Origin of the sequence: Salmonella sp. JXY0409-18, assembly GCF_020268625.1 — a bacterium.
GTDB classification, from domain to species: domain Bacteria; phylum Pseudomonadota; class Gammaproteobacteria; order Enterobacterales; family Enterobacteriaceae; genus Salmonella; species Salmonella enterica.
Genome location: NZ_CP084216.1, coordinates 1,268,334 through 1,326,004, shown reverse-complemented (window position 1 = coordinate 1,326,004; position 57,671 = coordinate 1,268,334). Strand labels below are relative to the sequence as shown.

Genomic DNA, 57,671 nt, shown 5'->3' with positions numbered 1-57,671 from the left:
ACCAGCCAGAGGGCGCCCGCCACACGGTTATTCGCCGTAGCCTGCAAAAAATGCTGCCCTGGCGCATCCATCATTCGGCGCAGATCCAGCGGCGAAGTACGATAGTGCGCCCCCGACAGTAACTGATACACAGCCCTCGGCAACGCGGGCGTCTCCCCCCAGGCCTGTTGGTAAAACGCCGAGATTGCTATCGCGCCATGTGGCGCCTGCGCAAACGCTTCATCGTCGAATATCAGCGCCTCGCTGACGATATTTTCCAGCGGGCATTCTGGCGCCCAGCGGACAGGCTGACGAAGCGTGAAGCGGTGAAGCTGCGGAAAACGGGCGCAAAACTTAAGTAAAAAACCGCGTCCGGTGCCTTCGTAGCCCTGAACGGTGGTGGTGAGTAGTATGCGGGGAAAGCGCGAAACCAGTTGCAGCAGCAGCGGCGAGGGGATTGCCGCCGCCTCGTCAACTACCAGCCAGTCGGCTCTTGCCCCGCTCGCCAGCAACGCATCCGGCGCCATAAAGCAGAACCGCTCACCGGCAAACGCTGCCAGGATATCCGTTGCCGTTTTCGCCGGTGCGGTCACGATAGCCGTGCCCGCCATCCGGGAGATGAATTGCCCGGCCAGCGCCGATTTGCCGCGCCCACGGGGGGCAATCACCGTCGCCACGCCGGGCGGCATTTCACGTAAACGCGATAAGATAGCCGCCTGCTCCGGCTGCGGCTCGCCGGTGGCGGGTCGCCAGCGTTCACGGGAAGGATAAGATGGCCAGCAAAACGGCTGGCGCTGTCGCCAAAGCAGCGTTTGCGGATCGCGGGAGAGAGTCCGTTTAAGATGCTGTGCAAACTGCGGTGTGGGGATAGGCTGCGCGCAGTCGCTCCAGCGCAGTGAATCGGTATCAGGCCTGCTTTCCCACGTCTCATACGGCGGCATCAGCAGAAGCAGCCAGCTTCCGGCCTGCAAGGTCCCGCTCAGGGCGGCAAACGCTGCGGCGTCAAAGCCCTGCCAGGCATCAAATATCGCATGACGAAATTCACGGCCCAGCAGCGTTTGTAACGCCTGTGGCGTACAGCGCGGCTGCGCGGGCGCGTCAGGCGCAACCCACAGCCAGTCACCGGGCAGCGCAGCGCGTATCGCCTCGGCCCGCTCCCGGCACCACGCCGCATCGCCGCTGATGACCAGTAAACGGCGAATGCCTTCCTGTGTCATTTGCGACGTTAACGCCTGTAGCGCATCGATATCAGACATCCCTGCCCCGGTTTATCAAAAGTTTTTGCCAAACGTATTACATTGCGCCGGGTCACCGCTGTCAAATCCACGCTTAAACCAGCTGTAGCGCTGTTCTGAGGTGCCGTGGGTAAAACTATCCGGCACGACGCGCCCCTGCCCCTGCTGCTGTAAGCGATCGTCGCCGATAGCCTGTGCGGCATTGAGCGCCTCTTCCAGATCGCCCGCCTCCAGTACGCCTTGCTGCTGCATACTGTGTCCCCACACGCCGGCAAAGCAATCCGCCTGTAGCTCCATGCGCACCGAAAGGCGATTCACCTCCGTTTGCGACGCGTTTTGCTGTAACTGGCGTACTTTCGGCTCAATACCTAACAGTTTTTGTACGTGGTGGCCGACTTCGTGGGCGATGACATAACCCTGGGCAAAATCACCGTCCGCGCCCAGCTTATTTTTCATATCATCGTAAAATGAGAGATCGATATAGACGGTGCCGTCCGCCGGGCAGTAAAACGGCCCCATCACGGACTGACCCGCACCACAGCCGGTGCGCGTCATACCACGGTACATCACCAGTTTTGGCTGCTGATAGCCGCGCCCCATTTTTTGAAAGAGTTGCCCCCAGGTATCTTCGGTCGTCGCCAGAATCACCGAGGTAAATTTTGCCGCTTCATCATCATTGGGGCTTATCGAACGCGTCGACTGCTGCTGCGAAATCGGCTGACCGGTCAACAGACCGGTTAAATCCACCCCATAGTACCCCGCGACCAACACCACCACCAACAGAATGATGCCGCCTTTTCCGCGCGGAAGACGAAAGCCAGGGCCACCCAGAGAGGGGCCGCCTGGCCGATTACGTCTGTCCTCTACATTGTTACTTTCACGACGCCCTTGCCAGCGCATAATCACCTCATTCTCTCTTTGTTATACAGATGATCGTAGGCGGTCAGGCGCAGGATTACCACAGGTAAACGCTATCAGAATGAGGAAAGGATGATACCGGAGAGCGGTTGCCCCCCGGTCAGAAGCGGAATTAATCTAATTTCACGCCCAGGCGATGCGCGACGGCTTCATAGGCTTCAATCAGACCGCCCAGACTCTGGCGGAAGCGGTCTTTGTCCATTTTGTCCAGCGTCTCTTTATCCCACAGGCGGCTACCGTCCGGCGAAAACTCATCGCCCAGCACCACTTCGCCTTTATACAGGCCAAACTCCAGTTTGAAATCCACCAGGATAAGGCCCGCGTCATCAAACAGTTTTTTCAGTACGTCGTTGGCTTTGTAGGTTAGCTCTTTCATACGCGCCAGATTTTCCTGACTTACCCAACCGAACGTTTCACAGTAGGAACTATTCACCATCGGGTCGTGCAGCGCGTCGTTTTTCAGGAACAGATCGAATATCGGCGGGTTAAGCTCCATGCCTTCTTCCACGCCCAAACGCTTGACCAGCGACCCAGCCGCACGGTTGCGCACCACACATTCAACCGGCACCATCTCCAGCTTCTTCACCAGACACTCGGTATCAGACAGCAAACGTTCCATCTGGGTCGGGATGCCCGCCTCGGCCAGTTTGGTCATAATGAAATGGTTGAATTTGTTATTTACCATGCCTTTGCGATCAAACTGTTCAATGCGCGCGCCATCCCCTGCTGACGTATCATTGCGGAATTCGAGCACCAACAGGTCCGGGTTTTCCGTGCTGTATACGGTTTTCGCTTTACCACGATACAACTCAGCTTGCTTTTGCATCTTTAACACTCCTGGGTGTGAATTAACGATAAGTATTCATTTCCTGCTACGCCTGCCGGAGACGTCGGCCTGTAATTGTGGTGCGAAATAGCGGTTAAATCGCGTTTTTGTACCAACGCACACGTTTGCGTATCTTATCAGAAAAAAGGGCCGGATTACTCCAGCCCTGTTAAATTACTTGTTGAACGCTGCCTGGAAGACGGCAACCAGCGCGTCGTTCTGGCTTTGCGTCAGAGTATGCCCCTTAGGATCGATAAACTGCAAGCTGCTGCGGTTATCTAAATCGCCGACCTGCAATTTATAGTCTCCGGATGCCAGGCCCGGGTCGCTAGCGCCCAGATCCCGCCAGTCGCTGTCAGACAACGGTTTGTACGTTACCGCCATGCTGCCCTGAGAGCGAGTGCTGTCGGTGACTTTCATGCCCACTTTTTCCAACGCGGCCGGGAGGCGTTGCCACACGAGGTTGAACGGACCGCGTACGACCAGCATAGGTAAACCGGTATCATCAGCGGCGCTCTGCACATCCATCGTTGCGGCGGAACGGTTCTGCGCGGCATTTGCCGCATCCGTAGCGGTCTTATCCAGACCGGCGGAAATGACGTTCATCATTTCCGTGCTATAGCGCTGCAGCGACGCCGCGTCAGCGACCGGCTTGCCAGCCTGTTCCAGATTAACCAGTTTTACCGTTACCGCCTGCTGATAGCCCTGCGGCTTCACCGAGATTTGATAACGTCCGCGATACTGTTCGTCTTCATCCAGGCGGTTCCAGTTCACCCAATCGGTCGTCAGGGTCTGGCTGGCATCGTCACGTTTTTCAATCGGATAATTTTTCGCCTGAATCACGCTGACGACTTGCGGCCACAGCGTGCTGCTCCGGCCATTCTCCACCAATAGCGTAGCGGTATCGCCAGAGAACTGGGTACGCGCGCCGCTCACTAACGCTAACGGCTGCGCTGGCGGACGGATATCCAACGCCTTACCAACCGCGCCGCTCCCCTTCGTGACCGGAATAACGTAGTCGCCGGTCGTTATCGGCAGGATCATTCCTGCCGGGGCGTGAAGTTCAGCAAGCGGCGCGGCATCCAGATAGGATTCATCGCCGCTTACCTGGCGCTTGTAGCGCGAATCGGAACTACAGGCAGCGAGCAGCAAAACAAGCGAAACACCCGCAACCTTCGCCAGGCGCGACTTTTGTACTGAGTAAGCCATCAAATCTCCCTAAACTTTACAGCAGGCCAGCATGCTGAAGCGCTGCTTTGACGATGTCACGACCATGGTCCGTGATAGGCGTCATTGGCAGGCGCAGCGTGTCGGTCGCCACAAGACCCAATGCCTTACATGCCCATTTCACCGGGATAGGATTGGGTTCGACAAATAGTTTGTTGTGTAACGGCATCAGACGCTGGTTGATAGCGCGCGCCTCGGCAAATTGCCCTTCCGCCGCCAGTTTGCACATGTCAGCCATCTCGCGCGCCGCTACGTTAGCCGTAACGGAAATCACGCCATGACCACCCAGTTGCATAAAGTCCAGCGCAGACGCGTCATCGCCGCTAAGCAGAATAAAATCGTCTGAAACCAGCTCTTTGATCTGGTGAACGCGGGTTAAGTTCCCTGTCGCCTCTTTGATAGCGATAATATTTTTTATTTCCGCCAGACGACCCACGGTTTCCGGCAACATATCGCAACCGGTACGGGACGGCACATTATACAGAATTTGCGGCAAGTCAGTGTGTTCCGCGATGGCTTTGAAATGCTGGAACAAACCTTCCTGCGTGGGGCGATTGTAGTACGGCGTTACCGTCAGGCAGCCAACAATGCCGCTATCGTTAAAACGCTGCGTCAGGCTAATCGCTTCCGCGGTCGCGTTTGCGCCCGTGCCGGCGATAACCGGAATACGTCCGTCAGCCAGTTCCAGCGTCATCATCACGACATCGCCATGTTCATCATGGCTTAGCGTGGCAGACTCGCCGGTGGTGCCAACCGAAACAATCGCCGAGGTACCGTTGGCGACATGATAATCAATGAGTTTTTTCAGGCAAGACCTACTGACGTTACCTTTCTCATCCATCGGCGTAACAAGCGCGACAATACTTCCCGTGAACATGGGCCATCCTCTGTGCAAACAAGTCCCTCAATGGTACGTTTGGTATGGCAATAAAAGCAAGCGACCAAAGCCGTTCTGATTGTTGTATGCAGGTTTTTTTTATGGTTTCCTTAAGATTACCTCACCGCTCAAAGGAATAACTGGTTTGACACCGTCATCACAACACTATTTGGTTATCACTGCGCTGGGCGCCGACAGGCCCGGTATTGTGAATACCATTACTCGCCATGTCAGCAGTTGCGGCTGTAATATCGAAGACAGCCGACTGGCGATGCTGGGCGATGAATTCACGTTTATTATGCTGTTGTCCGGCACGTGGAACGCGATTACCTTGATTGAATCGACATTGCCGTTAAAAGGCGCGGAGCTGGATCTGCTGATTGTGATGAAACGGACGTCCGACCGCCCCCGCCCGGCAATGCCCGCGACGGTATGGGTTCAGGTTGAGGTCGCCGACTCCCCGCATTTAATTGAGCGATTCACCGCGCTGTTTAATAGTCATGAAATGAATATTGCGGAGCTGGTCTCCCGCACACAGCCGGCTGAAGGTGATAAAGCTGCGCAATTATTTATTCAAATCACCGCACATAGCCCGGCGTCGCAAAATTCCGCAAATATTGAGCAAGCCTTTAAAGCACTATGTACAGAACTCAATGCGCAAGGCAGTATAAACGTCGTCAATTACTCACAACATGATGAACAGGATGGAGTTAAGTAATGAATCCACTGAAAGCCGGTGATATCGCACCGAAATTTAGCTTGCCGGATCAAGACGGGGAACAAGTAAATTTGACCGACTTCCAGGGACAGCGCGTTCTGGTTTATTTCTACCCAAAAGCCATGACACCCGGCTGTACCGTGCAGGCCTGCGGCTTACGCGATAACATGGACGAGCTCAAAAAAGCAGGCGTGGACGTGCTGGGCATCAGCACCGATAAACCTGAAAAACTCTCCCGTTTCGCTGAAAAAGAGCTGCTGAACTTTACCCTTTTGTCCGATGAAAACCATCAGGTGTGTGAACAGTTCGGCGTCTGGGGCGAAAAGTCGTTTATGGGCAAAACGTATGACGGCATTCACCGCATCAGCTTTTTGATTGACGCTGATGGTAAGATTGAACACGTCTTTAATGATTTTAAAACCAGCAATCACCATGATGTGGTGCTGAACTGGCTGAAAGAAAACGCGTAAAAGCCTCAGGCCGCGCTGATGTGCGGCCTGGAAAGGGAATGTGCCGTCAGGCTTGCCGCGCCAGACGCCATATCGCCGCCACATTGCGCGCCGACAGGCTCAGGTTATATTCCGCCTCGTGTAAGGCTTCCGGCAGCGTAACGATATGCGACAAAATCGACAGCGCCGCATCGATACCCTGCTGATACACAACGTGATGATCGTGTTGCAGCCCACCGGCGAGCGCGATAACCGGTTTATGATACCGCTTCGCCACTCTGGCGACGCCAATCGGCGTCTTGCCGCAAATACTTTGGCTGTCCAGCCGCCCTTCTCCGGTAATCACCAGATCGGCATCTTTAACCGCCTGCTCAAGCTGTAGCGTTTCCACAACAATCTCTACGCCGGCGCGTAATTCCGCATTGAGCAATCCTAAAAGCGCGGCGCCCATTCCACCTGCCGCACCCGCGCCGGGAGCGTTAATCACCTCACGTCCCGTAGCCTGATAAATATGTCGGCCCCAGTTTTCCAGCGCCGCGTCCAGGGTGTTCACCATTTCCGCTGTCGCCCCTTTTTGTGGGCCAAAAATGGCCGATGCGCCCTGGGGACCACACAGCGGATTGTTGACATCGCACGCCACGGTTATCGATACCTTACGCAGCAATGGGTGACAACCGGACAGATCGATAGAGGCCAGCGCCGCCAGCGCCTCGCCGCCCGGAGAAAGCGAGCGCCCCTGTTTATCGCGCAATATAACGCCAAGCGCCTGCATCATCCCCGCGCCGCCGTCATTCGTCGCGCTGCCGCCAATTCCCAGAATAATACGCTTTACGCCACGCTCCAGCGCCGCGACGATTAACTCGCCGGTGCCGTAGCTGGTGGTATTAAGCGGGTTGCGCAATTCAGGCGAAACGTGATGCAGCCCGGATGCCGCCGCCATTTCAATCACGGCGGTATCGCTATCGCCCAGCATTCCCCAGCGCGCGGCCACCGGCTGCCCAAGCGGGCCTTGTACCCACTGGTCAACATAACGCCCGCCGCTGGCTTCCACCATTGATTGTACGGTTCCTTCCCCGCCATCCGCCATGGGCACTTTAACGTAGTCGGCGTCAGGATAAATTTCGCGGAACCCCTTTTCTATCGCCTCAGCGACCGCCATTGCGGACAAACTTTCTTTAAATGAATCAGGAGCAATAACAATTTTCATAGGGATTATCCTGCAAAACCAAAGAAACCGAACATCAGAGTAGAAATAAAGGTAATGGCTAACCCCACCAGCGTTTCATACGGCATTAGCTTTAAACGTTCATGAATTTGCATATTGACGCTGCCGCCCGTCGCGTGGAAAAAGCTGCCGTGCGGCAGATGGTCCAGCACCGTGGCGCCCGCATGGATCATAGCGGCTCCCGCCAGGGCGGAAACGCCAAGTTCAAGTAACGTGGGAGAGAAAACGCCGGACGCCACCGCCGTTCCCGCTGTGGTTGAGGCCGTCGCCATTGACATCATGGCGCCAGACACGGGTGCCAGCAGCCAGGACGGCAATCCCGAAGCGGTGAGGCCATGAATCAGGACATCTTTAAGTTCGGAATTAGCGATAATGCCGGCCAGCGTACCGGTTCCCAGCAACATAATAGCGACAGGCGCCATACGCATCAGACCGGCGACCATGTACTGGTTACAGTGGCGCGCGCGTCCCATCAACAGCAGACCGACCAATCCCCCTACGGGCAGGGCAATTAACGGGTCAATGGAAATGCCGGCAAACGGACGGAGAGAAAGCAGGAAAATAGCGACCAGCGGCGCGCTAATCGCCACCAGAAAGCCGGGTCTGGCGACGGAGTCATCATGGTGAGTCACTTCATGATCGGCGACGCCCGCGCCTTTATTATTCAGCCGTTTCGCTAACAGATAGGCGATAATAAGCCCAACGATGCCCGGAACCACGCCCGCCAGCATAATAGAGGTAAGAGGAACATGAAACGCATCAGAGGCGGCAATAGCGTTCGGGTTGGGTGACATCACGTTACCCGCTTTGCCGCCGCCAACCATCGCCAGCAGAATAGCGCTTTTTGACAGGCCAGCATTACGCGCAATCGACAGCGCAATCGGCGCGACGGTAATCACCGCCACATCAATAAATACGCCGACGGCGGTCAAACATAGTGTGGCAATGGCTAATGCCAATAATGCCCGGGTTTCCCCCACTTTGCGGACAATCGTCTCAGCAATCGTATTCGCCGCCCCGGACTCAATTAATACGCCCGCCAGTACGCCTGCGGCCAGAATACGCAATACGGCATTAACGATGCCCTGCGCGCCTGACACCATCAGCGACACGGTTTGCAGAAGATCGGCGCCGCCAATCAAACCGCCGACCAGCGCGCCCGCCATCATGCCGTAGGCTGGCGACACTTTTCTTAAAATTAATACGATGGCCACAACCAATGCGGCAATGGCTCCCAGGGTGGATATCGACGTCATATACTGCGCCTCCTTTAACATGGAGCGCGCAGTATGGAAAAACCCGCCTAAAAATCCGCTGGAGCTTTCAACAAATTTCGATTCGACCTGGCAGCGGTAACTTGTCGGACGGTACAGATTCGGCCTGGAGCTCCATACCGATATAAAGCCAAAGCGTACTTTTTAACTCGTTGATTTTTATGTGTGTAATATCCTCACAGCGCTGTAAGCGATAGCGCAATGTATTCACATGAATATGCAATGCTTTGGCTGTTTGCGTCAGGTCACAATTATGTTCAAACCAGGTCCGCAGCGTCTGTTGCAATACGCCTTTCGCGTCATGTTGCGCCAGTTGCAGCCACAGACGCGATAGCTCCTGCACTTGCCAACTTTCAGACAGCCCGCTTAGCAGCGCGGGAAGCGCATGGTCATGATAAAAAATGTACTGGCTGCGCAGCTTTTGTCTTTTCGCCATCGCCTGCGTGGCTCTCGCAGTGAGCAAAGATCGGTGCAATCCCGTCTCGCCGGCAAAATAACCCCCAACCAAAATACGGCTAAAGCCCGATGATGCAGCCCATGATTTAAAAATCTGCAATTCGCCCATTTCCTGGCGGGTATTCCACTTTCCCTCTTTTAACGTGATAGGCTTAATAATGATTAATTCATTAAATTCGGTAAACGTCACCAAATGGTTGCGCGCGTGATTCTCGAAATAATCCATTACATTGCGCAGCGCTTCGCGATCCGGCTGGGAAAGTTCAATAATCAGCACCACTCTGGGAACCGCCAGATCAATGCCCAGATAGGCCGCCATAGAGCGCAACGACTCTGTTGAATTTTCTCGCAAAATCAATTGGTTGATCAGCTCTTCGCGATAGCGTTTATCCCACTGTCGCTGTTCGATCAGCACCATATGCTCGATCACCAGCTCCGCCGCCATTTTAACCAGCTCGGCATACGCGCGAACCTCCTCCGGCTCGCCGGTAATGCCGACCACGCCGATAAGCTGTTCATGAAAAGAGATGGGAAGATTAATGCCGGATCGCACGCCTTTTAGCTGATTGGCGGTAGCGGAATCAATTTCTACAATACGGTTTTCCTTCAGCGCCAGAATGGCCCCTTCGTGACGCTGGCGAAGCCGCGAAGGTTCGCCAGACGCGATAATGACGCCATGTTCATCCATGACGTTTACCGAGTAAGGAATAATTTTCATGGCTCGCTGTACAATTTGCCGCGCGGTATACCCTTTCAAGTAATGTTTTCTCAACACACTCATTCCCTGTTTCGTTATCGCTTTACATTAAAAAAGCAATCTCGCATCAATGATGTCACTTATTAACGAATTTCTCAGAAGAATGCTTAGGTTAAGTCACCAAATTTTGGCGGCTTTACAGCGAGAATTTTGTAGGTTCCGACAATAAAAATGCCGCAACACGGCGCGGCATTAAAAAAAGAGCGGCTTTCTAAGCGCTTGTCCCTCATCAGGCGTGCGCAAAATGGCGGCAGGGCACTATGATGTCGTTCACGCTTTACAACTTTTGTACAGGCCGCTCAGGATGAGGCATCTGTCACCTGACCATCCGGCCAGGCATGGACAACGGCTTTAATCAGCGTCGCCAATGGAATGGCGAAAAACACTCCCCAAAAACCCCACAGACCGCCGAAAATCACCACTGACAGAATAATCACCAGCGGATGCAAATTCACCGCTTCGGAGAAAAGTACCGGTACCAGCAAATTGCCATCCAGCGCCTGAATAATCAGATAAACGGCAAAACAGCTCCAGAATTCCGTCCCCAGGCCAAACTGAAACAGCGCGACGCCCACCACCGGAATTGTCACCACAAAGGCGCCGATATAGGGGATCAGGACCGAAAAGCCCACCAGTACCGCCAGCAGTAGCGAATAATTGAGGCCAAACAGCAAAAAGCCCAGCCAGGTCGCTACGCCCACCACCACCATCTCCAGCACTTTTCCGCGGATATAGTTGGTGATCTGCTGATTCATCTCATTCCACACCTGCCCCGCCAGCCCGCGATTACGCGGCAGCACGCGGCGCACGGCATTCAGCATCTGCTCTTTATCTTTTACCAGGAAAAAGACCATCAGCGGCACCAGCACCAGATATACCGCCAGCGTCAGTAGCCCGACTAACGAAGCCAGCGAATACTTCACCACCGAATCGCCCATGTTAAGCATCCGGGTACGCATGTTTTCCGCCATCGCATCAATAATGCCCGCATCCATCAGCGCCGGATAGCGTCGCGGCAAGGTCGCGGCAAAATCGGACAGTTTATTCAGCATACCGGGCATATCACGAATCAGGTAAATACCCTGCTGCCAGGCAATCGGCATCACCACAAACGCCATTAATAACAGAATGCCGACAAAGAGGATAAGGACAATGGAGGCTGCCCAGCGCCGGGAACAGCCAATCGCCTGCAGGCGCGCCGTCGGCCACTCCAGCAGGTAGGCCAGTACGATTGCGACCAGCAGCGGCGCTAACAGGCCGCTAAAGAAAAAGAGGATGCTAAAACCAGCCACCAGAATGACCAGCAAGGCAATCGCCTCCGGGTCGCTGAAGCGACGGCGATACCATTGCATTAACATTTCGAGCATAAAACCCTTCCCAGAACTCAACTGCGGGATTGTGATGCCGAATTGTATCGAAATGTCACAAAAAAGACTTCGCTTTTTATCGTTGATTCAGGAAACTAAAATAGTGAGTCTGTGCTCATCACAGTTACACTTATGAAGTGTCGGAGCGTGGAACGATATTTCACGACGTTGGTCAAAGGGCTATCTCAAAACAACAGGATAGAGGTTATGTTCAGGCAGTTGAAAAAAAACCTGGTGGCAACCCTCATTGCAGCATTGGCTCTCGGTCAGGTCGCGCCCGCATTTGCCGACCCTGCCGACACGCTGCCTGATATGGGAACCTCGGCAGGAAGCACGCTTTCTATCGGACAAGAGATGCAAATGGGCGACTTTTATGTGCGCCAGCTACGCGGCAGCGCGCCGTTAATCAACGATCCGCTGCTGGTGCAATACATTAACGCGCTGGGGATGCGTCTGGTCTCGCACGCCGACTCCGTCAAAACGCCCTTCCATTTTTTCTTGATCAATAATGACGAAATCAACGCGTTCGCGTTCTTTGGCGGCAATGTGGTGTTGCACTCGGCGCTTTTTCGCTACGCGGATAACGAAAGCCAGCTAGCTTCAGTCATGGCGCATGAAATCTCCCACGTGACGCAGCGCCATCTGGCGCGCGCGATGGAAGATCAAAAGCGCAGCGCGCCGCTTACCTGGGTGGGCGCGCTGGGTTCCATTTTGCTGGCCATGGCCAGCCCACAGGCCGGTATGGCGGCGCTAACCGGTACTCTGGCGGGAACGCGCCAGGGAATGATAAGTTTCACCCAGCAAAATGAGCAAGAAGCCGACCGTATTGGTATTCAGGTACTGCAACGCGCCGGATTTGACCCACAGGCGATGCCCTCTTTCCTCGAAAAACTGCTCGACCAGGCGCGTTACTCCACGCGTCCGCCTGAAATTTTGCTCACTCACCCCTTACCGGAAAGCCGCCTTGCAGATGCCCGCAACCGTGCCAACCAGATGCGCCCGGTCGTGGTGCAATCTTCCGCCGACTTCTATCTCGCCAAAGCGCGCGCCCTGGGAATGTACAATTCCGGACGTAACCAGCTCACCAGCGACCTGCTGGATCAGTGGTCTAAAGGCAACGTGCGTCAGCAACATGCGGCGCAATATGGCCGGGCGTTGCAGGCGATGGAAGCGAGCAAGTACGATGAAGCGCGCAAAACGTTGCAGCCGCTGTTAAGCGCGGAGCCGAACAATGCCTGGTATCTTGACCTCGCCACCGATATTGACCTGGGGCAGAAAAGAGCCAACGACGCGATTAATCGCCTGAAAAATGCCCGCGATCTGCGCGTTAATCCTGTGCTGCAGTTAAACCTCGCCAATGCGTACCTCCAGGGAGGCCAGCCAAAAGCGGCGGAAACCATTCTGAATCGCTACACCTTTAGCCATAAAGATGACGGTAACGGCTGGGATCTGCTTGCTCAGGCCGAAGCCGCGCTGAACAACCGCGATCAGGAGCTGGCGGCACGCGCTGAAAGTTATGCGCTGGCGGGACGACTGGATCAGGCAATTTCACTGCTCAGTAGCGCCAGCGCCCAGGCAAAACTGGGTAGCCAGCAACAGGCGCGTTACGATGCGCGTATCGACCAGCTGCGCCAGTTACAGGAACGCTTCAAGCCATACACGAAAATGTAATCGCCGTTTATTATCCGGATGGCGTCACAAGGAGAACTCATGACCGACACGATTAAAATCTACCATAACCCGCGCTGTTCGAAGAGCCGCGACACGCTGAACCTGCTGAAATCTAACGGCGTGGAACCGGAAGTGGTGCTTTATCTGGATACGCCCGCTGACGCCGCCACCGTGCGAGAACTGCTGCGTATGTTGGGCATGTCCAGCGCGCGCGAACTGATGCGCCAAAAAGAAGATCTCTATAAAACGCTTCATCTGGCGGATAGCCAGCTGAGTGAAGAGGCGTTAATCCAGGCGCTGGTTGAACACCCTAAACTGATGGAGCGCCCCATTGTGGTGGCAAATGGTCAGGCGCGCATTGGCCGACCGCCTGAGCAGGTGCTGGACATCCTCGGTTAACCGTTGAACGCCGCCGTCGCGGCGTATTACAGTTTCAGGATCTCTTTGACAAACGGGATCGTCAGTTTTCGCTGGGCAGTGATCGACGCATGATCGAGCTGATCCAGCGTCATAAACAGCGTGCGCATTTCGCGATCAAGACGTTTGAGTAAAAACCGCCCGACATCTTCCGGCAGTTCAAACCCCCGTAACCGGGCGCGCAACTGTAGCGCCTGAAGTTTGTCTTCATCGGAAAGAGGCTGGAGTTTATAGATTTGCCCCCAGTCCAGACGGGAAGCGAGATCGGGCAAGCCCAGATTTAACTGTCTTGGCGGACGATCGCCGGTGATCAATAACCGCGTCTTACCGGACTCCAGAATGCGGTTATAGAGATCAAAGATCGCCATCTCCCACAGTTCATCGCCAGCGACACATTCAATGTTATCAATACACACCAGCGAGAGGTGTTCCATACCGTCGAGCACTTCCGGCACGAACCAGGTACGTTTATCGAGCGGGACGTAGCCTACCGCATCTCCACGCTGCGACAGTTCAGCGCAGGCGGCGTGCAGCAAATGGCTGCGGCCCGCGCCTTCACGCGCCCAAAGGTAGATATATCCACTATGTTCCTGGCGCAACACGTTTTGTAACGCGGCCAGTAGAGAGGCGTTATCCCCCGGCCAGAAACTTGCGAAAGTTTCGTCGTCAGGAAGATAAAGTGGCAAAGAGAGCTGTGCCGGTGTGTTCAGAGATACCTCAACCCAGGATGACATAAAATCGCGCTGAGTTTACCACATAATTCCCTTGAGATAGAACCGGGCAGCATCGCTGCCCGGCAACCCGTTACTGATGCGGAGACTCCGCATCATTTGCCTCCAGTACCACTTCTTCCGGACGCAACAGGCTAATCAGTTTAAAAATCAGGCTCAGGCAAATCCCGACGATGGTCGCCAGCGCCATCCCTTTCAATTCTGCCGCGCCGATATGCACTTTCGCGCCGCTCACGCCGATGATCAAAATCACCGAGGTGAGGATCAGGTTTTGCGCTTTGTTGTAATCGACTTTCGATTCGATCAAGACGCGAATCCCCGACGCGCCGATAACGCCGTACAACAGCAGTGAGACGCCGCCCATCACGGGTAACGGGATAATCTGAATCGCCGCCGCCAGTTTGCCGACGCAGGAAAGCAGAATGGCGAAAATCGCCGCGCCGCCGATAACCCAGGTACTGTAAACGCGGGTGATCGCCATGACGCCAATATTTTCCCCATAGGTGGTATTCGGCGTGGAGCCGAAGAAACCGGAGACGATCGTCGACAGTCCGTTAGCGAACATCGAGCGGTGCAAACCGGGATCGCGCACCAGATCTTTTTTGACGATATTCGCCGTCACCACCAGATGACCGACATGCTCGGCGATCACGACCAACGCCGCGGGCAGAATCGTCAGGATCGCGAACCATTCAAAACGCGGCGTATAGAAGGTCGGCAGCGCAAACCAGTGTGCCTGGGCAATGGGCGTGGTATCGACCACTCCCAGCGCGAATGACAGCGCATAGCCTGCCAGCACGCCGATCAAAATCGGAATGATCGCCAGGAAACCGCGAAACAGTACGGAGCCGAACACCGTCACCGCCAGCGTGACCATGGAGATGATAATTGTTTTCGTGTCCGGCGACTGCCCTTGCGCAGGCAGCAATCCGGCCATCCCCGCCGCGACGCCAGCCAGCTCCAGACCGATGACGGCAACGATTGCGCCCATTGCCGCAGGCGGGAACATCACATCCAGCCAGCCGGTGCCCGCTTTTTTAACGATGAAAGAAACCAGACAGAACAACACGCCGCACATAATAAAACCGCCCAGCGCCACTTCATAACCCAGCGGCAACAGCAGTAGTACCGGGGAAATAAAGGCAAAGCTCGATCCGAGGTAGGCCGGAATTTTACCTTTGCAGATAAAGAGATACAGCAGCGTTCCGATACCGTTAAACAGCAGCACCGTCGCGGGGTTGATATGAAACAGAACTGGCACCAGCACGGTCGCGCCAAACATGGCGAAAAGGTGCTGTAAACTAAGCGGGATTGTCTGTAAAAGCGGCGGTCTTTCACTCACCCCGATAGCACGGCGCGTCATAGTGTTTTCCTCTAAGTGTGTTTGTTATGAGTTGTTTTATTCAAAAAAAAGCCGACTCTTAAAGTCGGCTTTTAATTATTTATTCACTTACTTGGTACCAAAAATCTTATCGCCGGCATCGCCAAGCCCCGGAATAATGTATCCGTGCTCGTTAAGCCCCTGATCGATAGAGGCGGTGTACAGTTCAACGTCCGGGTGCGCTTTTTCCAGCGCCGCAATGCCTTCCGGCGCGGCGACCAGTACCAGCACCTTAATGCTGCTACAGCCTGCTTTTTTCAGCAGGTCGATGGTCGCGATGACAGAACCGCCGGTCGCCAGCATCGGGTCGACGATCAGCGCCATGCGCTCATCAATGTTCGATACCAGTTTCTGGAAATAAGGTACTGGCTCAAGCGTCTCTTCGTTACGGTACATCCCGACTACGCTGATACGCGCACTCGGTACATTTTCCAGAACGCCTTCCATCATGCCCAGACCCGCCCGCAGAATCGGCACAACGGTAATTTTTTTACCTTTGATCTGGTCGATTTCCACCGGGCCATTCCAGCCTTCGATGGTGACTTTTTCCGTTTCCAGGTCGGCTGTCGCTTCATACGTCAGCAGGCTGCCTACTTCTGAGGCGAGTTCACGAAAGCGTTTAGTGCTAATGTCGTTTTCACGCATCAGACCCAGCTTGTGTTTGACGAGTGGGTGTTTGACTTCCACGATCTTCATACTCTTCTCCTATCCTCAGATGACTGGCAACCACAAAAAAAATCGCCGGATTATACCGCTTTTCCTCTCTGACGCAACACAATGTATGCTTGACCTGGATCAACCAAAAGCGCAGATAGCGGAAAAGTGAGTATAAATCACTCACGTTGAAACAGGCGATAAAGGCTAACAACCGTTTGAATCTTAGCAATTTTAAGGATGAATAGCCTGTCCAGGCCACCTGTCGTAAACCAAGTGCTGGATATCCTTTTCTTTTTTACCAACAGAGAAATTTTCAAGCAGCGACCGAAACCATGCCAAAAAAATCGTCCGGATATCCAGGGCGCAGACCACGCTCGCAAACGTTTGCTTTCCCTGTTAGAATTGCGCCGAATTTAACTTTTACCGCAAGAAAAAACGTGGGGAATCAGGCAGTGACCGATAAGACCTCTCTTAGCTATAAAGATGCCGGCGTCGATATTGATGCGGGTAACGCTCTGGTTGATCGAATCAAAGGCGTAGTGAAGAAAACTCGCCGCCCGGAGGTTATGGGCGGTCTGGGCGGTTTCGGTGCGCTGTGCGCGTTGCCGCAAAAATATCGTGAACCGGTACTGGTTTCCGGCACTGACGGCGTAGGCACCAAACTTCGCCTGGCGATGGACTTAAAGCGTCACGACGCTATCGGTATTGATCTGGTGGCGATGTGCGTAAACGATCTGGTCGTTCAGGGCGCGGAACCGCTGTTTTTCCTCGATTACTATGCCACGGGTAAACTGGATGTCGATACCGCCGCCAGCGTGATCAACGGTATTGCCGAAGGCTGCCTGCAATCCGGCTGCGCGCTGGTTGGCGGCGAGACGGCGGAAATGCCGGGCATGTATCACGGCGAAGATTACGATGTGGCGGGTTTCTGCGTCGGCGTAGTCGAAAAATCAGAAATCATCGACGGCTCCCGGGTTGCCGAAGGCGACGTGCTGATTGCGCTCGGCTCCAGCGGCCCGCACTCGAATGGATATTCGCTGGTGCGGAAAATTATTGACGTTAGCGGCTGCGACCCACAGACCACTCTGCTGGAAGGGAAGCCGCTGGCCGATCATCTGCTTGAACCGACCCGTATCTACGTAAAATCGGTTCTGGAACTGATTGAAAACGTCGATGTACACGCTATCGCCCACCTCACCGGCGGCGGCTTTTGGGAAAATATTCCGCGCGTTCTGCCGGAGAATACCCAGGCGGTAATTAATGAGTCGTCATGGCAGTGGCCCGCCATCTTTACCTGGCTGCAAACCGCCGGTAATGTCAGCCGACATGAAATGTACCGTACCTTTAACTGCGGCGTCGGCATGGTGATTGCGCTCTCCGCTCCGGAAGCGGACAAAGCGCTTGCTCTGCTAAACGAGAAAGGTGAAAACGCATGGAAAATCGGTATCATCAAAGCCTCTGATTCCGAACAGCGTGTGGTTATTGAATAATGAATATTGTGGTGCTGATTTCCGGCAATGGAAGCAATTTACAGGCGATTATCGATGCCTGCGAAGCGAAGAAAATTAAAGGCACCCTCAGGGCAGTATTCAGCAATAAGGCCGACGCGTTCGGCCTTGAACGCGCCAGAGAAGCAGGCATTCCGGCGCAAGCGCTGACTGCCGATCGGTTTGACAGCCGCGACGCCTTCGATCGCGAGTTGATTCGCAAGATAGACGCGTATGCGCCCGATGTGGTCGTGCTGGCCGGTTTTATGCGTATTCTGAGTCCGATGTTTGTCGCGCATTACTACGGGCGTCTGCTGAACATTCACCCTTCCCTGCTGCCAAAATATCCGGGGTTGCATACCCATCGCCAGGCGCTGGAAAACGGCGATGAGGAGCACGGTACCTCGGTGCATTTCGTGACAGACGAACTCGACGGCGGCCCGGTCATTCTCCAGGCGAAGGTGCCGGTTTTTGCCGACGACAGCGAAGATGATATCACCGCACGCGTACAAACTCAGGAACATGCGATTTATCCGCTGGTGATTGGCTGGTTTGCGCAGGGGCGTCTAAAGATGCGCGATAACGCCGCCTGGCTGGACGGGCGTCGTCTGCCGCCGCAAGGTTATGCGTCTGACGAATAATACGTCATCGAACAGGACTGCGTCTGCTTGCCGGATGGCGGCATAAATGCCTATCCGGCCTACTCTTTTCCCTTCCTTTATGCTATCAGTTTATTGTCATATTTTTCTGGCGCAGTTGGACATTAACGCGTAATGCTCGCCATAATCATCAGGCAGTGTCCCGTGAATAAAACGGAGTATAGGTAGTAATGGGTCAGGAAAAGCTATATATCGAGAAAGAACTGAGCTGGTTAGCATTTAACGAACGCGTGTTACAGGAAGCAGCGGATAAATCCAACCCGTTGATTGAGCGGATGCGGTTCCTGGGAATCTATTCTAATAACCTCGACGAGTTCTACAAAGTGCGTTTCGCTGAACTGAAACGACGCATTATTATCAGCGAAGAACAGGGTTCAAATTCTCATTCACGCCATTTGTTAGGCAAAATTCAGTCCCGCGTGTTGAAAGCAGACCAGGAGTTCGACGGCCTGTACAACGAATTACTGCTGGAAATGGCGCGTAATCAAATCTTTCTGATCAACGAGCGTCAGCTCTCGGTGAACCAACAAAGCTGGTTGCGCCACTATTTTAAGCACTATTTGCGCCAGCATATTACCCCGATTCTCATTAACCGGGAGACGGATCTTGTTCAGTTTTTAAAAGATGATTACACCTATCTGGCGGTGGAGATTATCCGCGGCGATACCATCAACTATGCGCTGCTGGAGATACCGTCCGACAAAGTCCCACGCTTCGTTAATCTGCCGCCGGAGACACCGCGCAGACGCAAGCCGATGATTCTTCTGGATAATATTCTGCGCTACTGCCTGGATGACATTTTTAAAGGGTTCTTCGACTATGACGCGCTTAATGCCTATTCGATGAAAATGACCCGCGATGCCGAATATGACCTGGTGCATGAGATGGAATCCAGTCTGATGGAGCTGATGTCTTCCAGCCTGAAGCAGCGCCTGACCGCTGAACCTGTGCGCTTTGTCTATCAACGCGATATGCCCGCAGCGCTGGTTGACGTGCTGCGGGAAAAACTGACGATCTCCCGGTATGACTCAATCGTACCCGGCGGGCGCTACCACAATTTTAAAGACTTTATTAATTTTCCGAATGTCGGTAAAGCCAACCTGGTCAATAAACCGTTACCGCGGTTACGCCATCTTTGGTTTGATAAAGAGAAGTTTCGTAACGGTTTTGACGCGATTCGTGAACGTGATGTGCTGCTCTATTATCCGTACCATACCTTCGAGCATGTACTGGAACTGCTACGCCAGGCGTCGTTTGACCCAAGCGTGCTGGCGATCAAAATCAATATTTATCGCGTAGCGAAAGACTCGCGCATTATTGACTCGATGATCCATGCCGCCCATAACGGCAAAAAAGTCACCGTGGTGGTGGAGTTGCAGGCGCGCTTCGATGAAGAGGCGAATATTCACTGGGCCAAGCGGTTAACCGAAGCGGGCGTCCATGTTATTTTCTCTGCGCCTGGGCTGAAAATTCACGCCAAACTCTTCCTCATCTCACGAAAAGAGGGCGATGACGTGGTGCGTTATGCGCATATCGGCACCGGTAACTTCAACGAAAAAACAGCGCGGCTGTATACCGATTATTCGCTGCTGACCGCCGATGCGCGCATTACCAATGAAGTGCGTCGGGTCTTTAATTTTATTGAAAACCCCTATCGCCCGGTCACTTTCGATTATTTGATGGTTTCTCCACAAAACTCACGGCGTCTGCTGTATGAGATGATCGATCGTGAAATCGCCAATGCCCAGCAAGGCTTACCGTCAGGGATTACGTTAAAGCTTAACAACCTGGTCGATAAAGGGTTGGTCGACAGGCTATACGCCGCGTCGGGTTCGGGCGTCCAGGTCAATCTGCTGGTGCGCGGTATGTGTTCTCTTATTCCGCAGCTGGAAGGCATTAGCGATAATATTCGCGCGATTAGCATCGTGGATCGCTATCTGGAACACGATCGGGTTTATATTTTCGAAAACGGCGGTGATAAGCAAGTTTGGCTCTCTTCAGCTGACTGGATGACGCGTAATATTGACTACCGTATCGAAGTCGCTACGCCTATCCTCGACCCGCGGCTTAAACAACGCGTCCTGGATATCATTGACATTCTGTTTAGCGACACGGTAAAAGCGCGTTTTATCGATAAAGAACTCAGCAACCGCTACGTGCCGCGCGGCAATCGCCGTAAAGTTCAGGCGCAGCTGGCAATTTATGACTACATCAAATCACTCGAGCAACCAGACTAACGCTATGCCAATTTACGATAAATCCCCTCGCCCGCAGGAGTTCGCTGCGGTCGATCTCGGCTCAAACAGCTTTCATATGGTCATTGCCCGCGTGGTTGACGGCGCAATGCAGATTATCGGGCGCTTAAAACAGCGCGTCCATCTGGCGGACGGGCTGGGCGCGGATAACAAACTCAGCGAAGAAGCCATGGAACGGGGGCTTAGCTGTCTGTCGCTGTTTGCTGAACGCTTACAAGGTTTCTCCCCTTCCAGCGTCTGTATCGTAGGCACCCATACGTTACGTCAGGCGCAAAATGCCGCTGATTTTCTCAAACGCGCGGAAAAGGTTATTCCCTACCCGATAGAGATTATTTCCGGTAACGAAGAAGCGCGCCTGATTTTTATGGGCGTAGAACATACGCAGCCGGAAAAAGGCCGCAAGCTGGTGATCGATATCGGCGGCGGGTCAACAGAGCTGGTCATTGGCGAAAACTTCGAACCCAAGCTGGTTGAAAGCCGTCGTATGGGCTGCGTGAGCTTCGCGCAGCTCTACTTTCCCGGCGGCGTTATCAATAAAGAAAACTTCCAGCGCGCCCGAATGGCGGCGGCGCAAAAACTGGAAACCTTAACCTGGCAGTATCGTATTCAGGGTTGGAACGTGGCGATGGGAGCTTCCGGTACGATTAAGGCCGCTCATGAAGTTCTCCTGGCGCTGGGTGAGAAAGATGGCTTCATTACGCCGGAGCGCCTCGATAAACTGAAGTCAGAAGTGTTGAAGCACCGCTCCTTTAATGCGCTCAGCCTGCCGGGTCTGTCTGAAGAACGAAAAGCGGTCTTTGTGCCGGGCCTGGCGATTCTGTGCGGCGTTTTTGATGCTCTGGCTATCCGCGAGCTTCGCCTTTCCGACGGCGCGTTGCGCGAAGGCGTGCTGTATGAAATGGAAGGCCGCTTCCGCCATCAGGATGTTCGCAGCCGTACCGCAAAAAGTCTGGCCAATCAATACAACATTGACAGAGAACAGGCCAGACGCGTGCTGGAAACCACCATGCAAATGTACGAGCAGTGGCAGGCCCAGCAGCCAAAACTGGCGCATCCGCAGCTTGAAGCGTTGCTCCGCTGGGCGGCAATGCTGCATGAGGTTGGACTGAATATTAATCACAGCGGTTTACATCGCCATTCGGCTTATATTCTGCAACACAGCGATTTGCCCGGCTTTAATCAGGAGCAGCAAATGATGATGGCGACGCTGGTGCGTTATCATCGTAAAGCCATAAAACTGGATGATATGCCCCGCTTTACGCTGTTTAAGAAAAAACAGTATCTGCCGTTAATTCAGCTACTTCGGCTGGGCGTATTACTGAACAACCAGCGGCAGGCGACCACCACGCCGCCGACGCTGCGGCTAACGACCGATGACAGCCACTGGACGTTATGTTTTCCGCATGACTGGTTCAGCCAGAATGCGCTGGTACTGCTTGATCTGGAAAAAGAACAGCAGTACTGGGAAGCGGTAACTGGCTGGCGTCTCAATATTGAGGAAGAAAGCTCGCCGGAGATCGCCGCGTAAATTGTGGATCAGACGCCGCGCTGCGGCGTCTGCCTTTACTGAATCTCAGATAATAGCTGCGGCTCGCCAATTAAATATCCCTGAAGATAGTCGATCCCCAACGACAGCACGACGCTTCGTATTTCTTCGCTCTCGACATACTCCGCGACGACCTGCATTTTTTTCATTCGCGCTAAATGACAAATAGAAGCCACGATCTGATAATCGAGACTGTTTGACACTATATTGCGAATAAAACTGCCGTCAATTTTAAGAATATCGGCGTTAACGTTTTTCAGCCGCGCATAGCTGGCGTAGCCTGTACCGAAATCATCAATCGCTATCTGACAGCCAAACTGCTGTAGCTGTCCCAGCGTCAACTGCGCCTGCTCAGCATTGGTGAGAGAGTTGCTTTCCGTTACCTCAAAAACCAGTTGCCAGGGTTCAACCTGATATTGTTTAAGCAACTGCTTAACTTCTGCAGGAAAACGGGCGCGGCATACCGATGTTGGCGACAGATTAATGGCAAAACGATGCGCGGGCATATATTCCCGGCTGGCCGCCATAAACCGCAGCGTGTTTTCAATCACCCAGAGATCGATAGCGGAAGACAAACCAAACTCATGCGCCACGGGTAAAAAATTGTCCGGGTTGATAACGTCGCCGTTGTCATCCCTGAGTCGCAGTAAAATTTCATGGTAAACGTCCCCACGAACACCGAAAATAGGCTGCGCCATCAGGAAAAAATGATCGTGCTCCAACGCCTGTTGCAGGCGATTCATCATCGCAATTCTGCCCTTCAAATCGCGCTGCAGGTGCATTGCGCCGCGCCGCTGTAAATCCTCCGGCGCGTTAGTCGTCAACGAAAGATCGGAACTAGTGCTTAATTCGCCCAACAGCAGATAAAGGTGGCTAACCGGAGAACGCACGCAGCAGTAGCTCACGCCGACAGGCGGCTGTAGCGGCAGTCCGTCCCAGATAAACCGAAACTGCTTAATATGTTTATCCAGCGCTTCAATACGCTGCTGATGCGCCTCTGTATTAAGACGCAGCACCAGGTCGTGCCCTGACATCTGGTAGACGCACTCATTTGAGGCCAGCATCGGCGTAATCCAGTGAGAGAGCTTTTGCTTATACTGGATGCGTAGCATGACGCCATAATTTTTACCCAATAGCTCCAGACCCGGCACGTGTAAAAAACAGATCGTAGACCAGGGCGCATTTTGGAGCGCGCGGTTTAACGCACGTAAATTGGGAAGATGTACAACCGGGTCAAGATAGGCCAGCCGCCGTGCGCGACCACTCACTACGCGCTGGCGCGTGGCCAGCACAGACATATAATTAACAATAAAAGAAAAAACCAGATAGCTCGAAGAGGTAATCGCTAATTGCGTATCATAACCTGAATACCAGGGCATATAACGCTGATAATAATGAATTGACGTAATTAGCACGACGGCCCAGATAATTGAAATAAACTTATAGCCATAGCGCATCGCGCCCCACAGCATGACCGGCAATAATAACGAAAGCGTATAGTTGGTACTAAATATTGAACTATTATCAGTCAATGGCATACACAGTATAAACATTAGTGTAGTCAATACGGCCAGCCAAATAACGATCTCTTTTTTAGTGACCTTGCTATCAATCTGTAGCTTTAATTGCTGATAATACCCGCGCAGGTGCAGCGGATTGCGGAGAGTACGAATAATAAAATAGCACAATGGCACGCCGATAAGGTTACCGACCAGTAACGCCTGGTAATTAATCAGCGTGTTGATATTAAAGGGCATTACCCCCATCAGGCTGGCTTTACTTTCGTACATGCCAACAAAAGCGGCAAACTGGTAGATGACCAGAAATAATGTTGCTGAACAAAATACCTGCCAGAACATTCGTTGAAACAACAGGTGGGCGTCGCCGTGGGAAACATTATTTCGCCGGGGGGAAAAGACACGATAACCGCCCCAACTTAGCACGATAGTAATGATAAAGTGCATTGTCACAGAAAGGGTTTCATACAGACCTGTCTGCGGGTATCTGCGCCAGAAGATAGCAAGCACAATGCCCGGCATTGCTGCCCAGCCGAAAAAGAGCATCAGGCTAAGCATAAAAGCTAACGGCAGGTAAAAAAGAACCACATTTCCAGTGCTGGTAAGCGCATAAGTATTTGCGCTACTTAAAACAGGTAGTAAAATCGAAGGGAGAATGAGCGGTAGTCCCCACCATTTATCTCTGATATTTATATAAGTTTTATTTAGTTTCATAGATGCTCAGCAGAACCCCCCAATCCCAAAGGGGCGTTAACAGACAGGCATCCCACCTGACTTTAAATTGATGATGCGATATACATCACACGATAGTCATCGATTGTAATTATTAAACAAAAGTAACATTTGATTTAAGTCAATTATTACCTTTCTCCTGCAGCCTTTATTCGTCTTTTTATTCTTTGTTATCATTAATTTATTATTAATGTAAATACTAAAATTATCTTCCATAACAATATAAGATAAATCAACTGACGCAATTTTACATTAAGAGGAATTGACCATCGGTTCGCAGTATGCCTTAATGTAGAGTGAACGCAGGCTTGTTACGTTCTTCGCCTTGATAATACCCTTGAAGAACCCAGCCTGATCCCGCCCATACCGCTGGGCCAACGTTAAGGAACCCTTTGTGAGTCAGGCCAACAGTATGCGAAAACGACATCGATTTAACACTCGCATGACCCGTATCGTACTGCTTATCAGTTTTCTCTTCTTCTTTGGACGTTTCGTCTACTCTTCTATCGGCGCCTGGCAGCACCATCAGGATAAAAAAGAAGCGCAACAGTCATCGCTTTCTGTCACCACGCCGGGACAACGTTAAGCTGTTATCCGTTAAAAAGCCCGCGCAAGAAAAAGAAGCTTTAGCGTTGACGCAAAAAGACAATCCCACTCAATGGGTTCAGGCCATGATCAGACGCTTAAAGAGCAACCGCGGGATATCCTGCCTGGGTGATAAGATCATATGCGCGGTTACTAAGATTCCCTTGACCGAATACTAAACCCGATAGCCTTCAGCGTGGTTAAACTCCCGGTAGCTGGCACAGCCAATTTTCAGCAGTTCAGGGCAACCAGTTCTACCTACGAGGGGTAAACCTCGTGGGACAACTCCAGTAACATCAATTGCTTCTAAGTACATCAGTAATTGGTTGAACTATAAACTGCCACCTGGGATCAGATTACCAACGTTGACAGGCAAAACCATCAACTCATTACAGCTAAGCTCAACGAATAATTTAGGTCGTTTCGTTGGTCGTAATGTACCCTAGCTCGGTTGGGTTATGACATTCACTACGATTTATGATATCCAGCGTGATATTAAAGATACATTTAATCGTGTGGCGGTTCCTAAAGATCGCATTCAGTGGACGTACTTCTAATGAGAGATATTGAGAAAGAAATTATCGATTTTATCGATCAGAAATATAACACTAAAAAGTACTTTCTCTGTGGGCCAAAGCGAACCATCACGCTTGATACCAGTATTAGGGATGATCTTAAACTCGTTTTTGAAGATAGTGAAGAACTTCTACAAGAGTACTTCAAGCGTTGGAATATAGATCCAGAAGGATTTGACATACTCAACTATCTGAATCCAGAGTACTTTGGAAGTAAAGAGACTGATCCGCGTAAGCCACTAACGGTTGGTATGCTCGTTGAAAGTGCTAAAGCTGGACGTTGGTTATATAGTTGAAGAATAAAGTTACTATATTTTAAATGCCCCTTATTTGGGTTGTATAGCCACGGATAACCAGGGCACTTCTGAGTCGTTGGTAGATCTTTTTCTTTATCCGTTCACGCTTCAGTAGCTGGAAAAAGCTTTCTGCAACCGCATTGTCATGACAGTTGCCACGACGGCTCATACTGCCCTCCAGTCCGTGCGATTTCAGCCATTCATAGCGGGTGTACTGACTACCCGGATCAGAATGAACCAGCACCTGTTTTTGGGGATGGCGTCGCCACACGGCCATCAGAAGCGCATTCAGAACAATGTCTTTTGTCATTCGTGGTTGCATTGACCAACCGATAACTTTGCGCGAGAACAAATCAACGACCACGGCAAGATACAACCAACCTTCGTGGGTTCGTAATTACGTCAAATTTACCGCCAGAAGCTGTGCACTACACAGAAAACTCATCTATGCACATAAATAAAAACCCTCTGCAAAAACAGAGGGTTAAATTTCCTTTTACCTGTTCATGAAAACACAGGAAGGGTTATCGGCTTATTCCCACTCAATGGTAGCCGGTGGTTTACCGCTAATGTCATACACCACACGGGAAATCCCGTTGACTTCATTGATAATGCGGTTGGAAACACGACCCAGGAAGTCATACGGCAGATGTGCCCAGTGCGCGGTCATAAAGTCGATGGTTTCGACGGCACGCAGAGAGACCACCCAATCGTACTTACGACCATCGCCCATGACGCCTACGGAACGGACCGGCAGGAAGACGGTGAACGCCTGACTAACTTTGTCGTACAGATCCGCTTTGCGCAGTTCTTCAATGAAGATAGCGTCCGCACGGCGCAGCAGGTCGCAGTACTCTTTCTTCACTTCGCCCAGTACGCGTACGCCGAGGCCCGGACCCGGGAACGGATGACGGTACAGCATGTCGTACGGCAGGCCCAGCTCCAGACCAATCTTACGCACTTCGTCTTTGAACAGCTCTTTCAGCGGTTCAACCAGCCCCATCTTCATCTCTTTCGGCAAGCCGCCGACATTGTGGTGAGATTTGATGACGTGCGCTTTACCGGTTGCAGACGCCGCAGATTCGATAACGTCAGGGTAGATAGTCCCCTGCGCCAGCCATTTCACGTCTTCCAGTTTGAGCGCTTCTTCATCGAACACTTCCACAAAAACGCGACCGATGATCTTACGCTTGGCTTCCGGATCGTTCTCACCAGCCAACGCGGACAGGAAACGCTCTTCCGCCGGAACGTGAACGATATTCAGGCCAAAATGGTCGCCAAACATGTCCATCACCTGCTCGGCTTCGTTGAGGCGCAGCAGGCCGTTATCGACGAATACACAAGTCAGGTTTTTACCGATCGCGCGGTGCAGCAGCATGGCGGTGACGGAAGAATCCACGCCGCCGGAGAGACCGAGGATTACTTTGTCGTCGCCCACCTGCTCGCGAATGCGCGCCACGGCGTCGTCGATGATCTTCGCCGGCGTCCACAGGGCTTCACACTGGCAGATATCACGCACAAAACGCTCCAGCATACGCATACCCTGGCGGGTGTGAGTCACTTCCGGGTGGAACTGTACGCCGTAGAAGCGTTTTTCTTCGTTGGCCATAATGGCGAACGGACAGCTCTCGGTGCTGGCGACGGTCACGAAGTCGGACGGAATCGCCGTCACTTTATCGCCGTGGCTCATCCACACGTCTAGCAGCGGTTTGCCGTCGGCGGTCAGGGAATCTTCAATACCGCGAACCAGCGCGCTGTCGGTCAATACTTCGACCTGCGCGTAACCAAATTCACGCTCATTAGAACCTTCTACATGACCACCAAGCTGCATCGCCATGGTCTGCATCCCGTAGCAGACGCCAAATACCGGCACGCCTGCTTCAAAGACATACTGCGGCGCGCGCGGGCTGTTTTCTTCGGTGGTGCTTTCCGGGCCGCCGGAAAGAATAATGCCGCTTGGGTTGAAGTCACGAATTTGTGCTTCTGTCACATCCCACGCCCATAGTTCGCAGTAAACGCCCAACTCACGCACGCGGCGTGCAACCAGTTGAGTGTACTGAGAACCGAAGTCCAGAATGAGGATGCGATGCTTATGAATGTTTTCCGTCATTGACGCTTATTCCGAGGCAAGTGAAACAGATTAAATAAATCGCCCGACACGAAGGTCGGGCGAAGAAAATCAGGAGCCCAGACGGTAGTTCGGGGACTCTTTGGTGATGGTCACGTCGTGAACGTGGCTTTCCTGGATACCCGCACCGCTGATACGCACAAACTCCGCTTTAGTACGCAGTTCGTCGATGGTAGCACAACCGGTCAGCCCCATACAGGAGCGCAGGCCGCCCATCTGCTGGTGAATGATCTCTTTCAGGCGACCTTTATAGGCTACGCGGCCTTCGATACCTTCCGGCACCAGTTTGTCGGCGGCGTTGTCGCTCTGGAAGTAACGGTCGGAGGAACCTTTGGACATCGCGCCCAGAGAACCCATACCGCGGTAGGATTTGTACGAACGGCCCTGGTAGAGTTCGATTTCGCCCGGGGATTCTTCGGTACCGGCCAGCATAGAGCCCACCATGACAGCGCTCGCGCCTGCGGCGATGGCTTTGGCGATATCGCCGGAGAAACGGATACCGCCGTCAGCGATAACCGGAATCCCGGTGCCTTCCAGCGCTTCAACTGCGTCAGAAACAGCGGTGATTTGCGGAACGCCCACGCCAGTCACGATACGAGTGGTACAGATGGAACCCGGGCCGATACCCACTTTCACCGCGCTGCAACCGGCTTCCGCCAGTGCGCGAGCGCCTGCGCCCGTCGCGACGTTGCCGCCGATGATTTGCAGGTCAGGATATTTAGCTCGCGTCTCACGGATACGTTGCAACACGCCTTCTGAATGACCGTGAGAGGAGTCGATCAGCAGTACGTCAACGCCTGCCGCCACCAGCGCGTCAACGCGCTCTTCGTTGCCCGCGCCTGCGCCAACCGCCGCGCCGACACGTAAACGGCCCTGCTCATCTTTGCAGGAGTTTGGTTTACGTTCCGCTTTCTGGAAATCTTTTACGGTAATCATGCCAAGCAGATGGAAGTTATCATCAACGACCAGCGCTTTTTCAACGCGTTTTTCGTGCATTTTTGCCAGCACGACTTCACGGGCTTCGCCTTCACGAACGGTCACCAGACGCTCTTTCGGCGTCATGTAAACACTCACCGGCTGGTTCAGGTCAGTCACAAAACGCACGTCACGACCGGTGATGATACCCACCAGCTCGTTATCTTCAGTCACCACCGGATAGCCCGCGAAGCCATTACGCTCGGTCAGGGCTTTCACTTCATGCAACGTGGTGGTTGGCAGGACGGTCTGCGGGTCGGTCACTACGCCGGACTCGTGTTTCTTCACGCGGCGAACTTCTTCCGCCTGGCGCTCGATGGACATGTTTTTGTGGATAAAACCAATGCCGCCTTCCTGGGCCAGGGCAATTGCCAGGCGCGCTTCCGTCACGGTGTCCATCGCCGCAGAAAGCATAGGAATATTCAGACGAATGGTTTTCGTCAACTGCGTGCTGAGATCGGCAGTATTCGGCAAAACGGTGGAGTGAGCGGGAACAAGGAGGACGTCGTCAAACGTCAGGGCTTCTTTAGCGATACGTAGCATGGGCAATATCTCACCTGGGAGGTTAATAAATATTGCCGCGGCATTATACAGAACGTAATCGGTTGCATCTACATTTTTTTGCAAATAGTGCTTGCGATCCCCCGTGAGCAGGTTACTATCGATTGAATAACCTGCTGATTTAGAATTTGATCCCGCTCACATGTTATCCTCTCAAACTTCCTCAATTTTTACCGTAAGCCGCCTTAACCAGACGGTTCGTCTGCTGTTGGAACAGGAGATGGGACAGGTATGGATCAGCGGCGAGATTTCTAATTTCACGCAGCCTGCGTCGGGCCACTGGTACTTTACGCTCAAAGACGATACCGCTCAGGTGCGCTGTGCGATGTTCCGTAACAGCAACCGCCGGGTGACGTTCCGCCCGCAGCACGGGCAGCAGGTGTTAGTCCGCGCCAATATCACGCTGTACGAGCCGCGCGGCGATTATCAAATCATCGCCGAAAGTATGCAGCCCGCGGGCGAAGGCTTGTTGCAGCAGAAATATGAGCAGCTAAAAGCCAAACTGCAGGCCGAAGGCTTGTTCGATCAGCAGCATAAACAGCAGTTGCCCTCCCCGGCCCACTGCGTTGGGGTGATCACTTCGAAAACCGGCGCGGCGCTGCACGATATTCTCCACGTGCTAAAGCGTCGTGACCCATCCCTGCCCGTTATTATCTATCCAACCGCAGTCCAGGGCGACGACGCGCCGGGGCAGATCGTTCGTGCTATCGAACTGGCGAACGCGCGCGGCGAATGTGATGTACTGATCGTCGGACGCGGCGGCGGTTCGCTGGAAGATTTGTGGAGTTTTAACGACGAACGCGTGGCGCGGGCGATTTTTGCCAGCCGTATTCCGGTGGTCAGCGCCGTCGGTCACGAAACGGACGTGACGATAGCTGATTTTGTCGCCGACCTGCGCGCGCCGACGCCATCAGCAGCGGCAGAAATTGTCAGCCGCAACCAGCAGGAGTTGTTGCGTCAGATTCAGTCCGCCCAGCAGCGCCTGGGCATGGCGATGGACTACTACCTCGCCAACCGCAGCCGTCGTTTCACGCAGATTTTTCACCGTCTGCAACAGCAACATCCGCAACTGCGTCTGGCCCGCCAGCAAACCGCGCTGGAACGTTTACGCCAACGGATGGGATTTGCGCTTGAGGCCAGAATTAAGCAGGCCACTCAGCGCCAACAGCGCGTAAGTCAACGCCTGAGCCAGCAAAATCCGCAGCCGCGCATTCACCGTGCGCAGTCGCGCATCCAACAGCTGGAATATCGTCTGACGGAGAATATCCGCTCACGGTTAAGCGAACAGCGCGAACGCTTTGGCAACGCGGTCACGCATCTGGAGGCGGTCAGCCCGTTAGCCACGCTGGCGCGCGGCTATACGGTTTCGACGACAACGGACGGCAAAGTGCTGAAAAAGATCAAACAGGTCAAAGCAGGCGATATCATGACCACGAGACTGGAGGACGGCTGGCTTGAAAGTGAAGTCAAATCCGTCACGCCGGGCACGTAATCCAACATTCCCCCACCCTTTGCAGCGCGATGTTGGGGTTCGACTTCGCCTCAGCCAACCTACGCGCCACATTGGATAAGGTGTAGCCATAATCTGACGATCAATCGGTTTGTCATTCGCCTCAAAACCGGGCAGGGAACGCCCGCCCGGTTTTGTCTAACTTACCAGTTATAGCGCAGATTGAGGCTACCGTTCAGATCGCCAAAATCATTGCTGCCAGTCTGCCCGGCAACCTGAGCGCGAACGCTCCACTGCTTATCGATATCTGCCTGCAGACCTACTTTCAGCTCCGCACGGTTAGCCGGAAGATCCTGTTTCACCGTAGCATCATCAAACGATACCGACACATCATCGCTGGTGTGCAGCCAGTTAGCTTCAGCAAACGGCTGGATAACCGTACGACTGCCCTTGTACAGCTTGCCGTCAACTCGCAGACCCAGGCGCGTTGTCCAACTGTCACTATCCTGACCGTCGATCCGGGTGCCGTAGTTATCCTTCACGCTATCCGCTGAGTAATTCTGCCAGACAACCTGCGCCTGCGGCGTCAGACTGACAGTATTGCCGTTACTCAGCGCAATATCGTAGCGATAACCGGTTTCCAGCGAGACAGCGTTAGCGGTTGAATCGTAAGATTCAGAACCCGCATCACCGCTCTCTACGCTGTTGTTGTAGAAACCATATTGGTACCAGCTGTCGACATACGCGCCGCTATGCGTTTGGGCATCGGCAAACCAGGTGGCATAGACGCCAAGGTTGTAGCCGTCTACGTTGCTGCTGCTGGTGAACTGGCTACCGTCCGCGCCACGGTTACCGGTGCTGTCGGTATCGGCGTTGATGTAGCTCGCCATGACGCCAACGGTAACGCTCTGCTGGCCGTTGCCCCAGGCCAGAATGTCGCCGCCTAACTGGAACTGGGAGTAGTTGCTGTCCATATCGATATTGCCGCTGACAGCCTCGGATTCCGCTTTACCCGCTTTGAAGCGCGCCCATACGCTACCATCGGCGTTACGATACTGGCTACCCTCGCGGTCATAGAGGGTCTGCATTTGCAGGTTGCGCGCCATCCACTGGTTGCCCATGTACGCGCCGATATCCGCACGGTACTGCGGTGCGACATCGCCGCCATCGTCCGGAGGCGTGACATTACCGCCATCGTCGCCGTCGTCCGAAGGCGTGACATCACTGTCATCATCTGGAGGCGTGACATCACTGCCGCTGTCGTCATCATCAGACTGTGCTTTTGACGCCAGATACCAGTCGTTGTCACTTTCATTCCAGTACAGACGGTAGGTATACAGACTGGCGTTAACTTCATTTTTTAACACAAACGCATCGCTTGTCGATGTGCCGCCAACATCCACCACTTCGATACCGTTAGTGGTCTGCGCCCCATTGCCGATGCCGTTGATGTACAGATCGGTGGTGCCGGAGGCATCGCCGGTAATGACTAACTTATCGGTCGCCGAATCATCGTCGCCCAGGACGGTATTCAGGTAAAGCGAGCCGCCGTTGCCGGTGTAATCGCCATCGACATAAAGCGTATTGCCTGGCGTGCTGGAGGAGCTGCCGCTGGCGAGCGTCCCCATGTTGATCAGATCGCCATTGAGGGTGAAGATGGCGCCAGTTTCCTCGCTGTCGCCGAAGACCAGCGTCCCTTCGTTGGTCACCTTACCGTTAACGGTCGTACCGTTGCTGCCGCCGAAGGTCGCCCCGGAGGCGACGTTCACCGCCTGCTGGCTGCCCATTTCGCCAATCGTACCGTCCCCGGACAGCCACAGTGTGCCTTCCTGTACGTTGGTATCGCCGCTATAGGTATTCGCGCCGCTCAGCGTCAGTTTACCCGCGCCCAGTTTGGTCAGCGATTTACCGTCCCAGTCGCCGTTGCCGGTTTTATCGCCCAGTACGCTGGTGACTTCAAAACTGTCGCCTGCGCCCAGGGTAAACGTGCCATGTGCTGGCGTCGCTGACGTGGCGGTCGCATTCCAGCTCAGCCCTTCGGTAAGCAGATATTCTGACGCATCTTCAGGATTGATTGTCCCGGTTACGGTCAGATAGTCCGGCTTGTCAGTAAGGTTCATCGTCAGGCTGGTAAAGTCGCCGCTGATATCGCTGTCCATATCCATCAGTTTAAAGGACTGGAACTCCGCGTCGGAGGCGCGCGCTTGCAGGCTGGCGTCGCTGACGACCAGATCGCCGCCAAGCGTGGCGCTGCCGCCGGTAATCAGCGGTTGCACTGAGTCACTATTCAGCTCAACGTTCAGCGTACTGCCATCTTGCTGAATTAACGCGCTGTCGCCGAGATCCAACGAGGTGCCGAGCGCCAGTTGGGTCGTCGCGCCGCTATGAGTGGTGATGCCGCCCACCGCGCTGACTTCACCATCTGCGTCCAGCACCAGCGTGGCGTTATTGTCGACCAGGCCGGTGCCCAGCGCCGTCGTACTGGCGGCGACCAGCGTACCTTCATTGATGGTGGTGCCGCCGCTGTAGTCGTTGTCGCCGGAGAGGATCAGCGTGCCTGCGTCTTCTTTGGTCAGCGATTTACCGTCCCATGTGCTATTCGGATCAAGCGTGTCGTCAACGTCTGTCAGATTAGCCGCAACGTTAAAGCTGCCGTCAGGGTCGCTAAGGGTAAAGGTACCGTGAGCGTCGGTAGAAGCGTTGTCTCTGTCCGCATACCAGGAGAGGGAGGCCGTCAGATCATAGTGGGTGTTGTCTGCTTCGTCGACTTTTCCGTCGATAGTCAGGAAGTCAACATCTTCTCTGTTCATTCCCGCGACGGTCAGATTGTCGAAATCGCTCGTAATGGCGCTGTCGCTGTCAATCAGCGTGTAGGTGTATACCTCAGGCGTCCAGCTGTCTGTAACGCTGCCGATGCCGGTGACGTTCAGCGTGCCACCCAGCGTGACGCTGTCGGCGGTAATGGTGCTTTCACCGTTGGCCTTACTGAGGTCAATATTCAGCGTACTATCGGCTTGCTGAGTCAGCGAGTCGACGTTGAGCGTCGTACCTTTGGCCAGCTCAGTCGTTGCTCCAGACTGGGTTGTGACATTCGCAAGGTTGAATTCGCCCTCCGCGTCCAGCTTCAGCGTACCCGTGTTATCGACATCACCGCCGCCCAGCGCGTTAACGTTGGTGGCAATCAGCACACCGTCGTCAATAGTGGTGCCGCCGGAGTAAGTGTTATCGCCGCTTAACGTCAGCTCGCCCGTACCGGTTTTCACCAGCGAACCGGTGCCGGAAAGCGTATTTTCCAGTTCGCCTTCGCCGACCTGAAGCACGCCGCTGTTGGCAATAGCACCAGTGCCCAGCGAATCGGCATGGTCAGCCGTCAGCGTACCGCCAGTTATGGTGGTGCCGCCGGAGTAAGTGTTATCGCCGATCACGATCAGCTCATCGTTACCGGTTTTGACAATTTTGCCCCCGCCGGTCACGTTGTTATCCAGCGTGCCCTGGCTCAGCGCAAGCGTTGCGCTTTCTGCAATCGTCACATTGCCAGTACCGAGCGAGGCGGCGTCTTTGGCGGCCAGAATGCCGCCGTCAATTTCAGTGTCGCCGTAGTCGTTGCCAGTGTTGCTGAGGATCAGCGTGCCGTCGCCCTGTTTGGTTAGCTTGCTGCCATCCCAGTTGGAGGTCGCCGTGGTTTCATCCAGTTCGCTGGTGACGGTAAAGGTACTGCCTGCATCAACGGTAAAAGTGCCATGCGCAGCGCGCGCAGAATTTGCGCCCGCGTACCAACTCAAGCCCGTAGACAACTCGTAGTTGGTATTATCATTCGCATCAACGCCCGCGTTGATCGTAAGGTAATCCGGCATAGCGGAGGTGTCGGCATCCAGCGTTACGCTGTCAAAATCGGTAGTGATCGCAGTTTGCGAATCAATCAGCGTGAACGATCCTAAGTGTTCGTCGGTTTCGGGCGCGACAAAGGTGGCCGTTGAGCTAAGGCTCAGCGTCCCGTCCAACGTGACGTTGGCGGCTTTGATAATTGGCGAGCTGTTGGCGGTATCCAGCGTCGCGTTTATCTGGCTGCCGTTCTGCAAGGTCAGGGTATTGTCCACCGTCAGCAGCGTACCTGTCGAACCGCTCGCGTTGCCCAGCGTAATGCCGCCGTCGTTGGTCAGGTTGCCGACGGTTGACGGGTCGGTCATGTTCCACTGGCTGGTTTCGTCAAGCGTCAATGAACTGTTCAGGCCGTTGACGCTCCCTTGCAGTGAGGATTTTTCGGCCAGCGACAAGGACGATACTGTGCTCCCCGCGTCAATGTTGCCATTCAGCGTTGTGTTGTTGGCCTCTACGGTTGCCGCATTATCCAGTTTAATAGCCGTTGAGCCAGTCAATGTGCTGTCGGTTAATGTAATGGGCTTTTCTATCACCGTGTTTTTATCAACGTGCAGCGCGGCGGCGTCGTCTGAGGTCACGTCCGCATTGTTGACCGTCAGCCCGGAGTTATTGCTGTAAAAACTGCTGCCCCCCGTGGTCATCAAAATGCCATCGCCTTTGGCGATGATGGTGGCGCCGTCAATGTTGACGGAAGATTTAGCGCTTTTAATGCCGATATCTTCGGACGTAATGACCATCGAGTTTTTATTATCGCCGGAAATGGTTACCGTTGAGGCATTACCAGCCTCAATGGCTGCGCCTTTGGCATTATCGTGCGTGATGGTTGAGTTCTTGATATCAAGAATACCCTGGTTGGAGGCAATAACCGTACTTTTCGTGCCCGTAGAACTCACCGTACTATTGGCCACATACAGAAAGGCGTTGCTTGTCGTGTTACCAGCCACGCTCAATTGACCATTCGTCAGCGTAACTTCGCTTCCGTCCTTTATTTTCAGCGTGCTGCCCTCGCCAACCGATATGTTGCTAGTGGTTTCCGCTGTTGCTGTTACCTTGATATCGCTCAATGTCGCTTGTGACTCGCCGCTGAGCGTCATGATGCCGTAATTGCCTTTGACCTGGAGGGTCCCTCCCGTTAGCGTTATGCTGCTCTGTCCGGTGAGTTCGATACCAGTACTATAGTTTCCTGTCGTTGAGATTTCTGCGTTGGTGAGATTAAGCACCGCGCCGCTGGCGAGCTTAATCGCCGTGGCGATTGCGTAGCTACCGTCCGGGAGGAGATCTCCGCCGCCGTCCGTCTCAATCACAACGCCTGTGCCTGTGCCTGAGGTTGGCTGCCATCCCCCCTTAGCCGTTGCCAAACCTTCCAGATACAGTGCCGTACCCTGGCCGGTACCTGAATAAGAAATTGGCGACGTTTCTGCGTTCAGGTCATGGTCGGTTCCGTCAATGTAGGACACCGGATTATCGGCCATAGCCAGCGGACTGGCGAACCCAAGCGCGGCAACAATTGCGAAGGCCAGCGCATTGTGTTTTGCACTAATTGCCCATCCTGACTCAGGCTTTTCAATAGAAGGGGAGACTTCATTAGAGTGTGCCTGTATTTTAACTTTGCTGTGGCCTCGCGCCAGTTCTGAAGCCACGACATACATATTTCGCACGGCGCTCCAGACGATACTGTAGGTCCTGTTCAATTTTTAAATTTCCTTTTAATAACGTTCACGAAGCAAACTTGATTTTGATTGGCTGTAAATAGCTTTTAAATGGTGTATATAAATGAGATAAATAATAAATAACAAAAATATAGTTCCATGAATGATTGCAATCATCTGTAACAATATATTATCAAAGACAGATTATTAACTAATTTCAAGGTCTATTTCAATGCCAGGTCAACTTTTGATTAATTTATAATTGTTCTAAACATATCTATCCATTTTATAAATATTTATATTATGAATGATATTTAATGGTTTCATATATTGAGATAAATAGATGCGTGAGGAAAAAGGTGTGATTATCATGCGACACCTGGTGTTATTGTAAATATACTCGTCATACTTCAAGTTGCATGTGCTGCGGCTGCGTTCCTGCAACTCGAATTATTTAGAGTATATAGGTAGCGCCAGATGCCGGGTTGCAGAAGCGAGACGGCGCTTTTACACACTCGCGGCAAACGGTGGTGACTCCAATTAGCAGAACATATACTTTTCAATGAATGCGTCGATTACTTTTTCATGAAGCTCAATGGAACGTGAAAAGCAGATTTTTTTCGTGCCAGACGCTTAATACGTTAATCCACGCACGTCGCATAACCTGCTGAACTTGCCGGCTTAATGGCGCAGTTTTGACTCCTGGTATTCTCATCCACGCCGCAATACATGCCGCCGCTCGAGGTTGATTTAGATAAATAGGGGTAGCCCTGCGTCGGCCAGCCTAACGAGCTAATGGAATGATACAGCGTCAACAGGTCGTTATTATCCGGTGCTTTGCTAAGGCTACCGCACTGTTTGGCAATATCCCATTTAGTGTTGTCCACCGTATGCGCCATCGCCCAGTACTCGTTATTTGTATGCACTCCGTTGGTAAATACTGGCGTCACGCCTGACAGCAGCTCAGCCTGAAGCCACGGACGATGCAGCGTTTTTCCGTTAACGGATGTCGTATCCGCCATATTTCCCCAGAACAACGCTTTATCCGTATCCGGACTGGTAAGTACCATAAAAATCACATCCAGTGATGCGTGAAGAGTCGTATTGTCCGTCAGTTTCACCGTGAGTGGCGTTTTCAGCCCCAGGCTTTTATCCTGATTAAGCGTAAACGTTGCCGTACCGTCGCTGCCGGTAGTGCCGGTAAAGATACTCCCGGTGGTGGTCATACTTTGGCTGGCGCTTGCGGGTGTCAGCGCTTTAAGCATGAGATCGTCTGCTCCGGCATCCGCTGCCACGTCGCCATCCGTTACCACCGTACCTGCCCGATTTTTCGAATCGCCACGTGACAGCGTAAAACCGACGTTGGCGACCGGGTTACCGCTGCTATCTTTTACCGTCACCGTTAACGGCATCGCGCTTCCCTTCTCCACTACCGCCGCGTTTTTCGCGCCGTCCATCGCCGTCGAGGTCAGCGTAATACTGGCAGGAGTAGAAGTACGCGGCTCGACCAGACACACCTGAGCGCCGGTGGCAGTCGATGAACTGGCGGTGCCTTTATCGCCGCTATTCAGGTTTATAAATTGGTAATATCCGGTATTCGGCGCACGATCCGCCGCCCACCAGAATTTGTTCCCCGCCACCGGCCAGCCGTAGTTTGTACCGATTGCGCCGTCAGGATTGTCGCCATACAACGTTTGCAGATCGCCTGACAACGGCTGGTATTCGACATCACAGCCGGTTGCGCCCGCTTTTTCAGTGTTCGCTGCGGTGACTAAGGGCCATGTTTCATTGTTAACCAGGTAAGTACCGCTATTCGATGTCATCTCCGCCGCCAGTAGCGGACGCCGGAACTTCACGCCTGCGCTGTTAGTCACGGTTTCCGGCATATGTCCCCAGTATTTGGCTTTCTCGCTGTCCGGGCTGGTAATGACGGTGAAAATGACGTCCATATCGCTAACTGTCAGCGGATCGTCGACAAGCATCGCCTGCAGCGGTGTTCTCAGGCCACGGGAGTCATCCTGCGTCACTTCGAGTTGCGCTTTACCATCCTCATCCGTAATGCCATACCAATAACTTGTGCACGAAGATACCGTGCAGTTAAACGTCATTGAGCCCGTAGACGGCGCAACCGATGTGAGTACCATGCCTCCGCCGGAACTGCCATCAACGACACCCGCCCGGTCTATCGAAAGCGTTCGTCCCAAACGGATAGCGGTATTGGGCTGCGGCGTGCCGGAACCATCCCTCACAGTGACGGTCAACGGCAGGCTCTCGCCCTTCTTCGCCGCTGGAGCGCCTTTATCCGCATCCATGGCGCTGGAGGTGAGTTCTATCGACAAGTCCCGGCGCTTTGCCAGACAAAGCTGCGCCGTGGCGGTATTGGCTTTGGTTGTCAGCGTATTATTATCGCTGAGTCTGACATACTGGAACTGACTGTCTGAGTGCGTGGCATCCGGTACTGAGTTACCCGCCCCCCAATATTTTCCTGATGCCACTGGTAGGCCAAGCGTTGTCGTGAGTGCGCCATTGGGATAATCGGTATATAGCGTCTGTAAATCATTTACCGTCGGCAACCCCAGCCGATCGCACGGGCTGGCGGTGTCCTGATACATATTCGGATAACGGCTCCAGGTATACCAGGACTCGTTATTTTCCGTATAACCCGACGTGTCCGCCGTTGAAGAAAGTTCAGCGCGCAGCAGCGGTCGCTTAAATTCAACCCCCTTACTGTTGGTAAAGGTTTCCGGCATATGGCCCCAGTATGTGGCCTTGTCGGTATCCGGGCTGGTGATAACGGTAAAGATAGCGTCTTTACTGTCCGTCAGGTTGCTGCCGTCCATCGTGGCGGCGCTGATAGTGGTCTTTAAACCTGTGGTACTGTCCTGAGCCAGGGTAAATGTCACCTGACCCAGTTCATCAGTTTCCACGTACAGATATTTCGCGGAGGTATCCAGCAGGGATGTCGCAAGGCCGGACGGCATCACATTACGTAGCGTAATATCGTCTGTGGCGCCTGAAGCCGATGCGGCGCTGTTGGCGCGATTGTACGACGTTCCCCGGCTGATTTTCACCATCACGTTTTTCATCGGCTGGCCTGCGGCGTCTTTCACCGTGACGGTGGCGGCAATCTGCTCGCCCTTCTTCGCCTTTGCGATTCCGGTGGCTTCATCCTGGCCTGCCAGCGTCAGCGTCAGGCTGGCAGCGGCGCGGCGCGCCGAGACAAGACAGGTCTGCATGTAGTAAGCCGTGGTGCTGGTCGTCGTTTTGACATCATTGCCGTCGTTAAACAGGTTGACCGCCGCGTACAGCGACTGCGCTCCGTCTGACGATATCACGTAATCCCCCGCCCACCAGTAGCGGCTGACGTTGTTGTTGCCCGAACTGGTCATCGGCCAGCCGTTACGGCTGCGCATGGCATTATCAGGCCAGGTATTGTACAGCGTCTGGAGGTTGCTGACGCTGGGCAGATAATCGCGCCCGCAGCCGCCGCTGACGCCGTTCCAGGCTTTATCGACGGTTATCATGCCCCAGGTTTCGCCCTTGTCGTAGTAGCCGTTGGCGATGGTCAGCGTTTTGCCGGGCGTAGCGCTGAACTCGCTCGCCAGCAGCGGACGTTTGTACACAACGCCGCTGCTGTCGGTTAACGTTTCCGCCATATGGCCCCAGTAGCTGGCCTTCGGGGTGTCCGGGCTGGTAACCACGGTGAAAATAACCGGCAATGGCGCGGTCGTTGTGGCGTTGCTGTGCTCTATCGACGCCATCAGCGGCGTTTTAAAGCCAGCGCCCCCGTCCTGGCTGATATCCAGCGTCAGCGTACCGTCCGCGCCGGTAGCGGTGTAATACTCAACGCCGCTGTTGCGCGCGTCGCTGTGGTTAATCTGTATGGCTGCCGCCTGCGAACCGTTAACCTCCTGATTCGCCCGCCCAATGCTGTCGCCGCGCGTAAAGATAACCGGCGTGTCCGCCACCGGCTTGCCCTGGGCATCCAGCGTGGTGATGGTGACCGGAATCGTCTCGCCGACCTTCGCTTTAGCGAAACCATCGCTGTCGTTATACTGCGGCGAAGTCAGCGTTATCTGCGTCGCCACCGGATGGGCGTTTTGCAGGCAGACAAAATAGAGTTTTTCAGCCCACAGCAGCGAACCGATGCCGCCGTCGCGCAGATTAATCGACTTAACGTAGCGGTTTTCCGATGTCCTGCTTAAATCGGCGGTGCTGTCCTGGTAGTTTTTACCGTCCAGCGGCCAGCCCTGCTGGGTATTCATGGCGCCGCCGGGCCAGGCGTCGTACAGCGACTGGAGATCGGCAAGCGAGGGCACAAATCCCGCGCCGCAGGCGTCTTTCGCTACATCAAAATTCACGCTGCCCCAGGTTTCGTTATTTTCCGTATTGCTGCCGTGGGTAATGCCGCTGGCGATTTCAGCCGATAACAGCGGGCGCTTAAATACCTCGCCGTTGGCCGCCGCTACCGTTTCCGGCATATGGCCCCACATTTTAGCCTTATCGCTGTCGGGGCTGGTGACCACGGTAAAGATGGTGTCGATACTGGCCGTCGCGCTGGCGTTATCGTACAGCGCCGCCGTAATCGCGACCTTCGTACCGTGGGTATCCGGGCGGGTGACGGTGATAATTTTGCTGCCGTCCTCGCCGGTCAGTTCGCCGATTTTGGTGGCGGTATCGTTGAGCGATTCACCGTCGATGACCACCGCAGAAACGATGCCGTCGCCGCTACCGGCGATATGTTTTTCCCCCTGGCGGGTATAGCCGTCGCCGCGACTGAGCACAAACGGCGCATCCGGGACCGGATTGCCGCTGGCGTCTTTCGCCGTCACCTTGAGCTGAAGGGTGTCGCCTTTTTTCACTTTCACCGCGTGCTCGCCGCCGACGTCATACCACAGCGACGTATCTACCGGTTCGATGGTAATTGAGGCGGCCGTGGGATTGACGCCAACCAGGCAACTCACAAAATCGGAAGCGTCGCCGGAAGCGGTTTTGTCGCCGGAGGCCAGCGATACCGTCTGCCACGAACTGGCGCTGGCGAAGGTGGAAGACCAGTAGTTATACGACGTCGGCCAGCCGGATACGGTGTGAATTTTATTGCCATCGTTCGCGGCATAGAGTGCGCTAAGCTGGTGATCTTGCGGCAGATGATTAACCTCGCAGCCTCCGGCGTTGGGGTTGTTCAGCGCATCGGCATGGGTAACGCGCGCCCAGGTTTCGTTATTCTGATCTTCGGTCCTGGTCGCGGCAGTCGCTTCCGCCGCCAGTTTTGGCCGCTGGAATTCCATATTGTCCACGGTGATAGTATCCGCCATATGTCCCCACATATGCGCTTTTGGCGTGTCGGGGCTGGTGGGTACGGTGAATTTCACGCTGCGGTTGACGGGGGCGGTGATCAGCGAGTGGAGCGGCAGTACGGTCAGCGGCGTCAGCAAGCCGACGCCCTGCGGCTGTTCAATCACCAGCGTGGCGTTCCCCTCGGCATCGGTGATGCCCTGATACGTCATCGACGCCTGGGAGGAGCCAAACGAGGTTCCCCCCATGACCAACGTTCCGTCGCTGGGATCGGTAAAACCGGTCGTCGCGTTGTCGCGATTTTTGCCATGCGACATGGTCACGGTAAACGCGGCGTTAGGCACAGTCAGTCCGTTCAGCGCGTTGACGGAGTGCACGTTCATCGTTACCTGTTCGCCCACTTTGGCGACCACATTGCGTAACGACTCGTTGCCATCGAAGTAAACGTTCAGGATGGTCACCAGTTCGTTGCCGGAACAGGAAAGATAGTTCGGTTCAGCGCCGCTGAACATGCTGTCCGCGCCGGTCGCCAGGTTGACGTGCGCGGTGGTGGAGCCATCGGTATCCGCCGCGATATAGCTGTGTTTCTGCGTCGGCCAGCCGTAGGTTGTTTCCATCGCGTTGCCGGAATGGGCCGCATACAGCGTATCCAGCAGCAGTTGCCCCGGCACCTGGCCCGCGCCGCACTGGTTTGTCGCCGCCGTTACCGAGTTAAACGTGGCCCAGTATTCGTTATTCTCAAATTCAGAGCCGGTGTCCTGCGCGGCTTCGTCCGCCAGCAGCGGACGTTTGTAGATATTGCCCGCCTCCACCACGCCCTGCATATGGCCCCACATGCGCGCCTGCGCCACGTCCGGGCTGGTGACTACGGTAAAAATGACGTTCTGCGTCGCTTCTGTCCCGTCGAACAGCACCACGCGCACCGGGGTTAACACGCCCGCGCCCCGATCCTGGGTCAGCGCCAGCGAGAACTGGCCGTTGGCGTCGGTGACGCCGTGATAGTGACCGTCGCTGCCTGCCAGATTGGTGATAATTACCGGATCATCCGTCCACTGATGCCCGCTATCAATATCGGCGTTCTTTTGATTCTGACGATTCTGCTCGTCGCCCAAGTAGACATTAAAGTAGCGATAAGGCAGCGGTTTAGTGGTGGCGCTGTCGGTGACGGTGATCTTCATGTTGATGTCATCACCGACCTTCACTTTCGCCGCGTTGACCGTTGAATCAACATTATCGGCGCTAATCACTAACTTCGGCGTAACCTCCGGCGAGGCTTTATCCACGCAGCTTACCAGCGATTGCGTGGCGTCCGGCATTTGCGTAAGGCTGCGGCTGCGCATATCAATGCTGATATGGTCGGCGGCGATCGACCCCTGGGAGGAGGACCAGTACTCTTCATCTCCGGATGTCAGCCCCACCGGCCAGCCGAGGGTGGTGGATAAATCGCCGCGCTCAATTTTTAACCCTTCCAGTTGGCGCGCATCCGGCAGAATATCGCAGTGTTTATCCGCATTAGCCCAGTTGAACTGCGCCCAGCTTTCATTGTTGATACTGACGGCGCGGTCTTCGCCGTCGGTTTCCGCCGCCAGTTTGGGGCGGCTAAAGGTGTAGCTTTCGCCATCCACCGTGGCGGTGGAATTGTCCGCCATATGGCCGTACATATTGGCGCTGCCGCTGTCCGGGCTGGTGAGGGTGGTAAAAATCACGTCCACGTCGGCTTTCAGCGCAGGCGCGCCTGACGGGTGCGCCACCAGCGGGGTTTTTACCCCCGGACCGTTAGCCTGGGTGACGGTCACCGTCGCCACGCCTTCCGCATTGGTGGTGCCGTGATATTCGGTGGCGGTGGTGGTCAGTTCGGTATTGCCGACGCGTACCGGCACGGTATTGTTCACCACGCCCTGGCGATTCAGCGCATCGCCGCGGGTAATCACGAACGCGATATTGCCCGCAGGCTCGCCGTTACAGCCTTTGGTATTCACCGTCAGCGTGATGCTTTCACCGGCTTTGACCTTCGCGGCGTTTAGCGACTCGTCCAGATGATCGGCGACGAGAGTAACCGGGTCGCCCACGGCGGGGGCAATATCCACCGCAATCTTTTGATTGAGTATCTCTACCGCGCTGTCATAAGGCACGCCGGTGCGGGTAAGCAGCCACAGCGGCGGTACGGCGGTTGAGGTATCCAGTTGCGGCCAGACCACCAGGTGGCGGCCCGCCATATTTTGCTCACAGAACGTCAGGTTTGCCGATGGCTGCGGAGACAGCGGCGTATCCGGCGTGGCGGCGTCGGCCCAGACCAGCGTGACGGTGGGCGCGCGTTCAGCCTGCCAGGCCAGCGGCGGATCGGCGAAAATATCGCCTTCGGTGTCGTGCGGGTTGGTTAAGGTCATCGCGCTGCCGGCATCGCTGGTGCTGAACTGGCTGGGTTTCGCGGAGTAATCAACAGAATTAGCCGCATCAGAGCGCAACTGCACGCTGCCCTGATAGACCGGGATCGTCACACTATCGGCCTGAGGGGGAGTACCGTTAATAGCCGCAGTTTGCTCAGTGAGTTCCTGCCATGCGCCGCTGCTTCGCACGGCCTGCGCGAAGAAAGGCGTTAAAATAAAGGCGCATAACAGCAACCAGGATAAAAAACCGACACACTTTTTCGATTTCACTGACGTACCTGAGAAAAGTCCATTTCGTTGCAGCTCATTCCATTAATACAAGGAATTAAAAATGCATCGCGACCGGCACAACGCCAGCCGCAAGGGATACTCAGGTTGGGCGCGCCTCACCCAACCTACTGCACCCGGCACGAGGCATAAGCAAAACCTTGACTTGAAAGCGTACAGTTTTCCGTATTGGTCGTTTCGTTAAATGAGCAATACTTACCGCCAACCATCGTTTGCGATGCATAGTCATATGTATACGACGACGCCGGCGCAGCCGTAGGCCAGTGCAGGTCGCTAATGATGTTCTTCAGCGCCTTCAGATCGTCCAGCGTCGCGGCGTTTTCCAGCGAGCCGCAAAGATAAGGCAGCGATGTCGTAGCATGAATGGATGTTTCACCATAATCAATATAGTTCGCCGCCCAGGTTTCATTATTAAGCGGCCAGGTGCCTGGCGGCATTTTGGACATCTCTGTTTTCAGGAATGGGCGGCGCAGCGTAACGCCGTTAACCTCAACGGTATCCGGCATATGGCCCCAGTATGACGCATACGGCGTATCCGGGCTGGTTGGTACCGTAAAGATCGCATCGACGCTCGCCGTCTCGCCAGCCAGCTCCGAAAGCGTCGCCGTGATGGATGTTCTCAAACCCAGCGATTTATCCTGGTTTAACGTGAACCGCAACTTACCGTCATCGCCGGTGACGCCATACCATTTCGTGCTGGTTCCCCTCTGGTTATTAAACACCACTGCCGCACCCGCAGGCGATACCGGCGTCAGGGTCATGTCTGATAACGCGCCTTTGGACGCAACCGGCTCGCCAATCACACCGGCCTGAATGTATTTGCTATCCACCGTGCCACGCGAATAAGAGTAATCACGCGTCAGCATAACCGTCGCCCCCGCCTGCGGCTGCCCGGCGCCGTTAGTCACCGTTACCGTCATCGGTATCGCCTCGCCTGTTTTCGCCACCGCCGCCGATTTATCCGCGTTCCACACGTCCGTAGATAACGCAATCTTCATCTGTCGCGGTTCCGTCAGACAGAGCTGGTAATAGAAATTCCCCGGAGTTTCCAACGTGGTGCCGCCATTACCCGTATTGAGATCGGTAAATTGCCAGTAAATGGATTGATTTTTTACCAGGCTGTCGCCTGCCCACCATTTTTTCTTGATGGGTAATCCAATGTCGGTCGTGATCTTACCTTTGGGGTGATCGCGGTACAGCGACTGGAGATCATCCTGCGTGGCCATCTGATTTATCGGGCACGCGCCATAATTCCCGGTATTAAAATTATTCACCGTAAACCAGGTTTCATTGGTTTCGAAGTAACTCGACGTATGATTCTGCGATGAGAGTTCGCCATACAGCAGCGGGCGCATAAACTCCGCGCCGTTGCTGGCGGTGAAGGTTTCCGGCATATGGCCGTACATATTGGCCTTGTCGCTGTTCGGGCTGGTGATGACGGTAAACACTGCCGGCAGCGACGAGGTTACTGTCGGCGTATCATACAGGCTGGCAGTCACCACGCTTTTCACCCCGACTCCGCCAGGTTCGTCAAGCGAAAGGGCCAACGTACCGTTCGCCCCGGTCGCCCCATAAAGAACCGATGAACTGTAGGCAAACTCTTGCGTCGCGCCACCAGACTGCGTCATCGTCATGGTGTAGCTGTTGGTAAACGGGTAGTCAGCTTTACGCGGCGTCCCGGCGTCGCGCTTAAGCGAAAACGTCGTATAAGGCACCGGATTACCCGCCGCATCGGTGGTGGTGACGAGCAGTGGGATCGACTCACTGTTTTTAGCCTTCACCGCCTGAATAGTGTCATCCGTCGCCAGCGTGGAGGTGAGCGTAATTTGCGTAGCCTGCGTCTTCGGCGTCGTTGCGCAAATTTGGTATTGCCTGTCGTTCACACCGTCATTAACGACGCCCCGGCGCGAATCATCATCCAGATCGACAATGTAATAGGAGCGGGGCTTTCCGCCGGTTAACGACCCGGAACTGGAACCGCTCCAGTAAGAACGGTTGATCGGCCAGCCCTGGGCGGTTTTTATCGTGCGGTTTGGGTATTTGCTGTAGAGCGAATCCAGCGCCTCGACGGAAGGGAAATAGCCCGCAGCGCAGTTAACAGCGGGGTCGGTTTTTGAACTGTCTGGCCCATAAAGCCCCGCCCAGATTTCGTTGTCTTCGGTATATTGCGCGGCACTTGCCTGATTGGCTAATTCAGCGTAGAGCTGTGGACGCTGATACTCCGCGCCATCCGCCGCCGTGAGCGACGGCAACATATGCCCCCACATGCGGGCAACGTCGACATCCGGGCTGGTGATGACGGTAAAGATGGTGTCAATGCTGGCGCTCACGGCGGCATTTTCATACAGCGCGGCGATAATGGCCGTTCGGGTGCCGTGTGTGTCCGGGCGGGTAACGCTGATGATGCGGGTGCCGTCAGCGCCGGTCAGCATCCCCATTTTGGTGGTGGTCCAGGCCAGGGATTCGCCATCGATCACCACGGGCGTGACGATGCCTTGCTGATCGTTGCCCTCACTGGCGGTGTACTTCTCGCCCCTGCGATCGTAACCGTCGCCGCGGGTGAGCACAAACGGCGCTTCCGGGATCGGGTTGCCGCTGGCGTCCTTCACCGTCACCTTCAGTTGCATCGTGTCGCCTTTTTTCGCTTTGACCGCGTGAACGCCGCTGCCATCGTACCACTGCGACGCATCCACCGGTTCAATGGTAATCGAGGCCGCCGCCGGGTTATCGCTGGCCAGACAGCTGGCGTAAATGGAGACGTTGGCGTTGGCGAATTCACTGCCGCTAAACAGCGAGATCAGTTTCCACGTGGTAGCGCTCTGGAAGGTCGAAGACCAGTAGTTAAGCAGCGTCGGCCAACCCTGGGTGCTTTTCATCACGCCGTCGCTGTTGGCGTTGTACAACGCCTCAAGCTGATCGATGCGCGGCAGGCGGTTCGCCGCGCAGCCGCCCTTATCCGGGTTGCCCGCCGCGTCAGGGTGCAGAACGCGCGCCCAGGTTTCGTTAGCCTCAGCCTGAGTACGTTCCGGCGTCACTTCATCCGCCAGCTTAGGCCGCTCAAAGGTCAGATCGCCGACGGTGATGGTATCAGCCATATGGCCCCACATTTTGGCTTTTGGCGTATCCGGGCTGGTGGCGACGGTAAACTTCACGCTGCGGGAAACGGGCGTGCTGATTAATGAATCGACGGGCGCAATGCTTAACGGCGTCAGCAGCCCTACTCCCTTCGGCTGGGTGAGGATAATGGTCGCATCGCCGTTGGCGTCGGTGATCCCATGATAAGCCTGCCCGGCAAGGTAGCCCACGTCATCAAACAGCATCTGGCCATTGCTGGTGTCGGTAAAACCGGTCGTCAGCCCGTCGCGCCGTTTGCCGTTCGCCATGGTGACGGTGAAGTCGGTATAGGCGATCGGCATGCCGTTGAGGGCGTTGCGCGAATGAATGTTCAGCTTAATCTGTTCACCCACTTTGGCAACCATATCGCTGTTTTTGGTCGCCGGGTCATCGTTGAAGTAGACGTCCAGCACCGCCACCATTTCGTTGGCCGAGCAGGTCAGGTAGTTCGGTTGATTGGTAAATTTACCGCTATCGCCGTTTTCAAGGTTGACGTGCGCCGTTCCCGAGGCGTCGCTGTCCGCGGCGATGTAATAGTCTTCGGTTGGCCAGCCATGTTCGCTTTCCATCTTGCCGCCAGCATGTTCGCTGTATAAATGTGCCAGCGATGACTGATCCGGCACCTGGCCGATGCCGCACTGCGCGGTGGCTTTTTCCACTGAATTAAACGTCGCCCACTCTTCGTTGTTTTCGCTGTGCTGGCCGTCTTTGTGGCTGGTTTCCACCGCCAGCAGCGGGCGTTTATACAGGTTGCCCGCGTCCACCACGCCCTGCATGTGGCCCCACATATTGGCGCCGTCCACATCCGGGCTGGTTATCACGGTGAAAATTACGCTAAAGGGCAACTCGATGCTGCCGCCTTCATCATCCGGCATCACGATGCGGATGGGCGTTTCTACGCCCAGGCCGCTGTCGTGTTTTAACGTCAGGTGTACCTGGCCGTTGGCGTCGGTCACACCGGTATAGTGTTCCGGCGACGAGGCGCGCATATCTTCGGTGTTGATTGTAACCCGTTGGTTATCCCACGCGTCCTGATGCTCTCCTTTGCGGTTTTTCGCTGGGTCAATGAACAGCTCCATATAGCGATAAGGCAGCGGCTTTTGCGTGTCGCGATCCACAACGGTCATCACTAAATCAATCGATTCCCCCACCTGTGCTTTATACGGCCCCTCTGGAGAGAGCGTCATCTGCGGATGCGCCGCAGGCTGGGCCTTATCCACACAACTGACCAGTAGCGTGTCGCTGTTGGCGGCCCTGACGACCGACGCGCTGTTCATATGCACGGCAGCGTGGTAGTCGTTTATCTGATCTTTGGTTGACGACCAGTATTCCGCATCGCCCGTCACCGGCCAGCCGGTGTACGTTGCCAACGCACTATGCTCATGCCTTAGCGCCACCAGTTGTTCGGCATCCGGCAGAATGTCGCAATGGTTATCCGCGCCACTCCAGGTAAACTGCGCCCAGGTTTCGTTGGTGTCCACAACGGTGCCGCCATTTCCGCTGGTTTCCGCCGCCAGTTTCGGGCGGGTGAAAGTGTAGGTCGTACCGTTCAGCGTCGCCGTGGCGTTCTCAAGCATATGACCGTACATGTTGGCCTTATCACTGTCAGGACTGGTGATGGTAGTGAAAATGACGTCGACATTGTCGGTCAGCGTGGGATAGCTTTGCGAAGAGACGATGAGTCGTGTTTTTACCCCCGGACCTTGCTCTTGCGTCACCACCACCGTGGCGTTGCCCTGCCCGTCCGTTACACCGTGATATTCTGTTTGCGTAGTCGTTAACTCGGTATCGCCAACGCGCACCGGGTTAGCGTTATTGACCACGCCCTGGCGATTTATTGCATCCTCGCGACGGATCACGAAGGCAGCATTCGGCGCCACGTCGCCATTACAGGCTTTGGTGGAGACAGTGAGGGTAATGCTCTCCCCCGCTTTGACTTTCGAGGCTGCAAAGTTGGCGTCAATATGATCGCCGCTCACAGAAACAGGATCGCTCACCGCCGGTTTGATATTCAGCGTCACTTTCGGGCTAAGTAGCGGAATGACCGCATTGTTCGGCACCCCGGTACGGGTATAGAGCCACAGCGCGGGAACGTTCGTTTCATCTTCCACCTGCGCCCAGGCCACCAGTTGCCGCCCGGCGAGGTTTTGGGCGCAAAAGGTCTGGTTAAGAATCGGCTGCGGCGAGAGCGGCGTATCCGGCGTGGCGGCATCGGCCCATACCAGACTCATGGTCGGCGGTTCTTGATTTTCCCAGGCGATGGAGGGCGGATCGGTAAAGAGATCGCCTTCCGTATCGGTGGAGTTGACCGCACGCATCGAGGTTGAGGAGGCATCAGCGCTAAAATCGCGCGGCATGGCGGTAAACTCGATATCGTAGGTCTTGGTAGGGTCAAGCAGCATACTTCCCTGATACAGGGGAATAGTGGCACCGTCGGCCAGCGGCGCGGTGCCGTTAACCGCGCCGGTCGTCGAGTTCAGCTCTTGCCAGGTTCCGCCCTTCAATAGCGCCTGCGCAGGCGCGTTCGACACTGCAAACATGATCAGTAATGTCAGTAAGAAATGTACCACTTTATTCACTTGCCGATTCCTGTTCATGAGCGATAGCCACCCGTATTCATTCTCTGTCGTGATTCAACCCACTTTGCTTAGCGTGCAGCTAAGCAAAGTGCGCGGAAAATACCACTCCCCGCGGGGAGTGGTATGTTGAGGACAACTTATTTGCGTCTGTAGTCGATGGACAAACCAAAGCCCTGGACACCGTCGGTACCCACGGTAACGCCGCCGTCTGCTCCCTCGAACGCCGTTTTCGCTTCGGCGTTGGTGACAGGGATGACAAGGTCTTTATCGTTCCAGCTTTCGTTAACGATACCGCCGGTACCAGTACCTGCAATTGCGCTGGTGCCAACGAATTTCCAACGGTAGTCATACTGGTCGGTAACGTTTTCACCGGCATCATAGATGCCGTTGCCGTTCTTATCGCTCCACAGCAATACCTGGTAGGTGGTATTCGTTTTGAGTTTCGTCCCTGTATTCTTCAACAGGTTGGTATTAGAATCTTTCTCATGAATAACTACATGGACGTTTTCATCCACCACCGGACCTTCCGGAATATCGTCGTCATCCGCACCACCGCCCGTATTGGTCGACAGGTCTTTCAACAGCAGTTCGGTTGCCACGGCAGGGTCACCGGTGGTGGTGGTTGGCGTGATTTTGATACCGATATAGTGGTCGGCGTCACCCGCCTGAATTTCATAGGTATCGCTACCTTTGGTGCCAATCTCTTCGGGATTGCTACCATTCTGGTCGCTGTATCTCATCCACTGTACCGTCAGTTTCGTGGCGGCGTTGTCGGTATCCAGGTCGCCTTCCGTATCGCCAATCGCCCAGTTCACCGTGACCTTATCGCCAACGTGGAACTGCTTATCGCCTTCGGTCACAATTTTACGTTCACCGCGATCGATAGTTACCGTCACGTGATCTTTGTCGGTATCCGCGGTTTTATCCGCTGCACGGGTAATCCACGGCACCGAACCCTGAATGGTGCCCGTCTGTTCAGAGACAATCTGCCACTGCCCCGATTTCAGATTACCGTTTGCCGCCACCGCTGGCGCGGCGCAATACCCGGCAACTACTAATGCTAAAGCGACCTTCGTCAGCCGCCGTTTTACTGTTGCTTGCATTCAGACTCTCCTTTTTCTCAAAATTCAGCGGCTGGCTGGTCAGCCACAACGCTGACGCTATTTCTGGCTATACGTAACGCGTATACCGTAACCCTGAACGCCATCTTCCTCATTGGCGGCAAACTTCTGCGCCGCCTCTTTATTGGTTACTGGCAGGACAAGATCTTCATTCATGGTGTTGGCCAGCGCGCCGGTATGTCCGTTTGTACTCTGCCCGGTAAACTCCCACTGGTAGTCGCACAGCGCCATCTCTTCTTCCGTGAGCTGCTCGGACATCTGAAAAACATTGTCTTTATTCTTGTCGCGCCACAGCAGGAAACGGTAGGTATTATTGACCGTAGGGTGCTTATCTTCTTTGCCGATAAGGTTGACAGGGTTGGCGGCTTTGACCTGATAAATCACCGCATTCAGCGCGCTCAGGTTGTCGCCGATAAAAGTGACATCAACGTAGTTACTGTCGCCATAGGCGTCTGCTTTCGCCTTCCAGCGGAAAGTGCCCGGCAGGGTGCTGGAAAGCGTCACCGTCCCCGCTTCTTTGTCACGGCTGGCAATAAACACGCAGGGGGTTTCCGTAGTGCAGGGCGTCTGGGCCAGGGTGACTTTTTTATCATTGCTGTCGTACAACACGGGCGTCATGGCATCGTCCACCAGTTCGTTACCATTGCGATCCGTGGCGTCGCCAAAGGAATCGGTGATCAGGAGATCCATCACCACGCCGTCTTCGCCATCGGCCAGCGCGCTGGCTTCATGGCTGTGATCGCTGCGATCGGTATCGGCAATGTTGTCGACGATCAGTTCAATTTTGCGATCCTGCTGGACGGTGATTTCAACCACGCCGGAGTTCTGCTTATTGCCCTTTTCATCTTCCAGCGTCATGCGTACTTTCCAGGTGTTCAACGCGGTGCGCTGCTCTTCGGTATCGGCGTTAACCCAGGCAGGAAGCACCAGATTCCAGCGGTTGTTGTTACCTTCGGTTAACGCATCCGCTTTCACCACCGGCATCACCAGCGTACGGGCGGCGTTGTTTTTCGCCTGCCAGGAAGCAGAAATAATTTTGTAATGGTGGTTAATCAGCGCGTTGACAGTCCATTTGCATTTTTCCAGACCCACCGCGGCCTCAGGCGTATCTTCAATCACGCATTCCGGATGTTCGTTGGTGGCGTCGGCCTTCAGCCACAACGTAACGTCCAGCGGATCTTTCTCGCGATATTCGAGAACGATGAAATTGTTACGATCGACAAAATCGGTGCGGCTGCCCATTAAGGAGTGCTGAATTTTAACGTTTTCCGGATCGAGCTGCGCCGCCAGCGGCGTGCCTATCTGGTAGTTCACGGTCGCGTTAACGCTAAAATCGTTACTATCGCCAGTACCGGCTTTGTAATCCGTACCAACCGTGACCAGCGGTACCGGCGTGTAATTTAGTCCGACGGTAACGGCATGAGGATCTTTTTGCAGGTTATCGGTGCCAAACAGCGCCACTTCATCGCCGTAGTACTGTTCATAAACTAATTTAGCGCCAAGCTGCGGATAAAACGGCAGCCAGCTTTCCATGCGGATATCCCAGCCGCGCGCGGGTCGTTCTTCATAAAAGTCGAAATCTTTGGAATCTTTCCAGTCAGAAAGAGGATGGTAATAGTTGCCGGAGAATTTCAGGTAATCCGTCCAGGCTTCGGTTCCCAGACCTAATCGACGGTGACCGCGCGTAAAATCGTAGTCATAGAATGCGTTGCCGCCAAGCAGCCAGTTGCCGACGTTCTGGCGCACGCCAAGCCCAACGTTACCAATGGTGCGGTCTTCCTTACGCTGAGCCGAAATCTGGCTAAAGAAAAGCGTGCTCTGGTTATCATACCAGGGAATAAAATAATCCAGCGAACTGCCGTCCAGATCGCCGCCTTCGCCAATAGATAAACTGGTGCGCACTTTACCATAAGGCGAAAGCATACCTTCGAGATAGGATTGCGCAGAAGACGTGACTTGCCCTTGAATATAACCGCGCGCCTGGGATTCCAGCGCTTCCGGAGTGAGATTATCAAAGCCCTGGGTGGCGGAATTAATAAAGTAGTTAGCGCCCTGTTCTTTAAAGGTCTTTCCTTTATTTTCCTGTTCTTCTTTTTTCGCGGATTCGCTGGCTAAATCAGGCAGGGAGGAGTGGCTTTCATCATTTGCAGATACAGAGTTATCTGCGCCGGAAGCCGCAACTGATACTCCAGACACTAATAACAAAACCAGAATGCGAATCCTTCGCACCATATGATATCCCTGTCGTTAAATAAACACGCCGCTATGAAAAGATATTATATGGATGATTCAGATGGAATCATAACTAACAGACCTAAATATATTCCTAAAAAGAAAATATTAATATGAAACAGATTTATAATATTGATATAATAAATAAAAAAGAAAGCTATTATTTATTTCTAATATTAATTTTCGGAAATAATATTCCCTATAAATAGTTGAATAAATAAAAAGAATTAAATAGCCGCCGGGCAGAATACTATGCTGATATTACGGGAGTATCGAATAACGCTTTTGTCCTTAGCCGGATAAGACGTCGGCGCCTCTGCTCTGCGGCGCAACGTCGACAGCGATTTTATTGATCGGAAATGACGAAGTTAGCCCGTTTTTTTGAAATTAAACCATGACCGTTCTGGCAAAAATAGTCCACTGCGCCGCAGGCTTTCAAAACCTGTAACGGCTGGCGGCAGTCAGGACACATTGCCTGTAACGAGAAATCTTTAGCGCATGTCTCGCAATGCGCTGTATCGCCATTGCGCTCCAGCGCGTGATGGCAAACGGGACAGGTTATTTCCATAACATTCTCCTCAGGCGCGTGACTCACTTTTACTTGAAAGGCCTGATAGCGCAGCGCTTGTCAGGCCTGGAATATTACTGAAAAAGCATTACTTGCTTTTCTTGATATGTTTCATCAGACGCTTACGTTTGCGCATTTGCGTTGGCGTCAGTGTGTTACGCTTGTTCGCATACGGGTTCTCCCCTTCTTTAAACTGAATGCGAATCGGCGTCCCCATCACTTCCAACGACTTGCGGAAGTAGTTCATCAGATAGCGCTTATAGGAGTCTGGCAGATCTTTTACCTGGTTGCCGTGAATAACCACAATCGGCGGGTTATAGCCTCCAGCGTGGGCATATTTCAGTTTCACACGGCGACCGCGCACCAGCGGCGGCTGATGATCTTCCACCGCCATCGTCATGATACGGGTCAGCATCGCAGTGCTCACCCGGCGAGTGGAACTGTCGTAAGCCTCGCGTACGGACTCAAACAGGTTGCCAACGCCGCTGCCGTGCAGCGCAGAGATAAAATGAACGCGGGCAAAATCAATAAAGCCCAGACGGAAATCCAGCGTCTCTTTCACCTGCTCTTTGACTTCCTGGCTCAGGCCATCCCATTTGTTGACTACGATAACGAGTGAGCGCCCACTATTGAGGATAAAGCCCAGCAGAGACAAATCCTGGTCGGAGATCCCCTCGCGCGCATCGATAACCAACAGTACGACGTTAGCGTCTTCAATCGCCTGCAACGTTTTAATCACCGAGAACTTTTCTACCGCATCGGTGATTTTTCCGCGCTTACGCACCCCCGCCGTGTCAATCAGCACATATTCCCGTTCGTCGCGTTCCATCGGGATATAAATGCTGTCGCGAGTGGTGCCCGGCATGTCGTATACCACCACGCGCTCTTCGCCGAGAATACGGTTAGTGAGTGTGGACTTACCTACGTTCGGGCGACCAACAATCGCCAGCTTTATCGGCAGGCTTTGCGGGTCAAAATCATCTTCCGGCGCTTCTTCGCCATTTTGTTCCGCCTCGAACTGCGCCCAGTATTCCGCGTCTTCATCCACCTCTTCCTGCGGCGCGACATCATCCATCCACGGCAGAAGCACATGTTCCAGCAGGCTCAATACGCCGCGACCATGTGAGGCGGCGATAGGGTAAATTTCGCCTAATCCCAGCGAGTAAAAATCGACAACCGCCTGATCGGGATCGAGACCATCCGTTTTATTCGCCACCAGGAAGGTCGGTTTTTCACGGGAACGCAGATGTTTGGCAATCGCTTCATCCGCCGGCATCAGGCCAGCGCGCGCATCTACCATGAATAACACCACATCCGCTTCTTCAATCGCCAGCAGCGACTGTTCCGCCATCCGCGTTTCGACGCCATCTTCGGTGCCGTCAATACCGCCGGTGTCGATACAGATAAACTCGCGGCCTTCAACCTCCGCACGACCGTACTTACGGTCACGAGTCAGACCCGGGAAATCCGCAACCAGCGCATCTCGGGTGCGGGTCAGACGGTTAAATAGCGTGGATTTTCCGACGTTAGGGCGCCCGACAAGCGCGACCACAGGTACCATGTTTAAAGCCTCATTAAAAAAATCATCAGACAACGCGCGCATTTTGCGCCATTGTTAAAAACAGGAAAACGGCCCCTACACCAGGAGCCGTTTTTTAAAACGCACAACCGTGACGATTAACGCGTAATCGCGTAGACCGTACCGTCTTTGGCCTGGATGAGCAGTTTACCATCCGCCACCGTCGGTTCGGTCAGAAAACCAGAACTGTCTACTTTTTGTTGGGCCACAAAACGCCCGTCATCAACATCAATCCAGTGCAGATAACCTTCGCTATCGCCGACGACTAAATCACCATTATACAGTACCGGGGAGGTCAGCAAACGGTGCAGCAGATCACTTTGCGTCCACAGCGTTACGCCGCCGTCAGTGGTCAGCGCCAGCACGCGATCGTTCTGATCGACCAGGTAGATACGGTCGCCGTCGACGATAAAGTCATTGACCGAACCCAGCTCGCGTTTCCACATAATCTGACCACTGCGCAGATCCAGCGCCGTTAAGTTACCATTATACGCCAACGCGTAAACGACGCCGTTTACCACAACCGGCGTGGTATCAACGTCGCTCAGACGGTCAATTTCCGTTGGGCCAGTGGCCTGGGAGATACGCTGTTGCCAAATCATCTGGCCTTGTTGCATCAACACGGCGCTGACGCGGCCATTATCACCACCAACAATAGCCGCGCCGAACGCGGTTGCCGGCGCAGATTCGCCGCGCAGTGATAGCGAAGGCATATCCAGGTTCACCGTCCATTTAATTGCGCCATCCGCCTGATTTAGCGCCTGCAACTGACCGTTGCTGGTATGGATAAGGACGATTCCATCACTGACAACCGGGCGAGACAACGCTTCGCCTGCGACCTTCGTCTGCCATGCTGTGGTACCGTCGCTGGTATTCAGCGCATAAACCTCGGCCTTTTCACTGCCGATATAGACGTGACCGCCCGCGACCGTGACGCCGCCGGACAACAGCGCGGACGAACGAGAGAACCAGCCGTCTTTCTCGCCCAGATTCACAGACCAGATCTCTTTGCCATCATCCGCATTGAGCGCTTTTACCACGCCCGCGCGATCGGCTGCATAGACCACGTTATCTGCCATTACCGGATGAAGGTTAGAATAAAATTCGCCAATTCCGTTACCGACAGAGGTGCTCCAGACAGTGGTCGGGGTAAACTGGTTTTCAACTTGCGGTAACGGAGACATCTTGACGACATCTTCTTCGCCGCTAAACAGTGAACAGCCGCTGAGCAGGGTAACGGAAAGCAACCCTGGCAGAAGTAATTTACGCAATTGCATCGGGTCCCTCTCAGATGGACAAATTATTGATTTTCATCTGCATCATTTCGCTCAACGCCGGAGAAGCATCGCTATTGACGCCAGCTTCCCATGCGCTGCGCGCGCCTTTTTTATCACCCTTACTCAGCAACGCTTCGCCGCGCAAATCCGCGACAATGGCCGTCCATCCTTCGCCTTTAACGGCATCCAGAGTTTTCAGCGCGGCGTCAGCTTGTTTAAGCTGTAACTGAACGCGAGCGAGACGCAGATTAATCACCGCTTTGAGATTTTCATCGCTGGTGGCCGCCAACCCCTGCTGCAACTGGGCTTCGGCTTTTTTAAGTTCATTCTTATCCACAAACTGCTGCGCCAGTTCCATAGACGCCAGCGCACCATAGGTATTTTTATTCTCAGCCGCGAATTTTTCAGCGGCCGGAATGCTATCCGGCTTATCGGCGCTTACCGCCGTCACCGCATTTTGATACGCCAGAGAAGCAGCACGCGCGGACTCCGTCTGATGGCTGCTCCAGTAACGCCAGCCAACCAGCGCGCCAACCCCTAAAATCACTCCGACAGCCAGCGCTTTGCCGTTTTCGGCAAAGAAGCGTTTAATCGCATCCACCTGGTCGTGTTCGTTCTCGTAAATTTCCACGCTGTCCTTCTCCTTAGCCCAATAAAGTGCGCAAATGCGCGGCGACGCTGTCCTGCGCCACTGCCGTTTGCTCACCGGAGCGCAAATCCTTCACTACAACAGTCCCATCGGCGACTTCAGATTCGCCAAGAACCAGTGCAA

37 protein-coding genes and 4 pseudogenes (2 of these 41 cut by a window edge) are annotated in these 57,671 nt (G+C 54.2%); 12 read left to right on the top strand and 29 right to left on the bottom strand.

From position 1 onward, the window contains the following. From tmcA to dapA, 5 genes are all read right to left on the bottom strand, one after another. Window positions 1–1,235 carry the 5' portion of a tRNA cytosine(34) acetyltransferase TmcA gene (gene tmcA, locus LDB27_RS06200; protein WP_001279825.1) on the bottom strand. 784 nt of this gene lie to the left of the window's left edge, so 1,235 of the gene's 2,019 nt are visible here — the first part of the coding sequence; the start codon lies at window positions 1,233–1,235; its stop codon lies beyond the left edge, outside the window. 15 nt (window positions 1,236–1,250) lie between these two features. After that, window positions 1,251–2,114, bottom strand: coding sequence for a neutral zinc metallopeptidase (locus LDB27_RS06195; RefSeq protein WP_001267519.1), 864 nt, complete (start codon window positions 2,112–2,114; stop codon window positions 1,251–1,253). A gap of 130 nt (window positions 2,115–2,244) precedes the next feature. Continuing rightward, entirely contained in the window at window positions 2,245–2,958 is a 714-nt protein-coding gene (gene purC, locus LDB27_RS06190) for a phosphoribosylaminoimidazolesuccinocarboxamide synthase (protein ID WP_001171630.1), read from the bottom strand. A gap of 174 nt (window positions 2,959–3,132) precedes the next feature. Next, complete coding sequence (gene bamC / locus LDB27_RS06185) at window positions 3,133–4,167, bottom strand: outer membrane protein assembly factor BamC (protein WP_000331877.1); 1,035 nt, start codon at window positions 4,165–4,167, stop codon at window positions 3,133–3,135. Between the two features lie 16 nt (window positions 4,168–4,183). Next, window positions 4,184–5,062: a 4-hydroxy-tetrahydrodipicolinate synthase gene (dapA, locus tag LDB27_RS06180; protein WP_000494020.1), complete on the bottom strand. Its 879-nt coding sequence runs from the start codon at window positions 5,060–5,062 to the stop codon at window positions 4,184–4,186. Between the two features lie 145 nt (window positions 5,063–5,207). Between dapA and LDB27_RS06175 the strand changes: the two genes are divergently transcribed. Further along, window positions 5,208–5,780, top strand: a complete 573-nt coding sequence (locus tag LDB27_RS06175) for a glycine cleavage system transcriptional repressor (RefSeq protein ID WP_000189061.1) — start codon at window positions 5,208–5,210, stop codon at window positions 5,778–5,780. Then, window positions 5,780–6,250: a thioredoxin-dependent thiol peroxidase gene (gene bcp, locus LDB27_RS06170; protein ID WP_001068686.1), complete on the top strand. Its 471-nt coding sequence runs from the start codon at window positions 5,780–5,782 to the stop codon at window positions 6,248–6,250. Before LDB27_RS06175 ends, bcp begins: the two co-directional genes overlap by 1 nt. 46 nt (window positions 6,251–6,296) lie before the next feature. On the opposite strand, the gene LDB27_RS06165 is transcribed toward bcp, so the two are convergent. The 4 genes from LDB27_RS06165 to LDB27_RS06150 all read right to left on the bottom strand — a co-directional run bounded on the left by LDB27_RS06165 (window position 6,297) and on the right by LDB27_RS06150 (window position 11,308). Next, window positions 6,297–7,436, bottom strand: a complete 1,140-nt coding sequence (locus tag LDB27_RS06165; protein ID WP_000706377.1) for a glycerate kinase — start codon at window positions 7,434–7,436, stop codon at window positions 6,297–6,299. A 5-nt stretch (window positions 7,437–7,441) separates the two neighbouring features. After that, window positions 7,442–8,710 carry a GntP family permease gene (locus LDB27_RS06160; protein ID WP_000200859.1) on the bottom strand — a complete coding sequence of 423 codons (1,269 nt, stop codon included), beginning with the start codon at window positions 8,708–8,710 and terminating at the stop codon, window positions 7,442–7,444. A gap of 67 nt (window positions 8,711–8,777) precedes the next feature. Then, window positions 8,778–9,965: a sugar diacid recognition domain-containing protein gene (locus LDB27_RS06155; protein ID WP_001533732.1), complete on the bottom strand. Its 1,188-nt coding sequence runs from the start codon at window positions 9,963–9,965 to the stop codon at window positions 8,778–8,780. A gap of 275 nt (window positions 9,966–10,240) precedes the next feature. Next, window positions 10,241–11,308, bottom strand: a complete 1,068-nt coding sequence (locus tag LDB27_RS06150; RefSeq protein WP_000892056.1) for an AI-2E family transporter — start codon at window positions 11,306–11,308, stop codon at window positions 10,241–10,243. Window positions 11,309–11,515: 207 nt separating this feature from the next. On the opposite strand from LDB27_RS06150, the gene bepA reads away from it, so the two are divergent. Both bepA and arsC read left to right on the top strand, forming a co-directional pair. Further along, the gene (gene bepA / locus LDB27_RS06145; protein ID WP_000489631.1) at window positions 11,516–12,979 is read left to right on the top strand and encodes a beta-barrel assembly-enhancing protease; all 1,464 of its coding nucleotides are present in this window, start codon (window positions 11,516–11,518) and stop codon (window positions 12,977–12,979) included. Between the two features lie 39 nt (window positions 12,980–13,018). Then, a complete protein-coding gene (gene arsC, locus LDB27_RS06140) occupies window positions 13,019–13,378 on the top strand; it encodes an arsenate reductase (glutaredoxin) (RefSeq protein ID WP_000132650.1) in 360 nt (119 codons plus the stop codon). Between the two features lie 26 nt (window positions 13,379–13,404). Here the strand turns inward: arsC and LDB27_RS06135 are convergent, their stop codons facing one another. From LDB27_RS06135 to upp, 3 genes are all read right to left on the bottom strand, one after another. Next, on the bottom strand, window positions 13,405–14,106 hold the full coding sequence (locus LDB27_RS06135) for a DnaA inactivator Hda (protein WP_061835882.1): 702 nt from the start codon (window positions 14,104–14,106) through the stop codon (window positions 13,405–13,407). A 94-nt stretch (window positions 14,107–14,200) separates the two neighbouring features. Continuing rightward, window positions 14,201–15,490: a uracil permease gene (gene uraA, locus LDB27_RS06130; RefSeq protein WP_000198344.1), complete on the bottom strand. Its 1,290-nt coding sequence runs from the start codon at window positions 15,488–15,490 to the stop codon at window positions 14,201–14,203. A gap of 87 nt (window positions 15,491–15,577) precedes the next feature. Beyond that, window positions 15,578–16,204, bottom strand: a complete 627-nt coding sequence (upp, locus tag LDB27_RS06125) for a uracil phosphoribosyltransferase (RefSeq protein WP_000706208.1) — start codon at window positions 16,202–16,204, stop codon at window positions 15,578–15,580. Between the two features lie 413 nt (window positions 16,205–16,617). Here upp and purM point away from each other — a divergent pair, with 413 nt between their 5' ends. The 4 genes from purM (at window position 16,618) to ppx (ending at window position 22,094) form a co-directional block, all read left to right on the top strand. Then, window positions 16,618–17,655: a phosphoribosylformylglycinamidine cyclo-ligase gene (purM, locus tag LDB27_RS06120; protein WP_000130477.1), complete on the top strand. Its 1,038-nt coding sequence runs from the start codon at window positions 16,618–16,620 to the stop codon at window positions 17,653–17,655. Next, window positions 17,655–18,293: a phosphoribosylglycinamide formyltransferase gene (purN, locus tag LDB27_RS06115; protein ID WP_001028588.1), complete on the top strand. Its 639-nt coding sequence runs from the start codon at window positions 17,655–17,657 to the stop codon at window positions 18,291–18,293. The genes purM and purN overlap by 1 nt, the downstream gene beginning before the upstream one ends. Before the next feature lie 188 nt (window positions 18,294–18,481). Next, window positions 18,482–20,548 carry a polyphosphate kinase 1 gene (gene ppk1, locus LDB27_RS06110; RefSeq protein WP_000529555.1) on the top strand — a complete coding sequence of 689 codons (2,067 nt, stop codon included), beginning with the start codon at window positions 18,482–18,484 and terminating at the stop codon, window positions 20,546–20,548. Window positions 20,549–20,552: 4 nt separating this feature from the next. Continuing rightward, window positions 20,553–22,094, top strand: coding sequence for an exopolyphosphatase (gene ppx, locus LDB27_RS06105; protein WP_001123324.1), 1,542 nt, complete (start codon window positions 20,553–20,555; stop codon window positions 22,092–22,094). A gap of 35 nt (window positions 22,095–22,129) precedes the next feature. On the opposite strand, the gene LDB27_RS06100 is transcribed toward ppx, so the two are convergent. After that, on the bottom strand, window positions 22,130–24,343 hold the full coding sequence (locus LDB27_RS06100) for a sensor domain-containing phosphodiesterase (protein WP_000773660.1): 2,214 nt from the start codon (window positions 24,341–24,343) through the stop codon (window positions 22,130–22,132). Window positions 24,344–24,439: 96 nt separating this feature from the next. Further along, on the bottom strand, window positions 24,440–24,577 hold the full coding sequence (locus LDB27_RS06095; protein WP_001581698.1) for a hypothetical protein: 138 nt from the start codon (window positions 24,575–24,577) through the stop codon (window positions 24,440–24,442). A gap of 178 nt (window positions 24,578–24,755) precedes the next feature. Here LDB27_RS06095 and LDB27_RS06090 point away from each other — a divergent pair, with 178 nt between their 5' ends. Beyond that, complete coding sequence (locus LDB27_RS06090) at window positions 24,756–24,947, top strand: YfgG family protein (protein ID WP_000075924.1); 192 nt, start codon at window positions 24,756–24,758, stop codon at window positions 24,945–24,947. 78 nt (window positions 24,948–25,025) lie between these two features. On the opposite strand, the pseudogene LDB27_RS06085 reads toward LDB27_RS06090, so the two are convergent. Beyond that, a pseudogene (locus LDB27_RS06085) lies at window positions 25,026–25,262 on the bottom strand (hypothetical protein). Here LDB27_RS06085 and LDB27_RS23915 point away from each other — a divergent pair. Continuing rightward, window positions 25,186–25,503: pseudogene (locus LDB27_RS23915) on the top strand (STM2901 family protein); the annotation flags it as partial. The pseudogenes LDB27_RS06085 and LDB27_RS23915 sit on opposite strands and share 77 nt — an antisense overlap. Then, window positions 25,488–25,817 carry a DUF1493 family protein gene (locus LDB27_RS06080; protein ID WP_077906412.1) on the top strand — a complete coding sequence of 110 codons (330 nt, stop codon included), beginning with the start codon at window positions 25,488–25,490 and terminating at the stop codon, window positions 25,815–25,817. The pseudogene LDB27_RS23915 and the gene LDB27_RS06080, both read left to right, overlap by 16 nt. Before the next feature lie 79 nt (window positions 25,818–25,896). Here LDB27_RS06080 and LDB27_RS06075 read toward each other — a convergent pair. The 3 genes and pseudogenes from LDB27_RS06075 to guaB form a co-directional block, all read right to left on the bottom strand. Beyond that, window positions 25,897–26,214 (bottom strand): annotated as a pseudogene (locus LDB27_RS06075) (DDE-type integrase/transposase/recombinase); the annotation flags it as partial. Between the two features lie 135 nt (window positions 26,215–26,349). Further along, window positions 26,350–27,927, bottom strand: a complete 1,578-nt coding sequence (gene guaA / locus LDB27_RS06070; RefSeq protein ID WP_000138296.1) for a glutamine-hydrolyzing GMP synthase — start codon at window positions 27,925–27,927, stop codon at window positions 26,350–26,352. A gap of 69 nt (window positions 27,928–27,996) precedes the next feature. Continuing rightward, window positions 27,997–29,463: an IMP dehydrogenase gene (gene guaB / locus LDB27_RS06065; RefSeq protein WP_000944174.1), complete on the bottom strand. Its 1,467-nt coding sequence runs from the start codon at window positions 29,461–29,463 to the stop codon at window positions 27,997–27,999. 160 nt (window positions 29,464–29,623) lie between these two features. On the opposite strand from guaB, the gene xseA reads away from it, so the two are divergent. Continuing rightward, a complete protein-coding gene (xseA, locus tag LDB27_RS06060; protein WP_000953174.1) occupies window positions 29,624–30,973 on the top strand; it encodes an exodeoxyribonuclease VII large subunit in 1,350 nt (449 codons plus the stop codon). Between the two features lie 161 nt (window positions 30,974–31,134). On the opposite strand, the gene shdA is transcribed toward xseA, so the two are convergent. The 11 genes and pseudogenes from shdA to hisS all read right to left on the bottom strand — a co-directional run. Further along, window positions 31,135–36,501: a fibronectin-binding autotransporter adhesin ShdA gene (shdA, locus tag LDB27_RS06055; protein WP_071586228.1), complete on the bottom strand. Its 5,367-nt coding sequence runs from the start codon at window positions 36,499–36,501 to the stop codon at window positions 31,135–31,137. A gap of 498 nt (window positions 36,502–36,999) precedes the next feature. After that, window positions 37,000–37,100 (bottom strand): annotated as a pseudogene (locus LDB27_RS23910) (IS1 family transposase); the annotation flags it as partial. Further along, window positions 37,101–44,411, bottom strand: coding sequence for a DUF823/DUF824 repeat adhesin RatB (ratB, locus tag LDB27_RS06045; protein WP_052940375.1), 7,311 nt, complete (start codon window positions 44,409–44,411; stop codon window positions 37,101–37,103). Between the two features lie 125 nt (window positions 44,412–44,536). Further along, the gene (gene ratA, locus LDB27_RS06040; protein ID WP_225519929.1) at window positions 44,537–50,140 is read right to left on the bottom strand and encodes a DUF823/DUF824 repeat adhesin RatA; all 5,604 of its coding nucleotides are present in this window, start codon (window positions 50,138–50,140) and stop codon (window positions 44,537–44,539) included. 119 nt (window positions 50,141–50,259) lie between these two features. Further along, the gene (locus LDB27_RS06035) at window positions 50,260–51,225 is read right to left on the bottom strand and encodes a SinI family autotransporter-associated protein (protein ID WP_001149052.1); all 966 of its coding nucleotides are present in this window, start codon (window positions 51,223–51,225) and stop codon (window positions 50,260–50,262) included. 57 nt (window positions 51,226–51,282) lie between these two features. Beyond that, a complete protein-coding gene (gene sinH / locus LDB27_RS06030) occupies window positions 51,283–53,475 on the bottom strand; it encodes an intimin-like inverse autotransporter SinH (protein ID WP_225519928.1) in 2,193 nt (730 codons plus the stop codon). A gap of 346 nt (window positions 53,476–53,821) precedes the next feature. After that, a complete protein-coding gene (locus tag LDB27_RS06025) occupies window positions 53,822–54,043 on the bottom strand; it encodes a zinc ribbon domain-containing protein (RefSeq protein ID WP_000406468.1) in 222 nt (73 codons plus the stop codon). An 88-nt stretch (window positions 54,044–54,131) separates the two neighbouring features. Continuing rightward, window positions 54,132–55,604, bottom strand: a complete 1,473-nt coding sequence (der, locus tag LDB27_RS06020; RefSeq protein ID WP_000249411.1) for a ribosome biogenesis GTPase Der — start codon at window positions 55,602–55,604, stop codon at window positions 54,132–54,134. Between the two features lie 116 nt (window positions 55,605–55,720). Next, window positions 55,721–56,899: an outer membrane protein assembly factor BamB gene (bamB, locus tag LDB27_RS06015; protein WP_001177071.1), complete on the bottom strand. Its 1,179-nt coding sequence runs from the start codon at window positions 56,897–56,899 to the stop codon at window positions 55,721–55,723. A 10-nt stretch (window positions 56,900–56,909) separates the two neighbouring features. Further along, window positions 56,910–57,530, bottom strand: a complete 621-nt coding sequence (locus LDB27_RS06010; protein WP_000409190.1) for a YfgM family protein — start codon at window positions 57,528–57,530, stop codon at window positions 56,910–56,912. Window positions 57,531–57,543: 13 nt separating this feature from the next. Further along, window positions 57,544–57,671: the final stretch of a histidine--tRNA ligase gene (gene hisS, locus LDB27_RS06005; RefSeq protein ID WP_001107139.1), read on the bottom strand. 1,147 nt of this gene lie beyond the right edge of the window; 128 of the gene's 1,275 nt are visible here — the last part of the coding sequence; the start codon falls outside the window, past its right edge; it ends in the stop codon at window positions 57,544–57,546.

What these genes read in the sequence shown, in the direction of transcription:
- ppk1 (WP_000529555.1), top strand. Translation starts at nt 18,482, where the DNA reads ATGGGTCAGGAAAAGCTATATATCGAGAAAGAACTGAGCTGGTTAGCA.
- bamC (WP_000331877.1), bottom strand. Translation starts at nt 4,167, where the DNA reads ATGGCTTACTCAGTACAAAAGTCGCGCCTGGCGAAGGTTGCGGGTGTT.
- bcp (WP_001068686.1), top strand. Translation starts at nt 5,780, where the DNA reads ATGAATCCACTGAAAGCCGGTGATATCGCACCGAAATTTAGCTTGCCG.
- LDB27_RS06150 (WP_000892056.1), bottom strand. Translation starts at nt 11,308, where the DNA reads ATGCTCGAAATGTTAATGCAATGGTATCGCCGTCGCTTCAGCGACCCG.
- upp (WP_000706208.1), bottom strand. Translation starts at nt 16,204, where the DNA reads ATGAAGATCGTGGAAGTCAAACACCCACTCGTCAAACACAAGCTGGGT.
- LDB27_RS06160 (WP_000200859.1), bottom strand. Translation starts at nt 8,710, where the DNA reads ATGACGTCGATATCCACCCTGGGAGCCATTGCCGCATTGGTTGTGGCC.
- LDB27_RS06195 (WP_001267519.1), bottom strand. Translation starts at nt 2,114, where the DNA reads ATGCGCTGGCAAGGGCGTCGTGAAAGTAACAATGTAGAGGACAGACGT.
- sinH (WP_225519928.1), bottom strand. Translation starts at nt 53,475, where the DNA reads ATGGTGCGAAGGATTCGCATTCTGGTTTTGTTATTAGTGTCTGGAGTA.
- uraA (WP_000198344.1), bottom strand. Translation starts at nt 15,490, where the DNA reads ATGACGCGCCGTGCTATCGGGGTGAGTGAAAGACCGCCGCTTTTACAG.
- ratA (WP_225519929.1), bottom strand. Translation starts at nt 50,140, where the DNA reads ATGAACAGGAATCGGCAAGTGAATAAAGTGGTACATTTCTTACTGACA.
- der (WP_000249411.1), bottom strand. Translation starts at nt 55,604, where the DNA reads ATGGTACCTGTGGTCGCGCTTGTCGGGCGCCCTAACGTCGGAAAATCC.
- LDB27_RS06035 (WP_001149052.1), bottom strand. Translation starts at nt 51,225, where the DNA reads ATGCAAGCAACAGTAAAACGGCGGCTGACGAAGGTCGCTTTAGCATTA.
- LDB27_RS06100 (WP_000773660.1), bottom strand. Translation starts at nt 24,343, where the DNA reads ATGAAACTAAATAAAACTTATATAAATATCAGAGATAAATGGTGGGGA.
- xseA (WP_000953174.1), top strand. Translation starts at nt 29,624, where the DNA reads ATGTTATCCTCTCAAACTTCCTCAATTTTTACCGTAAGCCGCCTTAAC.
- arsC (WP_000132650.1), top strand. Translation starts at nt 13,019, where the DNA reads ATGACCGACACGATTAAAATCTACCATAACCCGCGCTGTTCGAAGAGC.
- LDB27_RS06165 (WP_000706377.1), bottom strand. Translation starts at nt 7,436, where the DNA reads ATGAAAATTGTTATTGCTCCTGATTCATTTAAAGAAAGTTTGTCCGCA.
- bamB (WP_001177071.1), bottom strand. Translation starts at nt 56,899, where the DNA reads ATGCAATTGCGTAAATTACTTCTGCCAGGGTTGCTTTCCGTTACCCTG.
- guaA (WP_000138296.1), bottom strand. Translation starts at nt 27,927, where the DNA reads ATGACGGAAAACATTCATAAGCATCGCATCCTCATTCTGGACTTCGGT.
- bepA (WP_000489631.1), top strand. Translation starts at nt 11,516, where the DNA reads ATGTTCAGGCAGTTGAAAAAAAACCTGGTGGCAACCCTCATTGCAGCA.
- LDB27_RS06155 (WP_001533732.1), bottom strand. Translation starts at nt 9,965, where the DNA reads ATGAGTGTGTTGAGAAAACATTACTTGAAAGGGTATACCGCGCGGCAA.
- purC (WP_001171630.1), bottom strand. Translation starts at nt 2,958, where the DNA reads ATGCAAAAGCAAGCTGAGTTGTATCGTGGTAAAGCGAAAACCGTATAC.
- ppx (WP_001123324.1), top strand. Translation starts at nt 20,553, where the DNA reads ATGCCAATTTACGATAAATCCCCTCGCCCGCAGGAGTTCGCTGCGGTC.
- guaB (WP_000944174.1), bottom strand. Translation starts at nt 29,463, where the DNA reads ATGCTACGTATCGCTAAAGAAGCCCTGACGTTTGACGACGTCCTCCTT.
- LDB27_RS06025 (WP_000406468.1), bottom strand. Translation starts at nt 54,043, where the DNA reads ATGGAAATAACCTGTCCCGTTTGCCATCACGCGCTGGAGCGCAATGGC.
- LDB27_RS06095 (WP_001581698.1), bottom strand. Translation starts at nt 24,577, where the DNA reads ATGGAAGATAATTTTAGTATTTACATTAATAATAAATTAATGATAACA.
- dapA (WP_000494020.1), bottom strand. Translation starts at nt 5,062, where the DNA reads ATGTTCACGGGAAGTATTGTCGCGCTTGTTACGCCGATGGATGAGAAA.
- purN (WP_001028588.1), top strand. Translation starts at nt 17,655, where the DNA reads ATGAATATTGTGGTGCTGATTTCCGGCAATGGAAGCAATTTACAGGCG.